The 55854-nt window shown below is 63.6% G+C and carries 54 protein-coding genes, 1 tRNA gene and 1 rRNA gene (1 of these 56 only partly in view); 21 read left to right on the forward strand and 35 right to left on the reverse strand.

Translation table 11 applies throughout. The features are described from left to right. Positions 1-336: 336 nt before the first annotated feature. Both rrf and LB557_RS19360 read left to right on the forward strand, forming a co-directional pair. Positions 337-451 (forward strand): 5S ribosomal RNA (gene rrf, locus LB557_RS19355). Positions 452-695: 244 nt separating this feature from the next. Next, positions 696-772: transfer RNA gene (locus tag LB557_RS19360), tRNA-Met, on the forward strand. Positions 773-906: 134 nt separating this feature from the next. Here the strand turns inward: LB557_RS19360 and LB557_RS19365 are convergent. Then, positions 907-1824, reverse strand: coding sequence for a LysR family transcriptional regulator (locus LB557_RS19365; protein ID WP_140787790.1), 918 nt, complete (start codon positions 1822-1824; stop codon positions 907-909). Between the two features lie 140 nt (positions 1825-1964). On the opposite strand from LB557_RS19365, the gene LB557_RS19370 reads away from it, so the two are divergent. Further along, on the forward strand, positions 1965-2603 hold the full coding sequence (locus LB557_RS19370) for a DsbA family protein (RefSeq protein WP_224644134.1): 639 nt from the start codon (positions 1965-1967) through the stop codon (positions 2601-2603). A 36-nt stretch (positions 2604-2639) separates the two neighbouring features. Further along, positions 2640-3251: an NAD(P)-dependent oxidoreductase gene (locus tag LB557_RS19375; protein ID WP_224644133.1), complete on the forward strand. Its 612-nt coding sequence runs from the start codon at positions 2640-2642 to the stop codon at positions 3249-3251. Here the strand turns inward: LB557_RS19375 and LB557_RS19380 are convergent. Both LB557_RS19380 and LB557_RS19385 read right to left on the reverse strand, forming a co-directional pair. Next, positions 3235-4707: an ROK family protein gene (locus tag LB557_RS19380; RefSeq protein ID WP_224644135.1), complete on the reverse strand. Its 1473-nt coding sequence runs from the start codon at positions 4705-4707 to the stop codon at positions 3235-3237. The two genes, LB557_RS19375 and LB557_RS19380, sit on opposite strands and share 17 nt — an antisense overlap. A gap of 35 nt (positions 4708-4742) precedes the next feature. After that, positions 4743-5651 carry a tagatose-bisphosphate aldolase gene (locus LB557_RS19385; RefSeq protein ID WP_224529030.1) on the reverse strand — a complete coding sequence of 303 codons (909 nt, stop codon included), beginning with the start codon at positions 5649-5651 and terminating at the stop codon, positions 4743-4745. A gap of 276 nt (positions 5652-5927) precedes the next feature. On the opposite strand from LB557_RS19385, the gene LB557_RS19390 reads away from it, so the two are divergent. The 4 genes from LB557_RS19390 (at position 5928) to LB557_RS19405 (ending at position 10151) form a co-directional block, all read left to right on the forward strand. Next, on the forward strand, positions 5928-6833 hold the full coding sequence (locus LB557_RS19390; protein WP_015315617.1) for a sugar-binding transcriptional regulator: 906 nt from the start codon (positions 5928-5930) through the stop codon (positions 6831-6833). A gap of 431 nt (positions 6834-7264) precedes the next feature. Beyond that, positions 7265-8242: an ABC transporter substrate-binding protein gene (locus tag LB557_RS19395; RefSeq protein ID WP_015315618.1), complete on the forward strand. Its 978-nt coding sequence runs from the start codon at positions 7265-7267 to the stop codon at positions 8240-8242. A gap of 99 nt (positions 8243-8341) precedes the next feature. Further along, positions 8342-9403 carry an ABC transporter permease subunit gene (locus LB557_RS19400; protein WP_140618992.1) on the forward strand — a complete coding sequence of 354 codons (1062 nt, stop codon included), beginning with the start codon at positions 8342-8344 and terminating at the stop codon, positions 9401-9403. Next, positions 9396-10151: an ATP-binding cassette domain-containing protein gene (locus LB557_RS19405; protein WP_140618990.1), complete on the forward strand. Its 756-nt coding sequence runs from the start codon at positions 9396-9398 to the stop codon at positions 10149-10151. Before LB557_RS19400 ends, LB557_RS19405 begins: the two co-directional genes overlap by 8 nt. A 36-nt stretch (positions 10152-10187) precedes the next feature. Here LB557_RS19405 and LB557_RS19410 read toward each other — a convergent pair whose 3' ends face one another. The 5 genes from LB557_RS19410 to LB557_RS19430 all read right to left on the reverse strand — a co-directional run bounded on the left by LB557_RS19410 (position 10188) and on the right by LB557_RS19430 (position 15407). Further along, positions 10188-10964 (reverse strand): ATP-binding cassette domain-containing protein, encoded by a 777-nt coding sequence (locus LB557_RS19410; protein ID WP_224644131.1) that lies wholly within the window; start codon positions 10962-10964, stop codon positions 10188-10190. Further along, positions 10961-11842 (reverse strand): ABC transporter ATP-binding protein, encoded by an 882-nt coding sequence (locus tag LB557_RS19415; protein ID WP_224644130.1) that lies wholly within the window; start codon positions 11840-11842, stop codon positions 10961-10963. Before LB557_RS19415 ends, LB557_RS19410 begins: the two co-directional genes overlap by 4 nt. Continuing rightward, positions 11839-12669 carry an ABC transporter permease gene (locus LB557_RS19420; RefSeq protein ID WP_224644129.1) on the reverse strand — a complete coding sequence of 277 codons (831 nt, stop codon included), beginning with the start codon at positions 12667-12669 and terminating at the stop codon, positions 11839-11841. The genes LB557_RS19415 and LB557_RS19420 overlap by 4 nt, the downstream gene beginning before the upstream one ends. Next, entirely contained in the window at positions 12666-13652 is a 987-nt protein-coding gene (locus tag LB557_RS19425) for an ABC transporter permease (RefSeq protein WP_224644128.1), read from the reverse strand. Before LB557_RS19425 ends, LB557_RS19420 begins: the two co-directional genes overlap by 4 nt. 144 nt (positions 13653-13796) lie before the next feature. Further along, positions 13797-15407 (reverse strand): ABC transporter substrate-binding protein, encoded by a 1611-nt coding sequence (locus LB557_RS19430; RefSeq protein ID WP_224644127.1) that lies wholly within the window; start codon positions 15405-15407, stop codon positions 13797-13799. Positions 15408-15771: 364 nt separating this feature from the next. On the opposite strand from LB557_RS19430, the gene LB557_RS19435 reads away from it, so the two are divergent. Then, positions 15772-16962, forward strand: a complete 1191-nt coding sequence (locus tag LB557_RS19435) for a M24 family metallopeptidase (protein ID WP_015315626.1) — start codon at positions 15772-15774, stop codon at positions 16960-16962. Positions 16963-17029: 67 nt separating this feature from the next. Here the strand turns inward: LB557_RS19435 and LB557_RS19440 are convergent, their stop codons facing one another. Genes LB557_RS19440 through LB557_RS19450 form a run of 3 tightly spaced genes read right to left on the reverse strand, consistent with a single transcriptional unit; the run spans position 17030 to position 19515 of the window. Then, on the reverse strand, positions 17030-17446 hold the full coding sequence (locus LB557_RS19440) for a cupin domain-containing protein (RefSeq protein WP_140661659.1): 417 nt from the start codon (positions 17444-17446) through the stop codon (positions 17030-17032). 5 nt (positions 17447-17451) lie between these two features. Continuing rightward, positions 17452-18309: a phosphoenolpyruvate hydrolase family protein gene (locus tag LB557_RS19445; protein WP_140661660.1), complete on the reverse strand. Its 858-nt coding sequence runs from the start codon at positions 18307-18309 to the stop codon at positions 17452-17454. Positions 18310-18318: 9 nt separating this feature from the next. Continuing rightward, complete coding sequence (locus tag LB557_RS19450) at positions 18319-19515, reverse strand: Tm-1-like ATP-binding domain-containing protein (RefSeq protein WP_015315629.1); 1197 nt, start codon at positions 19513-19515, stop codon at positions 18319-18321. Positions 19516-19654: 139 nt separating this feature from the next. Here LB557_RS19450 and LB557_RS19455 point away from each other — a divergent pair, with 139 nt between their 5' ends. The 7 genes from LB557_RS19455 (at position 19655) to LB557_RS19485 (ending at position 26378) form a co-directional block, all read left to right on the forward strand. Beyond that, on the forward strand, positions 19655-20335 hold the full coding sequence (locus LB557_RS19455) for a TetR/AcrR family transcriptional regulator (protein WP_140618973.1): 681 nt from the start codon (positions 19655-19657) through the stop codon (positions 20333-20335). Between the two features lie 360 nt (positions 20336-20695). Then, positions 20696-22012 (forward strand): ABC transporter substrate-binding protein, encoded by a 1317-nt coding sequence (locus LB557_RS19460; RefSeq protein ID WP_015315631.1) that lies wholly within the window; start codon positions 20696-20698, stop codon positions 22010-22012. Between the two features lie 69 nt (positions 22013-22081). Then, on the forward strand, positions 22082-22987 hold the full coding sequence (locus tag LB557_RS19465; protein WP_015315632.1) for a carbohydrate ABC transporter permease: 906 nt from the start codon (positions 22082-22084) through the stop codon (positions 22985-22987). Position 22988: 1 nt separating this feature from the next. After that, complete coding sequence (locus tag LB557_RS19470; protein WP_140618971.1) at positions 22989-23948, forward strand: carbohydrate ABC transporter permease; 960 nt, start codon at positions 22989-22991, stop codon at positions 23946-23948. Then, the gene (locus LB557_RS19475) at positions 23945-24175 is read left to right on the forward strand and encodes a hypothetical protein (RefSeq protein ID WP_015315634.1); all 231 of its coding nucleotides are present in this window, start codon (positions 23945-23947) and stop codon (positions 24173-24175) included. Before LB557_RS19470 ends, LB557_RS19475 begins: the two co-directional genes overlap by 4 nt. Further along, the gene (locus LB557_RS19480) at positions 24172-25275 is read left to right on the forward strand and encodes an ABC transporter ATP-binding protein (protein ID WP_140618969.1); all 1104 of its coding nucleotides are present in this window, start codon (positions 24172-24174) and stop codon (positions 25273-25275) included. Before LB557_RS19475 ends, LB557_RS19480 begins: the two co-directional genes overlap by 4 nt. Then, entirely contained in the window at positions 25275-26378 is a 1104-nt protein-coding gene (locus tag LB557_RS19485) for an ABC transporter ATP-binding protein (protein WP_015315636.1), read from the forward strand. Before LB557_RS19480 ends, LB557_RS19485 begins: the two co-directional genes overlap by 1 nt. A gap of 231 nt (positions 26379-26609) precedes the next feature. Here LB557_RS19485 and LB557_RS19495 read toward each other — a convergent pair whose 3' ends face one another. Then, positions 26610-26966, reverse strand: a complete 357-nt coding sequence (locus LB557_RS19495; protein ID WP_224642533.1) for a GFA family protein — start codon at positions 26964-26966, stop codon at positions 26610-26612. A gap of 115 nt (positions 26967-27081) precedes the next feature. Between LB557_RS19495 and LB557_RS19500 the strand changes: the two genes are divergently transcribed. Continuing rightward, positions 27082-28380 carry an amidase gene (locus LB557_RS19500; RefSeq protein ID WP_140661849.1) on the forward strand — a complete coding sequence of 433 codons (1299 nt, stop codon included), beginning with the start codon at positions 27082-27084 and terminating at the stop codon, positions 28378-28380. A gap of 15 nt (positions 28381-28395) precedes the next feature. Here LB557_RS19500 and LB557_RS19505 read toward each other — a convergent pair whose 3' ends face one another. Genes LB557_RS19505 through LB557_RS19525 form a run of 5 tightly spaced genes read right to left on the reverse strand, consistent with a single transcriptional unit; the run spans position 28396 to position 32661 of the window. Next, positions 28396-28785: a hypothetical protein gene (locus LB557_RS19505; protein WP_140661664.1), complete on the reverse strand. Its 390-nt coding sequence runs from the start codon at positions 28783-28785 to the stop codon at positions 28396-28398. 41 nt (positions 28786-28826) lie between these two features. Continuing rightward, positions 28827-29807 carry a hydroxyacid dehydrogenase gene (locus tag LB557_RS19510; RefSeq protein WP_224642537.1) on the reverse strand — a complete coding sequence of 327 codons (981 nt, stop codon included), beginning with the start codon at positions 29805-29807 and terminating at the stop codon, positions 28827-28829. Between the two features lie 14 nt (positions 29808-29821). Next, the gene (locus tag LB557_RS19515; RefSeq protein ID WP_015315641.1) at positions 29822-30541 is read right to left on the reverse strand and encodes a FadR/GntR family transcriptional regulator; all 720 of its coding nucleotides are present in this window, start codon (positions 30539-30541) and stop codon (positions 29822-29824) included. A 2-nt stretch (positions 30542-30543) separates the two neighbouring features. Next, positions 30544-31713: a mandelate racemase/muconate lactonizing enzyme family protein gene (locus tag LB557_RS19520; RefSeq protein ID WP_224642531.1), complete on the reverse strand. Its 1170-nt coding sequence runs from the start codon at positions 31711-31713 to the stop codon at positions 30544-30546. Positions 31714-31773: 60 nt separating this feature from the next. Then, on the reverse strand, positions 31774-32661 hold the full coding sequence (locus LB557_RS19525) for a sugar phosphate isomerase/epimerase family protein (protein ID WP_224642529.1): 888 nt from the start codon (positions 32659-32661) through the stop codon (positions 31774-31776). A 399-nt stretch (positions 32662-33060) separates the two neighbouring features. On the opposite strand from LB557_RS19525, the gene LB557_RS19530 reads away from it, so the two are divergent. The 3 genes from LB557_RS19530 to LB557_RS19540 all read left to right on the forward strand — a co-directional run bounded on the left by LB557_RS19530 (position 33061) and on the right by LB557_RS19540 (position 36423). Beyond that, positions 33061-34116, forward strand: a complete 1056-nt coding sequence (locus tag LB557_RS19530; protein ID WP_224596006.1) for a sugar phosphate isomerase/epimerase family protein — start codon at positions 33061-33063, stop codon at positions 34114-34116. A gap of 53 nt (positions 34117-34169) precedes the next feature. Continuing rightward, positions 34170-35357 carry a Gfo/Idh/MocA family protein gene (locus LB557_RS19535; RefSeq protein ID WP_224642527.1) on the forward strand — a complete coding sequence of 396 codons (1188 nt, stop codon included), beginning with the start codon at positions 34170-34172 and terminating at the stop codon, positions 35355-35357. A gap of 214 nt (positions 35358-35571) precedes the next feature. Next, complete coding sequence (locus tag LB557_RS19540; protein ID WP_224642525.1) at positions 35572-36423, forward strand: sugar phosphate isomerase/epimerase family protein; 852 nt, start codon at positions 35572-35574, stop codon at positions 36421-36423. 295 nt (positions 36424-36718) lie between these two features. Here LB557_RS19540 and phnE (LB557_RS19545) read toward each other — a convergent pair whose 3' ends face one another. The 12 genes from phnE (LB557_RS19545) to phnG all read right to left on the reverse strand — a co-directional run bounded on the left by phnE (LB557_RS19545) (position 36719) and on the right by phnG (position 47577). Then, on the reverse strand, positions 36719-38086 hold the full coding sequence (gene phnE, locus LB557_RS19545; protein ID WP_224642523.1) for a phosphonate ABC transporter, permease protein PhnE: 1368 nt from the start codon (positions 38084-38086) through the stop codon (positions 36719-36721). Between the two features lie 3 nt (positions 38087-38089). Next, the gene (gene phnE, locus LB557_RS19550; protein ID WP_140661669.1) at positions 38090-39046 is read right to left on the reverse strand and encodes a phosphonate ABC transporter, permease protein PhnE; all 957 of its coding nucleotides are present in this window, start codon (positions 39044-39046) and stop codon (positions 38090-38092) included. A gap of 59 nt (positions 39047-39105) precedes the next feature. Next, positions 39106-40014, reverse strand: a complete 909-nt coding sequence (gene phnD / locus LB557_RS19555; protein WP_015315649.1) for a phosphonate ABC transporter substrate-binding protein — start codon at positions 40012-40014, stop codon at positions 39106-39108. Positions 40015-40125: 111 nt separating this feature from the next. Continuing rightward, positions 40126-40983, reverse strand: coding sequence for a phosphonate ABC transporter ATP-binding protein (gene phnC / locus LB557_RS19560; RefSeq protein ID WP_015315650.1), 858 nt, complete (start codon positions 40981-40983; stop codon positions 40126-40128). A 130-nt stretch (positions 40984-41113) separates the two neighbouring features. Continuing rightward, positions 41114-41818, reverse strand: coding sequence for a DUF1868 domain-containing protein (locus LB557_RS19565; protein WP_263496793.1), 705 nt, complete (start codon positions 41816-41818; stop codon positions 41114-41116). Positions 41819-42344: 526 nt separating this feature from the next. Beyond that, on the reverse strand, positions 42345-42959 hold the full coding sequence (locus tag LB557_RS19570; protein ID WP_140661671.1) for a DapH/DapD/GlmU-related protein: 615 nt from the start codon (positions 42957-42959) through the stop codon (positions 42345-42347). Next, positions 42956-43663 carry a phosphonate C-P lyase system protein PhnL gene (phnL, locus tag LB557_RS19575; RefSeq protein WP_140618942.1) on the reverse strand — a complete coding sequence of 236 codons (708 nt, stop codon included), beginning with the start codon at positions 43661-43663 and terminating at the stop codon, positions 42956-42958. The genes LB557_RS19570 and phnL overlap by 4 nt, the downstream gene beginning before the upstream one ends. A gap of 46 nt (positions 43664-43709) precedes the next feature. Next, a complete protein-coding gene (gene phnK, locus LB557_RS19580; protein ID WP_015315654.1) occupies positions 43710-44486 on the reverse strand; it encodes a phosphonate C-P lyase system protein PhnK in 777 nt (258 codons plus the stop codon). Next, positions 44483-45394, reverse strand: coding sequence for an alpha-D-ribose 1-methylphosphonate 5-phosphate C-P-lyase PhnJ (locus LB557_RS19585; protein ID WP_140661672.1), 912 nt, complete (start codon positions 45392-45394; stop codon positions 44483-44485). Before LB557_RS19585 ends, phnK begins: the two co-directional genes overlap by 4 nt. Further along, complete coding sequence (locus LB557_RS19590; protein WP_224642521.1) at positions 45391-46503, reverse strand: carbon-phosphorus lyase complex subunit PhnI; 1113 nt, start codon at positions 46501-46503, stop codon at positions 45391-45393. Before LB557_RS19590 ends, LB557_RS19585 begins: the two co-directional genes overlap by 4 nt. Before the next feature lies 1 nt (position 46504). Further along, on the reverse strand, positions 46505-47116 hold the full coding sequence (phnH, locus tag LB557_RS19595; protein ID WP_224642519.1) for a phosphonate C-P lyase system protein PhnH: 612 nt from the start codon (positions 47114-47116) through the stop codon (positions 46505-46507). Next, the gene (gene phnG, locus LB557_RS19600) at positions 47116-47577 is read right to left on the reverse strand and encodes a phosphonate C-P lyase system protein PhnG (protein ID WP_224596052.1); all 462 of its coding nucleotides are present in this window, start codon (positions 47575-47577) and stop codon (positions 47116-47118) included. Before phnG ends, phnH begins: the two co-directional genes overlap by 1 nt. Before the next feature lie 111 nt (positions 47578-47688). On the opposite strand from phnG, the gene phnF reads away from it, so the two are divergent. Then, a complete protein-coding gene (gene phnF, locus LB557_RS19605; protein ID WP_224642517.1) occupies positions 47689-48438 on the forward strand; it encodes a phosphonate metabolism transcriptional regulator PhnF in 750 nt (249 codons plus the stop codon). Between the two features lie 2 nt (positions 48439-48440). On the opposite strand, the gene LB557_RS19610 is transcribed toward phnF, so the two are convergent. From LB557_RS19610 to LB557_RS19635, 6 genes are all read right to left on the reverse strand, one after another. Continuing rightward, on the reverse strand, positions 48441-49457 hold the full coding sequence (locus LB557_RS19610; protein ID WP_224642516.1) for a zinc-binding alcohol dehydrogenase family protein: 1017 nt from the start codon (positions 49455-49457) through the stop codon (positions 48441-48443). Between the two features lie 64 nt (positions 49458-49521). Beyond that, the gene (locus tag LB557_RS19615) at positions 49522-50487 is read right to left on the reverse strand and encodes an ABC transporter permease (protein WP_015315661.1); all 966 of its coding nucleotides are present in this window, start codon (positions 50485-50487) and stop codon (positions 49522-49524) included. Continuing rightward, a complete protein-coding gene (locus tag LB557_RS19620) occupies positions 50484-52037 on the reverse strand; it encodes a sugar ABC transporter ATP-binding protein (RefSeq protein ID WP_140618932.1) in 1554 nt (517 codons plus the stop codon). The genes LB557_RS19615 and LB557_RS19620 overlap by 4 nt, the downstream gene beginning before the upstream one ends. 151 nt (positions 52038-52188) lie before the next feature. Beyond that, positions 52189-53181: an ABC transporter substrate-binding protein gene (locus LB557_RS19625; RefSeq protein ID WP_015315663.1), complete on the reverse strand. Its 993-nt coding sequence runs from the start codon at positions 53179-53181 to the stop codon at positions 52189-52191. 330 nt (positions 53182-53511) lie between these two features. Beyond that, positions 53512-54510 carry an aldo/keto reductase gene (locus LB557_RS19630; protein ID WP_015315664.1) on the reverse strand — a complete coding sequence of 333 codons (999 nt, stop codon included), beginning with the start codon at positions 54508-54510 and terminating at the stop codon, positions 53512-53514. A 61-nt stretch (positions 54511-54571) separates the two neighbouring features. Then, positions 54572-55854 carry the 3' portion of a UxaA family hydrolase gene (locus tag LB557_RS19635; protein WP_015315665.1) on the reverse strand. The gene runs 223 nt beyond the window's last position, so 1283 of the gene's 1506 nt are visible here — the last part of the coding sequence; the start codon falls outside the window, past its right edge; the stop codon is at positions 54572-54574.

Here is a 55854-nt window from a genome sequence, read left to right on the forward strand (position 1 = left end):
GGGTGTGGAAGAGCGGCAACGCTTGAAGCTTACCGGTACTAATAGTTCGATCGGCTTGATCGTTCTCATTCCTAATACCCATTTGATGAAGTCAAATGGTCTGACCAGCGCTCACGCATGAGCGGCCCTTACGGGCCTATGCTCCGCGAGGGCGCCGGACGACCGGCGACGCGCAGTCGCGCTTGCGGGCTTTGCCCGGAAGCAAACTGCAAAGCATCGCCTTGGCGCGGAAAGACGGGCAACGGCACGGCCGGATGGCGAGCAGGTATCCCCTACTCACCATTCCCTACTGCTTAATCCCTAACCCAGCTTCTCGAATAACGTGCGTTTTGCCGACCTGGTGGTTATGGCGGAGCGGCTGCACCCGATCCCATTCCGAACTCGGCCGTGAAACGCTCCAGCGCTGATGGTACTTCGTCTCAAGACGCGGGAGAGTAGGTCGCTGCCAGGTCTGCAAAACGCACGTTCAAACTCTCATCCAATCGGATGACCGTGAAATCTTCTCTGCACGTCGTTCGATGCATGTCGTTGCCCCAAAACCGCTAACACTTTTGGGCGACACGCATAAAGGCCCGCCAAGGGATCCCGGGCCGCTCTAAGCGGCCCTTTCATTTGGTGGAGACAGAATACCGCAATCGCCAAGTAAAACGGCGATCGCAAATACCGCAATCGCCACAAGGCGATCATGGTGGTGACGCGGGGTGGAGCAGCCCGGTAGCTCGTCAGGCTCATAACCTGAAGGTCACAGGTTCAAATCCTGTCCCCGCAACCAAACAAAACGGCCCGCCTGGCTCAATGCCGGCGGGCCGTTCGCGTTCCGATCTGATAATGCTGCGGATGTCTTGTTTTGGGGTGCGGCAGAACCGCTTTATGTAAGCCATTACCGACCTTCTGCCGCGGTTGCATTCACGCCACGGCACTGCCGCGCGATCGCTTTCTCTCTGCGGCGGCGAGCAGGTCCACAAACGCGCGCACCTTGGCGGGCCTGAACCTTGCCGGCGGAAAGACAGCGTGGATACCGCCGTTGGGCAAGGCCCAGTCGGCAAAGACAGGAACCAGCCGCCCCTCGGCGATGTCGTCGCTGACGCTGTAGTCGGGAAACACACCCAGCCCTATGCCGGCAAGCACGCAGGCATGGGCAGCCGGGCTCTTGTCGCATGTGATGACCGGGTTGAGTTCAGTCAGCACCTTGTCGCCATCCCTGGAAAACAGCCATTGGCCGACGCCGCGAAGCTGGGCGTTTCCGACCCAGGCCAACGACCGCGCCTGCCGCGGGCTCACGTCCTGCGGCAGGCTTGCGGCGAACGCAGGGCTTGCCACCACAATCTGCCGGATCGTGCCCAAGCGCCGCGCCTGGTTGGAGGAATCAGCAAGCCAGCCGACGCGGATGCCGAGGTCGATCTGCTCGTCGACCAGATTGCTTACCGCGTCGTCGAAGATCACCTCGACGCGCATATGCGGATAAGTTCTCAGATAGGCGGCGATGACCGGTGCAACCACCTTCGTGCCGTAGTCGAGCGGCGCCGTCAGTCTCAACATTCCAGCCGGTTCGACGGCCGCGCGCGAAATCTCGCCATAGGCGGCCTCCGCTTCCCGCAGGATTATCATCGCACGATCATAGAAGAGGCGTCCCTCTTCGGTCGGCGCGACACGCCGTGTCGTTCGTCGCATGAGTGTCGCGCCCAACTCCTCCTCGAGCTTGCCGATCTGATGGCTGACCACGGCTTTGGCGACGCCAAGCCGGTCGGCCGCCGATGTGAAGGAGCCGGTCTCCATCACGGTGGTGAAGTAGACCAGTCGATTGAGGTTCAGCAGGTCAGCCACGGCGATCGTTTTGTATGAACTGGTCAGACAATCTATATTATTGGATGATGTTTATCGCAAGATCGTTGTCTGCCACATAGGAGCAACAGATTTTGGCAATCCAGACCGCTGCACGCCGCGCCAAGGGATATCAGGCAATCATGAGCAATTCGGATGTGATTTATCTTTTCGGTCCGCTCTGCGGCTGGTGCTACGGCGCCGCCCCGATGCTGGATAAATTGGCTGCCAGCGGCGTGCGCGTCGAATTGCTGCCGACTGGTCTGTTTTCGGGAGCGGGCGCGAGGCCCATGGATGAAGGTTTTGCCGCTCACGCCTGGGCGAACGACCAGCGTATCGAGCGTCTGACCGGACAAGCGTTCACGCAGCCCTATCAGCACAATGTCCTCGGCATCCGTGGCACCTTGCTGGACTCGCATGCCGCGACCCTCGCCATCAGCGCCGCCGGCCTGGAAGACCCGAGCCGCCGGTTGACCGCGCTCAAGGCAATCCAACGTGCGCGCTATGTCGACGGTCGCGATATCGTAACTGTGGAAGGCGTGGCTGCCGTGCTCGCCGGCGCTGGCATGATGGATGCCGCCGCGATCCTGAAGAGCCCGACCGAAACCTTGCTGACGGCGCACCTCGACCTGGTCAATCGTGGCCGCGCGCTGTTCCAGCGCTTGCATGCCAACGGCGTGCCTTCGCTGGCGGTCATCCGCAACGAAGCGCCTCGGCTCATCGGTTCGAACGCGCTGTTCGGCAGCTTTGACAATCTTGTCGCCCATATAGCGGCGGCGTGACCCCCAACTGACCTCCAACAAGGACTGGAAAAGAACATGGCAAACGTCGCTCTCATCGGTGCATCCGGCGCTGTCGGCTCGCGCATACTCAAGGAACTCTCCGATCGTGGCCACACGGTCACCGGTATCGCCCGCAGCCCTGAAAAAATTGCCGCGCTGCCCGGCGTGACCGCCAAGAAGGGCGATGTCTTCGATAAGGAAGGCCTTGCCGAGTTGATCCGCGACCATGATGCGGTGATCAGTGCGGTGCATTTCATGGATAGCGACCCCGACACGCTGATCGCCGCGGTGCGTGCCTCGGGCGTGAAGCGCTATCTGGTCGTGGGCGGCGCGGGCAGTCTCGAAGTCGCGCCCGGCAAGCGTCTGGTCGATACAGCCGAATTTCCTGCGATCTACAAGGCCGAGGCACAGAAGGGTGCCGACTTCCTGGACAAATTGAAGACAGTCAGCGACGTCGACTGGACGTTCCTGTCGCCGTCCGCGATGTTCGTCTCAGGTGAGCGCACCGGCAAGTTCCGCGTCGGCAAGGACACGCTTCTCGCCTCGGATAAGGGTAGCAGCATCTCGTTCGAGGACTATGCCATCGCCATGGTCGACGAAATCGAGAAGCCGACGCATGTCAGGCAGCGCTTCACCGTCGGTTATTGATTGAAAGGACCCACGCGTCGCCGGCCAGGGTCGCGCGGAGCCATGCGGCGATGGCCTCGAAGTCGATCGGCTGCGTCGTATCGACGTCGAACAGCGGCCCGCGCCGCAGCGGTTCGGCGCGCTTGGCCAGCTCGATCAATTCGGGGATATAGGCAGCGCCGGGATGACCCGGGAGGCGCTGACCTAGCCGGGCGCCGTAGCGTTCGGCCAGAACTTCGCCCGGCGCGTGGCACCAGATTTCGACCGTATGTTCGACGCCGGCGTCGCGCAGATGATCCTCGAGCACTTGCCGCGGCTGGAAGCCGAACCAGGCATCGACGATGAAGGTGCTGCCGGCAGGGGCGTCGCCGATGAGCGACCAGATTGCCTGGTAGCTGGCGCGGCCCAGCGTGCGGTTGAATTCGCGGTCGCCGCCGCCGAGCACTTCGAGGAACGGGTTCTTGACCGTATCGAGCGCGAGCAGCGGCCATCCCATGCGGTCGGCGATGCCGCGTGACACCGTGCTCTTGCCGCTGGCCGGGATGCCGTTGACGAGCACGGCGCGTCTGGCGCGGGCGGGCTCAACGGAAAGCGATGTCGATGTCGGTGCCGAAAGCGCCTGGAGACCCGCGCCGATCACTCCGGCGTCGTCGCCAAGCTGCGCCGGCGCCACCGGGCATTGGTACCACGGCGCCAGCGCCGGCGCGTGGCCGAGCGCTCTGTGTGCCGCCCGGCCAAGACCGCCGCCAAGCAGGACGAGGTCGGGGTCGAACACGGCAACGGTGGTATCGATGGCCGCGCGCAGTGGCCTCGCCCAGGCTTCCAATATGCCTCGCGCCTGGATGTCGCCGGCGGCGTCGCGGGCAAAGAATTGGTCGACCGAAACCTCGGGACCAAAGCCAGCCCGCCCTATGTGACGGCCGAGCGCCGTGCCCGAACTGGTGGTTTCGACACAGCCGCGCCGCCCGCAAGCGCAGAGTTCGCCGTTGACGTCGACGGTGATGTGCCCCAGTTGCCCCGCCGCTGCCCGGCCGCGCATGATCCGTCGGTTCTGGACGACGGCGCCGCCAATGCCGGTGCCGATGGTGAACATGGCGATGTTGTCGTGACCCCGGCCGGCGCCAAGCGCCATCTCGGCGGCCAGCGCCATGTTACAGTCGTTGTCGACGACGACAGGCTTGCCGGTCATGCTTTCCAGCCGCTGCGCGAGCGCGACCGAAGCGAGGTTGACATAGCCGCCCGACAGGACCGCGCCGCGCCGTACGTCGACGCGGCCGGGGACGCCGACGCCGATGGCCGCCACATCAGGCGTATCGAGAAGGCACACCATGTCGGCGATGCGGCCAAGCACCAGCTCCGCGTCGGGCGCGCTCTTTTCGGAAAGGCGTTCGAGGATTTCACCGGTGCCCGAGATGCGGGCGGCACGCAAATTGGTGCCGCCGATATCGATCCCTATGGCCATCGACTTTTGTGGCATGACGTCCTGCACGTGCCGGCGCTCAAAGGTGGATATCAAGCGGCAGCCTTCCGCCGATAGTGCCCGATCACCGCCTGGATCTCTCGCAGCCGCGGCACCGCGATGGTCTTAAGCCTTTCGCGCTGAATGTCACGATCGAGCGAGATGCAGTCCTTCCACAGCGATCGGCCGGCGATGACGCCGGAGGCGCCATTTTGCATGGCGATCTCGACCTGGCCAAGGAAAGTGGTGTGGTTGACGCCGGCCGAAAGTACGGCCCACGGCACTTCGCCGGCCATTTCAGTGATGTTGGCGCAGGCTTCCGGCGTTCCAGGGTAGGGAAGCTTCAGCACCTTCGCGCCGCATTCCAGCGAAATCCTCGTACCCTCCTCGACCAGCCAGGGCGTCTTGGCCGCATAGTCCTCGGGGCTTTCCCCTTCGAGCTGATAGGTCAGGAATTCGACGACGAGCAGCAGGTCCTCTTTGCCGAAGTCGGCGATGCATTGGCGCAGGATGGCGATGTTGTGTTCGTTGGCTTCAGGCTTGTCGGCCCTGAGATACACCATGATCTTGCCGCCCGTGCCGCCGAGTTCGCGCACGCGCCGCGCATCGATGCCGGGGACCAGCCGCGACAGCCGATAGCCCTCCGGCGAAACGTCGAAACCGGACGCGTCGAGGCCGATGAGCAGCGCGGTGTCACGGTTCAGTACGCCGTCGTCGACAACTCTCGGCACCGCGCAGAGCGGGTCGAGCAGCACGCAGGACGCCGCACTTGCGAGGTAGCGCGTGATGTCGGCCTTGGTGTCGCCGAGCATGTCGTTGGTGATTCTGGCCTGGTCCTCGGGGTCCGACGCCAACAAGGTGCGCATGCCGCCGCGCTGATCGCAAGCGATGGCCACCATGGCTCCGTCCTTGCCGCATATCTGCTGGTAGCCGCGCAGTTCCGCGGTGGTCATCCTGGTCATGGTTTTCTTCTGTCCGATGTTGGCGCGCCGAGGCGCTGATCCCGTGGAAACAAATGGTCAGTTTGCCCGCCTGCCGGCAGGAAGAGTTTGCCGCCTGATACATCGCCGGCTGCTGGGATAAGCAGCCCAACCGGCGTTTGGCCTGGTATGCCTCAAGTTGCGAGTTCACCGGATTTGCGCGATAACTCGCATCGGCGTATACGTGTGTAACACGTTGCTGAAAGGAATTGCAAGCTGTCTGTTTCTTCCGCCCAGGACGCGACCGCATCGCGCACGATGCTGCACACGGTTGCCAAGTTGCACTATGTGGAGGAGATGTCGCAGGTCGACATAGCGCGGCAGCTCGGTGTCTCCACCGCGACGATTTCGCGGCTGCTGCAGCGGGCGCGGGCCGAAGGCATCGTGCGCATCGAGGTGATCGACCTGGCGACGCCGGAGGATATTACCAGGCAACTTGTCGACGGATTGAAGTTGCGGGACGCCGCCGTTGTCGAAACGCCGGCAGCGGGTGCGCTGACTGCGCTTTCCGCCCCGCTTGGCGCTTTGCTCAGGCAGGCGCAACTGGTGGCCGGCTCCGTAGTCGCCATCGGCTGGGGACGCGCCGTGCGCGAGGTCATTCGAGCCGGTCTGCCGCGCATGCCGGGCGTGCTGACTGTGGCCGCGACTGGCGGCATGCAGCAGCACGCGGCGCATTTCCAGGTCAATGAATTCGTGCGGCTCGCCGCCGAAGAGTTTGGCGGGACACCGCACTTTATCCATGCGCCCTATCTGCCGTCCAGCGAACTGCGTGACGTCTTCCTCGGAGACGCCACCATCCGCGATGCCGTCGGGCTGTGGGACAGGACCGACGTTGCCATCGTCGGCATTGGCCTGCCGCACGCCATCAACCCACCCGAGGCGAGTGCCGCCACGCCGACCGAGCAGGCGCTGGTCCATGCGGCTGGCGACGTCCTTCGCCATTATTTCGATGCGGAAGGCGCCCTGATGGCCTGGGAAGGGGAGAGCCGGATGATCGCCATGTCGCCGGCGCAGCTTCGCGCCGTGCCCCTGGTGATCGGCGTCGCAGCCTCGCCGGAGAAGGCGACGGCAATCATCGGCGCCGTTCGTTCCGGGCTCATCAACACGCTGGTGACGGATACCAAGACGGCTCAGGCCATCCTCGCGGTTCTTGCAACGCGATAGCGGCAGATATGCGGACTGATGCGGCGCTGTCGGTGCGGAGAGAAGCCGCTGCGAAATCGATTGTGTCGCCGGGGAGTCGGGACGATAGTTCGCCAGGGCTCGGAGGAGCAGTCAGATGGCGTCTGGAAAAGCCGGCGTTGCGGTCGCGGAAAAACCGAGTTGCAATTTATTTCTGCAAAGTGTTACAAAATGCGGACCCATCGTGCAGGCATGTCGGCGCGATGGTTCCCGGACCTCGCGGGCGAGGAAAGTGAGCACGGGATCGTGCTGGTCGGTTCGACCGGCTGATATTTAGACGGAGGGCGCTTGGGAGGAGCTGCCCGCGAAAGGCAAACAGGCGTTCCCGGCCGTCGGCATCCTGCCTCTGAGCGGATAACGGCCATTCCAATGTCACCGAAAACGGCAGAACTGCCAACAATGAGGAGGATGTCATGAAGAAGATCGTTGCCGCGCTCGCGGCGCTTGCCGTCAGCGCAACGGTGCTGATGGCGCCCGCGCAGGCGCAGGACAAAAAATACACCATTGCGCTCATTCCGGGCCTCACCACCGACGGCTTTTACATCACCATGCGCAAGGGTGCCCAAGCGGCCGCCGACGCGCTCGGCGTGAACCTAGTCTTCCAGGGCGCTCCGGACTTCAACCCGGTCACCCAGGTGCCGGTGCTCGACGCGGTCATCGCCAAGAAGCCGGATGCGATCCTGATCGCGCCGACCGACAAGGTCCAGCTGGTCGAGCCGCTGCGCAAGGCCAACGACGCCGGCATTCCGGTCATAACAGTCGATACTTTCATCGGCAGCGGCGTCTACCAGACGGGTGCTGGCGATGCCGATTTCCCGCTGGCCTACATTGCTTCTGACAATGTTCTGGGCGGCGAGATCGCCGCGCGTGCGCTTGCCACCGCCGTCGGCGACAAGGGCAAGGTCTATGTGTCGAACGTCAAGCCCGGCATCTCGACCACCGACCAGCGCGAAGAAGGCTTCAAGAAGGAGATGGCCAAGCATACGGGCATCACCGTGCTGGAGACCCAATTCAATGACGACGACGCCAACAAGGCGGCCTCGCAGCTGCAGGCCGTCTTCGCGCGCAATCCCGATCTGGTCGGCGTGTTCGGCGCCAATCTGTTCTCCGCGCTGGGTGCGGCCAACGGCGTCAAGCAGGCCGGGCAGAGCGGCACCGTCAAGGTCGTTGCCTTCGATGCACCGACCAGCATCGTCGACAACATCAACACCGGCCTGGTGGACGTGGCGATCGCCCAGCATCCCGCCGAGATCGGCTACTTCGGCGTCGTCTCGGCCTATGCCCACCTGACCGGCCATTCCATCCCGGTCACGATCGGCACCGGCTTCACGATCATGGACAAGTCCAACATCGCCGACCCGAACATCTCGAAGTACCTCTACTCCGAGTAGGTCAAGACGAGCTTGGCTCCTCCCGGTCCGCCGGGGGGAGCTCGTGCCGGGTTCCCAAAGGCGGGGCCTGTTTGAACGCAGCCGCGCCGCGGAGTATTCATGACCTCGACATCACCAGCCCAGCCGGCCGAGAAGCATGTCGCCCCCCAGGCCGATCATGGCGATCCGGCCAGGACCCTGATCGGACGCATCGCCGAAGGGCGCGCCTGGTTGTTCCTCGCCGGTCTGATCATCTGTTTCGAGGTATGGTCGAGGTTCGCCTTCGGCGCGACGTTCGTGCTCAACCCGTTCAACCTGCAATCCATCGCAATCTTTGCCATAGCGCCGCTGCTGCTTGCGACCGGACAGACCTTCGTCATCATTTCGGGCGGCATCGATCTGTCGCTGGGGTTCATCATGGGGCTTGCCGCCGTCGTTGCCGCGCATGCCACCAATATGGCGGGCGCCGCCATTCCCTTGCCGCTGGCCATGCTGGCGGGCATCCTCGCCGCGGTGATCGTCGCCGGCTTGCCCGGCATCATCAACGGCCTGCTCATCTCGCGCCTCAGGGTGCCGCCGTTCATCGGCACGCTCGGCATGTTCGGCGTCGCGCGCGGCGTTGCCTTCCTGCTTGCCGGCGGCACGACGGTGCCGGTTCAGAATTCCTGGTTCGCGCTGCTCGGCAATGGCAAGTTCTACGGCGTGCCCTATCTGGTCATGATCGCTGCCGTGTTCGTCATCGTGATGCATTATCTGCTTAGCCAGACACGGTTCGGCCAGCACAATTATGCCATCGGCGCCAATGTGCAGGCGGCGCGGCGCGCCGGCATCGATATCAGGGGCCATATATTGCGGCTCTATGTGCTGTCGGCGATGTGCGCCGGCCTTGGCGGGGCGCTCTACGCGGCGCGCTTCACGGCCGGTGCGGCACAAGCCGGCGAGCCGCTGCTGCTCGACAGCGTCGCGGCGGTCGTCATCGGTGGCGCCAGCCTGTTCGGTGGCTCCGGCACCATCCTGGGCACGGTCGCCGGCGCGCTGGTGATCGCGGTCATCCAGTACGGGCTGGTCTTCGTCAATGTCGAGCCGTTCTGGCAGTTCATCGCCGTCGGCGTCGTCATCATCATTTCCGTGCTCATAGACCAGGCGCAGCGCCGGTTCAGTGGAGGCCGCCAGGATGAATAGCACCGACCAGAACACCCCCTTGCTCGAGGTCCGCAACCTGTCCAAGCATTTCGGCGCCGTGCGCGCGCTCAACGATTTCTCCATGGCCGTGCGGCCGGGCGAAGTGGTGGCGCTGGCCGGCGACAATGGTGCCGGCAAGACGACGCTGATCAAGGCGATCTCGGGCGTGTTCCAGCCGACAGGCGGCGAAATCCTGCTCAGGGGCCAGCCGGTGGCATTCGCGACGCCGCAAGAGGCGCGCGAAAAAGGCATCGAGACGATCTACCAGGATCTGGCTCTCGCCGACAATCTGTCGATCGGTGCCAACATTTTCCTTGGCCGCGAACCGATGCGCAAGGCGTTCGGCTTCCTGCCGGTGCTCGACCGCAAGGCCATGGCCGAGGCGGCCAGGGAGACGATGAAGCGGCTGGATTTCCACGTCAGCCGGATGAACGCCCCGGTCAGCAATTTCTCCGGCGGCCAACGCCAAGCCGTCGCCATCGGCCGCGCTGTCTACTGGGATGCGCAGATCCTCATCATGGACGAACCGACCGCGGCGCTTGGCGTGCCGGAACAGCGCAAGGTGATCTCGCTCATCCACCAGCTCAAGGCGCAAGGACGCGGCGTGATCTTCATCTCGCACAATCTGCAGGATATCTTCGCGGTCTCGGACCGCATCGTCGTGCTGCGCCGCGGCGTCCAGGCCGGCGAGCGCAAGATTTCCGAGACCAACCATGACGAGGTCGTCAGGTTGATGGTTGGAGGGTAGGCCGTCCTGTCGGTGTGATCTTGTTCGAAGAGCGGATCATGGTCTGTTTCTGTTCAATCTGGGCGCAGCCGCCACCAGTGCCTTGCCGATGGCCGATCGCGGCGCGTCGATGACGGTTCGGGCATCGCCGCTCTCGGCAATCCGCCCGGCATCGAGAAGGATGACGCGGTGGGCGACCGCCCGGACGACGCCAAGATCATGCGAAATGAAGAGATAGGCGATCCGTTCCTCGCGCTGCAGGTCCAGCAGGAGATCGAGGATCTGGCCGCGCACCGAGACATCGAGCGCCGACACCGCTTCGTCAAGCACGATCAGCGACGGCTTGGTGGCGATGGCGCGGGCAATCGCCACACGCTGCCGCTGACCGCCGGAGATTTCATGGATTGCGCGGGGCGCGAGATCGGCCGCCAGGCCGACCCGCTCCAGCAAGGCGGCGATGCGGCGCGGGCGCTCCGTGCGCGGGGCGACGCCATGAATGCGCAAGGGGTCATCGAGGACGCGCGCCACCGTGGCGCGCGGGTTGAAGGCGGCCAGCGAATCCTGGAACACCATTTGCAGGCGCGCGCGACGGGCTCGAAGTGCCGAGCCGCCCAGAGCCAGGAAATCATCGCCTTCGAATTCAATGCGTCCGCCATCCGGCTCGATCAGGCGCAGCACCAACCGCGCGATGGTCGACTTGCCGCTGCCGGAAGGGCCTGCCAGCGCCAGCGTTTCGCCGGGCTCGATATGAAAGGAGACATCGCTCACCGCAGCAAGGGTCTTGCCGCCGCGACTGTAGCGTTTGGTGAGATTGGACACTGTCAGCAGGCTCATGCATTCAGCCTGCTTCGGTGCAGCAGCGGCTCGGCGTCGAGGTCGATATGGGCGTCGAGCAGCGCGCGGGTATAGGCTTGCGTCGGGGCTTCGACAATCTGCTCGGTCTTGCCAAACTCCACCAACTGGCCGTGGCGGAACACGGCGATGCGTTCGGCAAGCTCGGCGGCGAGCGCAATGTCATGGCTGATGAACAGCAGCGTCATGCCGTCCTCGGCCACGAGCCGTCGAATCAAAGCGACGATCTCGGCCTGCACGATGGTGTCGAGCGCGCTGGTCGCCTCGTCGGCGATCAGCAGTTTGGGTCCGGCGGCAATCGCGGCGGCAATCGCCACGCGCTGCTTCTGGCCGCCGGAAAGCTGATGCGGGAAGGCACGCAGGGCGGAGTCGGGGTCGGGCAAGCGGACGCGTTCGAGGAGGGTTTTGGCTTTGGCATATGCCTGGGCCCATGTGAGGCCGAGATGCGTGCGCGCGACTTCGGCGATTTGTTTGCCGACCGCCATTACCGGATCGAGGCTTGCGGACGGATCCTGGAAGACGAAGCCGATGTCGCGGCCGCCAAGGGAGGCTTGATTGTGACGGTTGAGAGATAGGCGATCCTTCCCACCCCCCTCTATCCTGCCGGAGGGGGGTGCCTTGGCCCCCAACGTTGGCGGTGATCGCATGAACCAGTCGATACTCCCCTCAATCCTGGCGCTCGCCGGCAACAATCCCGCGATCGCCAGCGCCAGCGTGCTCTTGCCCGAACCGCTTTCACCGATGATGGCCAGCCGTTCGCCTGGCTGGATATCGAGAATAATATTCTTCAGCGCGGCGACCTCGCTGCCATCACGGCGGTAGGTCACCGTCAGATCTCGGATCGACGCCAGTACTGTCACGACAGGCCCCTCCGCACGGCCGTCGTCTCGACGATGCCTTCGCCGGCGAGATAGACGCCGAGCACCGTCAGCACCAGCGCAATGCCCGGGATGATCGAGAGGAACGGCGCGGTGCGCAAGACAGCGCGACCTTCCGCGATCATGCCGCCCCAGGTGACCCGGTTGGGATCGCCAAGACCAAGGAAAGACAGGGCTGCTTCGGTCAGGATCGCGGCGGCGACGATCACCGATGACATCGCCAAGATCGGCGGCAAGGCATTGGGCAGCACCTCGCGAAAGGCGATTTCCAGGGGATGCATGCCAATGACGCGGGCACTGGCGACATAGTCGCGTTCGCGAATGGAGAGGACTTCCGCGCGGGCGACCCGCGCCGGTCCTGTCCAGGTGCCGAGCGTTATTGCAACGACGACGACGCCGAGCGAGGTCCCAACCACGCTGACGAAGGCCAGCGCCAGCAGGAAGCCCGGCACGGTCTGGAAAGCATCGGTGACGCGCATCAGCACCTCGTCGATCAGGCCGCCGGCGAAGCCGGCCAGCGTGCCGATCACCGCGCCGACGGCGAGTGCCGCGGCCGCCGCCGCCAGACCGACGGCCAGCGACGTACGGGCGCCATGGAACAGCTCGGCCAACACGTCGCGGCCGAGCCGGTCGGTGCCGAGCGGCAGCGACCAGTCCTGGAAGGGCGGCAGCAGCGCCGCGCCGGCAATGGCTTGCGGGTCGCCGGGAAACAGCAGCGAGGCCGACAGCGCCATGGCAAAAAGCGCCGCCAGGATGATGGCACCGGCGGCCGCCTCGGGCGTGTGCAGAAAGCGGCGCAGACGGCTCATGCACCGGCCCCGCTGGCGCCGACGCGCGGGTCAAGGAACGCGTAGGCGATGTCGACGACAAGATTGATGACGATGACCAGGACGGCGCTGGTAAGAATGATGCCGAGCAGCAGCGGCGTGTCGCGCGCGGCGACCGCTTCCTGCGCCAGCCGACCAAGGCCGGGCACGGCAAAGACGCTCTCGATGACGACACTGCCGCCCAGCATCTGCGCCGACTGCAGGCCGAGCATGGTGACCAGCGGCAGCAGCGCATTTCGGGCGACATGAGCAAGCACGATGCGGCGGCGCGACAACCCCCGGGCGCGGGCGGCCAGCACAAAATCCTGGCGCCAGGCCTCGGCCATGCCGGCGCGCATCATGCGCAGATAAAGCGCCAGATAGATGAAACCGAGTGCGCAAACCGGCAGCACCATATGGATGGCGATGTCGGCGCCGCGGTCGAGGCCGGTCTTGTCCGAGGCCAGCGTCTCGACGCCGCCGATCGGCAGCCAGCGCAGGTCGACGGCGAAGATCACGATCAGCACCAGGCCGAGCCAGAAGCCGGGCACCGCGTAGAGAGCCAGCGAGGCGACGGAGAGAAAACGGTCGCGGAAGCTGCCTGGCCTGGCCCCGGCATAGATGCCGAGCACCGAGCCGAGGCCAAAGGAGAGCGCGGTGGCGCTGACCATCAGGATGAGCGTGGTCGGCAGGCGCTCGAGGATGACGTCCCGGGTCGGCCGGGAAAAAGTGACAGACTGGCCGAGATCGAGATGCAGCAGTGCCCAGAGGTAGTTGGCGAGCCGCGTCAGCTCCGACTGGTCGAGACCCCAGCGGTGGCGCAACAGCTCGATCATGCCGGCGTCGCCGCCGGTCGAGACGATGTAGGCGTCGACCGCATCGCCGGGCGCTGCTTCGAGCAAAAGGAAAGTGCCGATGACGACGATCAAAAGCACGAAGATGCTGCCGACGAGGCGACGGCGCAGGAGGACGAGGGCGCGATTCATGCGGACCTCGAATGCGCGATAAGGGACATAACGAAATGTCGAGCCCAGGCGCGCCCCTCTGTCCTGCCGGACATCTCCCCCTCAAGGAGGGGGATTGGCTGCTGCCGACGGCTTTCCTCGCGAATTCTCATCCGCGTGAGTGTGTCACGATTCCAAATATGTGTCCGCCCAGTTCGAGACCGCCCAGCGCGGGTTGTTGGCGATGTTGCCGACCTTGTCACTGGCGACGCTGATAAAACTCCATTCGGCGACGTTGATCAGCGGCAGGTCGGCCGCGACCTGTTTCTGGAACTCCTTGTAGAGGTCGGTGCGCGCCGTGGTGTCGAGCGTTTCGGAGGCCTTGGTGATCAGGGCGTCGAGCGCGTCATTCTTGTAGCCGCCCTGATTGGAAAACGGCACGCCATCGGGAATGCCGCTCTGCACCAGGATGGTGGTCGAGATCGCCGGGTCGCCGCGGAAAACCGGCGGACCGACCGCAAGGTCGAAGGCGTGGTCGGTATAGACCGCCTTGATGTGGGCGGCCGAGTCGTTGTTGACCAGCTGCGCGTCGATGCCTATTGCCGCGAGCGCCTGGCGCAGGTAGTCGCCGAACTGTTTCGTCTCATTGAAATAGGGGGCAGGCAAGAGCCTGAGCGAGAAGCGGTTGCCGTCGGCGCCTTTCTTATAACCAGCTTCGTCGAGCAGCGCGTTGGCCTTGGCGACGTCGAAGGCATAGATCGGCACGTCGGCGGTGTAGAATTGCGGATCGTTCTTCGGCACCGGGCCGGTGGCCGTGGCGGCGTAGCCGAGGAACACTGTCTTGACGACGAAGTCCTTGTCGATGGCGTGCGCGATGGCCTGGCGCACCTTGAGGTCGGCCAATTCCTTGCGGCGATGGTTGATCTCGACCACGAGCTGGTAGGTCAGACCTTCATAGCCCTTGGTGATGACCTTCAGGCCGGGAACCTTGGAGATGCGGTCGAGATCGGCCAGCGGCACGGCCGAGAAAGCCGCGAGTTGGATTTCCTCGGCCTCCAGCGCGGCGGCGGCCGAGGTACGGTCGGGCAGGACCTGATAGATGATCTCGTCAAGATAGGGCTCGTCCTTGCCCCAGTAGTCGGCGTTCTTCGTCAGCCGGTAGTACTGGCCGGCCTTATACTCGCCGAACTTGAACGGACCCGTACCGATCGGTGCGTTGTTGGCGGGGTTGTCCTCGATCTTGCCGACTTCGTAGATGTGCTTCGGCACCACGCTCGACAGCGCCGGCAAGGCGTTGCGGATCAGCTGGAACGGCGTCGGCTTGGCGAATTTGAACACGGCGGTCAGATCGTCTGGCGTGTCGACCGTGCTGAGGTCCTTGAACACGGTGCGGCCGAGATTCTGCAGCGGCTTCCATATCTGCAGCGCCGAGAAGGCGACGTCGGCCGAGGTGAACGGCTTGCCGTCATGCCATTTGACTCCTTCGCGCAGCTTGAAGGTCGCCGAGAGACCGTCGGCGGCACCTTCCCAGCTCACCGCCAGCCGAGGCGCGAGCCCGTCCTTGCCGTCGAAGGAGGCTTCGGCCAGCGTCTCGACGATCTTGCTGGAGATGAAGAAAACGCCGTTGGAGGCGACGATCGCCGGGTTGAGATTGCGCGGCTCGGAATCGGCGGCAAGCACGAGCCGTCCGCCCTTCTTTGGCGTCTGCGTCCAGCCCAGGGCCGGCATGGCGGTGGTGGCCAGCAGCATTGCCGACCCGGTAAGCATGGTGCGTCTGGAAATGGTGAAACCTGACATGATTGAACTCCGTCCTCTCCTCCACCCGACCGGGCGCGGCCTCGAACGCCGGCGCGCGCATCGGCATCCTTGCGGCGGGATTATGGGCCTTGCCGAGGGTTTCGCCAGAGACGGAATTGGCGCATCCTTGCTTGGCTTTGAAATTTCCGTCCGCTGGACCAGTTTAGCACAAGTCCAGTCAATTCGGTTGGCTGGTAGGACCAGATTTCCGGATATGTGAACAAATGACGCTTTGGTGACCGCCCTGGCGCTGTGTTCGTAAACATTCTGGCTGGACCAGAGCGAGAAAAATGGTGCAGATTTGACCGAGCCGGCGGATCGGGTGCGAAACAGCGCCGATCCCGGGCAATTCAGGGAGAGAGTGATGAACATTGCGCCGGGCAAGAGTGCCGTCAGCAATATCCCGTTCGAGCAGGCCAGGGTCGACCGGCTGATGGAGGAGGCCGGCATCGACGTGCTGCTCGCGACCTCCAAGCACAACACGCAATATCTGCTGGGCGGCTACAAGTTCATCTTCTTCGCCGCCATGGATGCGATCGGCCACAGCCGCTATTTGCCGATCGTGGTCTACGAGAAGGGCGGTCCGGATCATGCTGCCTATATCGGCAATCGCATGGAAGGCGGCGAGCACCAGAACCACCCGTTCTGGACGCCGACGCTGCATGCCGCCTGCTGGGGCACCCTCGACGCCGCCAATCTTGCCGTCGAGCATGTCAGGAAGATCGGCAAAGGCGATGCCCGCATCGGTATCGAGCCCGGTTTCCTGCCGTCGGACGCCTATGCGCTGATCCGCAAGGCATTGCCCGACGCGAAGCTGATCGATGCGACCGACATGCTGGAACGCATGCGAGCCATCAAGACCGACGCGGAGTTGGAGAAGCTGCGCACGGCCTCCGAGCTGATCACCGATTCCATGCTGGCGACCATCGCCTGGGCGCGCGAGGGCACGACCAAGGCCGAGATGATCGAGCAGATCAGGCGCGAAGAGACCAATCGCGGTGCGCATTTCGAATATTGCCTGCTCACGCTGGGCTCCAGCCACAATCGCGCCACCTCCCCGCAAGCGTGGAAGAAGGGCGAGGTGCTGTCGATCGATTCCGGCGGCAATTATCACGGTTATATTGGCGATCTCTGCAGGATGGGCATTTTGGGCGAACCCGATGCCGAGCTCGAGGATCTGCTGGCCGAGGTCGAGACGGTGCAGCAGGCGGCCTTCTCGAAGGTGAAGGCGGGCACGCTTGGCGGTGACATGATTTCTCATGCGGAGAGTGTGCTGAAGACATCCAAGGTCGCGCCCTATACGGATTTCTTCGCCCACGGCATGGGCCTGATCACGCACGAGGCGCCGTTCCTGATGACCAACCACCCAGTGACTTATGAAGGCACCTATGCGGCCAAGCCGCTGGAGAAAAACATGGTGCTGTCGGTGGAGACCACCATGCTTCACCCGACGCGCGGCTTCATCAAGCTGGAGGATACGCTGGCGGTGACCGAGAGCGGGTACGTGATGTTTGGCGATCGGGGCCGGGGATGGAATAGGGGTGGGACGGCCTAATTTTGGAGGCAGGCGCTGCCCCTCATCCGCCCTTCGGGGCGGCGCTGCCTCTAGCAGAATAGATTGATCAACTGCCTGGCGGGATCAGCCTGAAATCCGGCAGTTCGCGCAGGCCCAGTTCCGGCCCGGCCGGCGAATAGACGACGAACAGCTGCATGGGCCCGTCGCCGGTGTTGAGCGTCGAATGGAAGCGGCTTTCCGGCACGTAAATGGTGCAGCCGGGGCCGACCTTCTCCACCACTGGATTGCCCTTCTCATCCTCGACCATCTGCTCGCCATGGCCCGAGATGACGAAGATGATCTCTTCCGCGCCCGGATGGTTGTGGCGGGTATGGCCCTTGCCTGAGGGCAGGTCGACGACGCCGCCGGAAAAGCGGGTCGCGCCGTTTACTTCAGGTGCCACCGTCAAAGACAGTTTTCCCCAGTCGAAGCCGAAGGCGCTGACGTCCTTCGGGTAGACAAACACCTTGCTCCTGTCGGTCATCTCTCTCATCCCTTCTTGTTCTTTGCGGCGGCGCCGAGCGTCACCGCCTTGAAATCCACCGTCTGCCTGGCGATCGCGGCTTCCGCCGGCAGCCGTTCCATCGAGCTCGCGCCATAAAAGCCGTGCAGGCCCTTGGCGTGGGAGAGGATGTAGCGGGCGTCATCGGGCATCGAGATCGGGCCGCCATGGCAAAGCAGGATGACATCCTTGCGCACCGAGCGCGCCGCCTCGGCAATGGCGTCGATGGCAATGACGCAGTCGTCGAGCGACTTGGCCGAGGTGGCGCCGATCGAGCCGCCGGTAGTCACGCCCATATGGGCGACGACGACATCGGCGCCCGCCTTGGTCATGGCGCGTGCTTCTTCGGGGTTGAAGACATAGGGCGTGGTCAGGAGGTCGAGCTTGTGTGCCTCGGCGATCATGTCCACCTCTAGGCCGAAGCCCATGCCGGTCTCTTCGAAACTCTGCCGCATCTGGCCGTCGAACAGGCCGATGGTGGGAAAGTTCTGAACGCCGGAAAAGCCCATCGTCTTCAGTTCCGCCAGCAGCAGCGGCATGATGACGAAGGGATCGGTGCCGTTGACGCCGGCCAGTACCGGCGTCTTCTTGACCACCGGCAGCACCTCATAGGCCATCTCCTTGACGATCTCGTTGGCGTTGCCATAGGCGAGCAGGCCAGCGGCCGAGCCGCGGCCAGCCATGCGGTAGCGGCCGGAATTGTAGATGATGATGAGGTCGATGCCGCCGGCCTCCTCGGCCTTGGCCGACAGGCCGGTGCCGGCGCCGCCACCGACGATCGGCACGCCTTTGTCGATCATTCCCCGGAACTTTTTCAGTATGTCCTTGCGCGGTATGGCTGGCATGTCTGGGTCTCACTGTCTGGCGATGTCGAGAAAGGCCGCGACCGCCGCCTTGGCAAAGTCCGGATCGTTGATGTGCAGCGGCAGGCGGGTGACGCGGCGCGTCGCACCCGGCCTGATGGTGCGCTCGACGGCTTCGAACAGAGCTGCGTCGGCTTCCGGATCGAAGAAGGCGCCGCCTTCGATGTCGAGCGCGGAAACGCCTTTTTCCGGGATCAGGAAATGCACCGGGCCTTCGCAATGGGCGAGCCTTGTGCCGATCCATTCGCCGATCGCGCGGCATTCCCGCGCGGTCGTGCGCATCAGCGTGACGTTCGGATTGTGCTCGTAGAACAGCCGGCCACGATAATGCTCCGGAATGGTCGATGGCGCCCAGAAATTGACCATGTCGAGCGCGCCGACCGAGCCGACATAGGGTAGCTTGGTGCGGGCAATGGCACCGAAACGATCCTGGGTCGCCGGCAGCACGCCGCCGAACAGCAGGTCGCAGACCTCGGTCGTGGTGATGTCGATGACACCCGACAGCAGGCCGCTGTCGGCCAGCTTCTCCATGCTGCGGCCGCCGGTGCCAGTGGCATGGAAGACCATGCAATCATAAGTCGAGCGGAGGTGTTCAGCGATTGCCGTCACGCAAGGCGTGGTGACGCCGAACATGGTGAGGCCGATCGAGGCCTTGCCGTCCGCCGCAGGCGCCGGATTGACCGCCATGCCCGCTATCGCCTGGGCGGCGTTGTGCAGCACGACACGAGACAGCCGGTTGAGGCCGGCCATGTCGGTCACCGATGGCATCATGATGATGTCGGACACGTCCACATAGGGGGCGGTGTCGCCCGAGGCCAGCGTGGAGACCATGAGCTTGGGCAGACCGAGCGGCAGCGCGCGCATGCCCGCTGTGATGATCGAGGTGCCCCCGCCGCCGCCAATGCCGATGATGCCCGATATGTCGTCGCGGGACTGGACAAAGCGCGTGAAGGCCCCAGCCATTGCCGCAACCGATCTGCCGCGGTCGTCGATGCCGAGCACCGCACCGCGGCCATCGGGATGATGGGCGGCGACCTCTTCAGCCGAGACGTCGACCGGCACGGTCGCGCCTCGCGTGCCGACATCGACACGGCAGACGACGGCACCCGTCGCGGCGATCGCATCGGCCAGGAATGCGAGTTCCTCGCCCTTGGTGTCGGCGGTGCCCACCACATGGATGCGCTTCATCCGCGCCTCCCTCTGCTGGTTGGTTCGAAGGTGGTGATGTTCATCAGATGAAAGCTTTGTGCGCCGTAGAGCGTCAACGTGGCCACTCCAGGAAAAGGGCTGCCATTGCAAATTTTTGAGACGCGCGTATCGTATTGGCATGGATGTCTCACGTCAACAACCCGCAACGGACGACAACGCCGGGGAGAGAGCAGAGCGCGGACCGCGGGCGCGGACAAAGCGGCTGATGCTGGAGACGGCCACGCGGCTGATGCAGGCGGGTGGGACGCCTTCGGTCAGCGAGGTGGCGGAGGCAGCCGAGGTCTCCCGGGCCACGGCCTACCGTTACTTCCCCAGCCAGGCAGCCCTGGTGCAGGCCGTCGTCGACGAGGGGCTGGGGCCAATCTTGACCTGGAAGTCCACCGCCGCCGATGCCGAGCGCCGCGTCGCCGAACTGTTCGATACGGCCATGCCCCGCATCGAGGCTTTCGAGGCGACGTTCAAGGCTGCGTTGAAGCTGTCGCTCGATCAATGGGCGCGGCGCCAGGCGGGCACGCTGGGCGGAGAGCCGGCCTTCACGCGCGGCCATCGCGTCGAATTGCTGAAGGAGGCGCTGACGCCGCTCAAGGGCCGCTTGCCGCCGCGCGACTTCAAGCGGCTGGCGCAGGCTCTGTCGCTGATCTTCGGCGTGGAGGTGCTGATCGTGCTCAAGGATATATGGGGGCTGGACAGCCGCCGGATGATGTCGGTGGCGCAATGGGCGGCGAGTGCGCTGGTGCGCACGGCAATCGCGGAGTCGGCTTATGGTGGTGATGAGTCCGCTTCAGGAGCGGCGAAATAGCCCCAATCTGGTTCGACCAGATTTGCCTGCATACCGCTGATCCTAGCCCAAAATGCGATCATAGGGCAAGGTCAATGTATATCATTGAGTAGGAAAATCATGGGAAAACAGGCAGATAAAGCTTTAATTCGACAGTAACGGCCCATGCCGGCTTTCAAGAAAGGGCTTGACGTCGCCGCAGGATTGGTAATACCAGATCAAGGAAGATAAGCGGATCGAAAGTGAGGGCTGCGATCCATTTCCGGACAGAGCGAGGAGGCTCCGAATTCGGAAAAGCGCGACCACGGGAGGAACTACCAGGGCCGGCTCCGTCGCTGGCTCGTACGACAAGGTAGAATGCGCACAAGGGAGGAAATCATTATGCGCAAGTTAGTGACCAGCATGCTTGCTGGTATCGGCTTAACGCTTGCCTGCGGAACGTCCGTCTACGCGCAGGAAAAGTCGCTCACCATCTTCTGGGCGGAATGGGATCCGGCCAATTACCTGCAGGAACTCGGCAACGAGTACGAGAAGGAAACCGGCGTCAAGATCACGGTGGAGACCACGCCCTGGTCCGACTTCCAGACCAAGGCCTTTACCGAGTTCAACGCCCATGGCGACGCCTATGACCTGGTCGTCGGCGACTCGCAGTGGCTCGGCGCCGGCTCGACCGGCGGCCACTACGTCGACCTGACCGACTTCTTCAAGAAGCATGATCTCGGCAACGTCATGGCACCGGCGACGGTGAAATATTATGCCGAGTATCCCGGCAACAGCGGCAAATACTGGGCGATCCCGCTTGAGGGCGACGCCGTCGGCTGGTCCTATCGCAAGGATTGGTTCGAGGATCCCAAGGAAAAGGAAGCCTTCAAAGCCAAATACGGCTACGACCTCGACGTGCCGAAGGATTTCAAGGCGCTGCGCGACATCGCCGAGTTCTTCCACCGGCCGGATCAGAAGAGATACGGCATCGCCATCTACACCGACAATTCCTACGACGCGATGGCGATGGGCTTTGAGAACGCGCTGTTCTCCTATGGCGGTGAGCTGGGCGATTACACGACCTACAAGGTCGACGGTCACATCAACTCCGACAAGGCGGTGGCCGCGCTCGATGCTTACAAGGAGCTCTACAAGTTCACGCCTCCGGGCTGGGCCAAATCGTTCTTCGTCGAGGACAACCAGGCAATCACGGAAAACCTGGCCGCGATGAGCATGAACTTCTTCGCGTTCTTCCCCTCGCTGATCAACGAAGCGTCGAACCCGAATGCCAAGAACACCGGCTTCTTCGCCAACCCTCCCGGCCCAAATGGCGACCAGTTCGCCGCACTCGGCGGGCAAGGCATCTCCGTCATCTCGTACTCGAAGAAGCAGGACGAGGCGATGAAGTTCCTCGAATGGTTCATCAAGGACGAGACCCAGAAGAAGTGGGCGGCCCTTGGCGGCTATACCTGCAGCCAGGCGGTGCTCAAGTCGCCTGAGTTCCAGAACGCCACGCCCTACAACAAGGCCTTCTACGAGACCATGTTCAAGGTGAAGGATTTCTGGGCAGTGCCGGAATACGCAGAACTGCTGCAGCAGCTCAACCAGCGCGTCTACCCCTACATGATCGGCGGCAGCGGCACCGCCAAGGAAACGCTGGACGCATTGGCTGGAGACTGGAACGCGACCTTCAAGAAATACGGCCGCGTCCAATAATCCTTCATGTCCCGCGGAGGGGGCGGTGTCGCCTCCTCCGTTTCTTTTTCTTGAACCGGGAGCAGGGTCTTGGCGACCACGATGATCACCACCCTCGACAGATCCTCGCGCGCCGCGGCACGCGGCCTAAGCGATATCTCCATCCGCAATCTCTTCATCATCCCGACGGTTCTGTTCCTGATCGTCTTCAACATTTTTCCGCTGATCTATTCGCTCGGCTATTCCTTCACCGACTTCCGCGCGTCGACCAATGCGCCGGCGAATTTCGTCGGGCTGCAGAATTATCGCGACCTGCTCAACGACCCCTATGTCTGGTCGAACTTCGCCATCACGGCGAAATACGTGATTGTCTCGGTCGTCGGACAGCTGCTTGTCGGCTTCGGCGTGGCGATGCTGCTCAACCGGGACATTCCGCTCAAGGGTCTTATCACCACGCTGCTGCTGCTGCCGATGATGCTGTCGATGGCGGTGGTCGGGCTGTTCTGGAAACTGCTTTACGATCCGTCATGGGGGGTTATCAACTATGCGCTCGGGCTCGGCAATTTCGAGTGGCTGGCCGACCCCAAGATGGCGCTCTACGCCGTTGCGTTGACCGACATCTGGATGTGGTCGCCCTTCGTCATGCTGCTGTCGCTGGCCGGGCTGTCGGCGGTGCCGAAGCATCTCTATGAGGCCGCCGCGATCGACCGCGCCGGGCCGTTCTACACCTTCTTCCGCATCACCCTGCCGCTGGTCGCGCCGATCCTGATGATCGCCGTCATCTTCCGCACCATGGAAGCCTTCAAGACCTTCGATCTCGCCTACATCCTGACCAGCCAACCGACGGCGGAGCTGATCTCGATCCGGCTCTACAAGATGGCGTTCCAGGAATGGCAGACCGGGCGCTCCTGTGCGATGGCCTACATCGTGCTGATCATGGTGCTGGCGATCACCAACATCTACGTCAAATATCTCAACAAGGTGAAGGAGCGCTGAGATGGCCGCCGTCCGCACTTCTTCCGAAATCACCTTCAACCGCGTCGCCATAGTCGCCGTGCTGCTGGTGACGATCATCTTCCTGGCGCCGATCTACTGGATCGCCTCGACAGCGTTCAAGCCGCGCAATCTTGCCACTACGATTCCGCCGACCGTTGTCTTCCAGCCGGAGATATCGCCGTTCGTGAAGCTGTTCACCAAGCGCTCTCAATTGCGCAGTCCGCCGTCGCCGGAAGAGTACGCGGCGGCCCCATGGTGGGAGCGCGTCGTCTTCGACGGTGGCGAAAAGATCGTGCGCGACGGCAAGGGCCAGGTGCAGTGGTCGGGCTATCCGAGCCGCTTCCTGAACTCGCTGATCATCGCCATCACCTCGACGGTGCTGGCCGTCGGCATGGGCACGTTCACCGCCTATGGCTTCTCGCGCTTCAGGGTGAAGGGGGAGGCGGACCTGCTCTTTTTCATCCTGTCGACACGCATGCTGCCACCGGTGGTGGTCGCGATCCCGATGTTCCTGATGTACCGCGCGGTCGGCCTCAACGATACCCACGTCGGGCTGATCATTCTCTACACCGCCTTCAACCTGTCCTTCTCGGTGTGGCTGATGAAGGGTTTCATGGATGAAATCCCGAAGGAATATGAGGAGGCGGCACTGGTCGACGGCTACACACGCATGGAAGCCTTCTTCAAGATCGTGCTGCCGGAGGCCGCCACCGGCATCGCCGCCACCGCTGTCTTCTGCTTCATCACGGCGTGGAACGAATACGCCTTCGCGCTGATCATGACCAACCGCCGCGCCCAGACGGCGCCGCCCTTCATCCCGAGCCAGGTCGGCTCGGGCCTGCCGGACTGGACTGTGATCGCCGCCGGCACCTTCCTGTTCCTGCTGCCGGTCGCCATCTTCACCTTCCTGCTCCGCAACCATCTGTTGCGCGGCATGTCCTTCGGAGCGATCCGCAAATGAGCTTTCGCGCCATCAATCAGAAATATCTGGAACCGGGTTCGCAGATCCTCATGGTGCTCGGCATCGTGGCCCTCTGCCAGCCCTGGAACATGACCCTGCACACCTACGGCCTGACCATCATCCTGATCGGGCTGATCGGCTTCAACATCACCTCGAAGATCGCACCCGAGGAACAGGCCGGCACCGGTCATGCCGGGGACGCGCGAAATCCGGGAGCACAGCATTGACCCAGATCGAGCTTCGCGGCGTCCAGAAATTCTTTGGTGCCGTCCAGGTCATCAAGGATCTCAACCTCAAGATCGCGGACAATGAGTTCATCGTCCTGCTCGGCCAGTCCGGTTGCGGCAAGACGACGACGTTGCGCGCCATCGCCGGACTGGAAACCATCGACGAGGGCGACATCCTCATCGACGGCAAGCCGGTCCAGCATCTGAAGGCAGCCGACCGCGACATCGCCATGGTGTTCCAGTCATTCTCGCTCTACCCGCATATGAGCGTCTACGAGAACATCGCCTTTCCGTTGCGCGCCACGCGCAAGAGCAAAAGCGAGATCGACCAGGAAGTGCGCTCGGTCGCCAAGACGCTGCAGATAACGGATCTGCTGGCGAAGAAGCCGTCGGCGCTTTCGGGCGGCGACATGCAGCGCGTTGCGATCGGCCGGGCGCTGGTGCGGCGGCCGAAGGCGATGCTGATGGATGAGCCGATCGGCGCGCTCGACGCCAAATTGCGCGAGGAGATGCGGGCCGAGATCAAGCGGCTGCATATCAAGCAGGGCTCGACCACCATCTATGTCACGCACGACCAGATCGAGGCGATGAGCCTCGCCGACCGTATCGTCATCATGCATGAGGGCGTGCTGCAGCAGGTGGGAACGCCCGACGAGGTCTATTCGCGGCCGGCCAATCTGTTCGTGGCCCAATTCGTCGGCAGTCCGGTGATGAATGTCGCCGACGCGGCGGTTGCCGAAACAACGTCATCGGCCTCGGTCACCGTTGGTGGCGCGGCTTCCGGCTTCGAGTTTCCGCGGGCGCTGCTGTCGAAACTCAACGGCCACGCTAGCGGCCAACTCGCACTTGGCATCCGGCCGGAAGGCGTCCTCATTCGTCGTGACGCGGCCGATGGCTTCATGGCCGTCGAGACGCAGATCGTCGAACCGCTCGGCTCCTTCGACATCGTCGACCTCAAGGTTGGCTCGAAAATGCTGCGGGCCCGCACCAAGAGCGGCTTCGTTGCCGGACCGGGCGAGAAGGTGTTTGCCCGAATCGATCCGACCCAGGCGCATTTCTTCGACAAGGCAAGCGGCAAGTCGCTTGAGGTGAGGCTCTGATGGCCCATATCCAGCTCAAGAACATCTCCAAGACTTTCGGCAACCACACGGCCTTGACCGGGCTCGACCTCGACATCGCCGATGGCGAATTCTTTGTCCTGCTCGGCGAGACGGGCGCCGGCAAGACGACGACGCTGCGGCTGATCGCCGGCCTGGAGAAGCCGAGCGAGGGGCAGGTCTTCATCGACGGCGTCGACGTCGCCGACTGGGGTGCGGCCGAGCGCGACGTGGCGCTGGTGCTGCAGCAATATTCGCTCTACCCGCGCTACACGGTGCGCGAAAACCTCGAATTTCCGCTGAAGCCGAAGATCCGCCGGCTGCCGGATGCCGAGATCAAGGACCGCGTCGACCGCGCCGCCCGCACGCTGCGGATCGAGCATCTGCTCGATCGCAAGACCGACCGCCTGTCCGGCGGCGAGATGCAGCGCGTCTCCATCGGCCGTGCCATCGTGCGCAAGCCGCGCGTGTTCCTGATGGACGAGCCGCTGTCGGCGCTCGACGCCAAATTGCGCGAGGCGCTCCGCACCGAATTGAAGAACCTGCAGATACAGCTTGGCGCCACCTTCCTGTTCGTGACCCACGACCAGATCGAGGCGATGTCGATGGGCGACAAGGTCGGCGTGCTCAACCATGGCCGCATCATCCAGACCGGCACGCCGCACGAGATCTACAACAATCCGCGCGACACCTATGTGGCGAGCTTCGTCGGCTCGCCGCCGATGAACCTCATCGACGGCAGGCTGGTTAACGGCCGCGCGGTGATGGCGCCATTGAATTTCGAACTGCCCTTCGCGGGGGCGGCCAAGATTTTTACGGGGGCTGGGGCGAGTGCGGCGACCGACGGTCGCCCGCTCGTCTTCGGCATTCGTCCGGAGGATGTCTATCTGGAAAGCGGCGCACCGGTCGAGGCGCGTGTCCACGACGTCGAGAACCATGGCGTGGAAAAGATCCTGACGCTGCGGGTCGGCGATACAACGCTTCGCGCCACGGTGCCGGCCAGGACCGATGTCGCGATCGAGCAACCGGTGCGCTTTGCCTGGAATCCTGACAAGGTGGTGCTGTTCGACAAGGGCAGTGGTGTCAGCCTGCGGCACGCGTCATAGGGCGCGGCTATTTCGGCAGGTAGGTCTCGTAAGGCGTGTCGTTGATCAGCAGGATCACGCATTCCGTCTCCGAGAGGCAGGCGTCGTCATGCATCTCATTGGCTTTCTGGGTCCAGTAGGATCAAGGTGGCAGTTCGCCCTTGGTCGCTTCACCGCCAGTTGCCGGGACTTTCAGCAAGGTTCCGGCAGCGCCTTTGGCCCTTTCGCCCCACAGTGATCCCAAGCGTGCCGCTAGAGCTGCAGAGCTGGCTGGTGCGGGCAGCGCCCGACCAGGCTGAAAGCGCCGGTGGCCTGATGGTGGCGACCTTCCAGGGAGCGATTGCGATGGGCGCCGTCTTCGCTGGTGTCCTCGGCAAAAGGATGGATGCCGCAGGTTCGACAGAAGCGGTGCGCTATCTTCGTTTCGCCGAATGTGTAGCGGCCGAGGTCATCGCCCCAGGCGACGAGCGTAAGCTTGTCGTGTGGCACGGCCCATAGCAGCGCACCCTTGCGGGCGCAGATCGAGCAATTGCAGCGCACGACGCTCTCAAGTTCCCCCTCCACCTCGAACGCAACCTTGCCGCAATGGCAGCTGCCTTTGTACAGCATCAGTATCTTCCTGTCGCTGGCAGGTGCAAAGGCACGCTGGCCGGGTTATCCCTTCGGCAGTCCCCACGGCTGCTTGCCTTCAAGACGTTCCATCCTGGCGGAGTCCGACACCAACATGCAACCAATCCGCGACCGCCTCGAAATCATCCTGTCACGTCTTGCCAATCGTGTGGCCGACGAGAAGGTCTTCACGAAGCTCTATGCCGAAGCGGCGCGGGTCGCGGCTGACGCCAGCGATGCCCGCAAAAGAGTGGGCGTGACACTCGGCCCGCTCGACGGCACCATTGTCTCGATCAAGGACCTGTTCGATGTCGCCGGCGAGCCGACCACGGCCGGGTCGCTGATGCGCGAGGCCGCCGCGCCGGCACAGCGCGACGCCGCCATCGTCAGCCGGCTTCGGCAAGCCGGTGCGGTCGTCATCGGCAAGACCAACATGACCGAGTTCGCCTTCACCGCGATCGGCGACAACATGCATTACGGCACGCCAGGCAACGCCGTTGATGCCAGCCGCATTCCAGGCGGGTCGTCCTCGGGCGCCGGCGTGTCCGTGGGCGAGGGGACGAGCGACATCTCGATCGGCTCCGACACCGGCGGCTCGATCCGCATTCCGGCGGCGCTCAACGGCGTCGTCGGTTTCAAGCCGACTGCACGGCGCGTCCCGCTCTCTGGCGCCTTTCCGCTTTCGGGCACTTTGGACTCGGTCGGACCGCTTGCCCGAACCGTCTCGATATGCGCCGCCGCCGACGCGGTGATGGCCGGCGAAGCGCCGAAGGAGTTGGTGGCCATTCCACTCGCCGGGCTTCGCATCGGCATTCCGCGCGGCGTTCTTTTCGGCGACACGGAAGGCGAGGTTGGATCCGCCTTCGAGTATTGTCTTGGCAAGATCGAACAGGCTGGCGCACACATTACGGATCTGTCGATCGACGACATGATCGCGGATCTGCGCGCGGCCACCAAGCGCGGTTCGATCGCGGCGATGGAGGGCGCGGAAGTGCATGCCGACTGGCTGGCGACAGGCGCATCCGTGCCGGTCGACCCGCATGTCAGCGGGCCATTGTCGCGGGCGGCGCTGCTGCCGACGCCGGTCTATATCAGGGCGCTCCGCCGCCGTACCGCGCTGGCCGCCGCCATGGATGAGCGGCTGGCATCGGTTGACGTGCTGGCGTTGCCAGCCACACCGGTGACGGCGCCGGCCATCGCTTCCATGGCCGAGGATGCCGAGTTGCGTGACCGCACCGAAGGCCTGCTGCTGCGCAACACCCAGGTCGCCAACCAGTTCGACCTTTGTGCGATCTCGTTGCCGATGCCGGGGCCATCGCTGCCAATGGGGCTGATGCTCGTGGCGCGCAATGGCCATGACCGGCATCTGCTGCGGATCGCCGTGTCGGTGGAGAGGCTGCTGGGGCGGCAGTGAGTCGCGGATGACGGATCAGTGCGATGAACAGTGCTTGCGTTCGCCGTCCTTGGCGGTGCGCACGATGCGGGTCGCGACCAGCCAAGGCAGGCTGTATTCCTTGCCGGTGAAGGTCTGGATGCGGTGCTCGATCGAGCCCCTGAGCACGATCTTTCCGCTATAAAGCACGTCGGACTGGGCCGTTATCGCCTCGTCGGCCTGCGGCAATCCGCTGGTGTCGATCGACACGCCCTTGGTGATGGTGCCGGTGGCAAGGTCGAGCGCGCTGTTCGACGGGCAGGGCGCCTTGAAGCAGCGTAGTCCGTTGTCGCAATAGACATAGCTGCTGTCGGCCGCTGCGAATGCCGGCAAGGTGCAGATGGACGAAGTTGCGACAATCAGAACTGCAAGGCGAAGACCGGACATGGCTCGCAACGTCGCGGAGAATTGGGGGCGAAACCGCGATGCTATATCTGCGCCGGAAAGCGACGCCGGTAGTGATCGACCACTTCGGGATTGCGCAGATTGATCGGCAGTTTGCCCGCCAGCACCAGCAAGGCTTCACCAGCCGCGCCGACACCCATGCGCATCATCGATTCCTCGGTAATCCCCGCCATATGCGGGGTGACGATGACGTTGTCGAAGCCGAAATAGGGATGGTTTGGCGGCAGCGGCTGCGTCGAGAACACGTCGAGCGCGGCGCCGCCGATGCGACGCTCCCGCAAGGCCTCGATCAGCGCGTCGTCATCGACGACCGGCCCGCGCGACACGTTGATCAGCAGTGCGTTGGGTTTCATGCGGGCGATGCGTTCGCGCCTGATCAGGCCTCGCGTTTCCGGCGTCAGCGGACAGCAGAGCACGATGATGTCGCTCTGCTCGACCAGCGCGTCGATCGACAGGAAGCCGACCTTTTCCGGCGCCGGCTGCATGCTGCGTGTCGTTGCCACCACTTTGAGGTCGAAGCCGTGTGCGGCGATGTGGCCGACCGCCTGCCCGACGGCGCCGAGACCAACGATGCCGATGGTCTTGCCGGCGAGTTCGATATTGGCATTGGCATGCTCGCGTCCGGCCAGCCAGCCCTTGGCGCGCAGGTCGCGGTCGACCCGGCGGAACTGCCGCAGCAGTGCAAGCGCGGTGAACATGACATGCTCGGCCACCGAGCGGGCATTGACCGCCGGCACGTTGGCCACGAGCACGCCGGCCGCCGCGGCCGCTTCCATCGGGATCATGTCGAGCCCGGCGCCATGGCGGATCGCGGCCCTCAGCTTCCATGCACCCTCGAACAGCGCCGGCGGCAGCGGCGCCCGCACGATGACGATGTCGGCATCCTTGGCCTCCCCCGCCAATGTGCCGGGGTCGAGTGCCGAAGCGATGACCAGCTGGCCGGCGCCGGCCAGCTTGGCCGTGGCGCGCGGGTGCAGCGGATGCGTCGACAGGATCTTTGGCACGGTCTGGGTCACGGTCAGGCCTTTTCGAGTGCCGCGCCCGCGGGCGAAGCCGCCATGCCGCCCTCGATCAGGCCCTTCCAGTAGCTTTCCGCGCCCTGCAGATGGGCGCTCATGAGCGCCTGGGCGAGATTGCCGTCGCGGCGCAGCAGCGCCTCGTAGATCTGCACGTGCTCGGCATGCGAGCGCACGCTGCGTTCAGGATCGTTGAAATAGATCGGCAGGCGCTGCTCGCCCATCAGATAGTAGACGCTGCAGATGTTGTGGAAGACGCTGTTCTTGGTGGCGCGCACGATCTCGAGGTGAAACTCGCGGTCTTCCTTGGCCAGACCTTCGCCAGCGGCGATGCGGTCTTCCGAGGCTTTGAGGATTTCGCGCAGGCGCTCGAAATTCTCCTCGGTGGCGCGCGAGCAGGCAAGCTCGGCGGCCTTGATCTCATGGATCTTGCGCAACTCGACCGTTTCATAGATCTGCAAGGGATCGAGCGGCAGGCCGGCACGTGCGAACAGCGCCAGCGCCTCGACGCTGGCCTGCTTGGTGTCGATGTAGATGCCGGACTTGGCGCGGCGCTCGACGATGCGCATGGCCTCGAGGATGGCGAGCGCTTCGCGGATCTGGCCACGGCTGACGCCGAAATGCTCGGCCAGCTCGCGTTCCGACGGCGTGCGGCCGCTCTCCTTGTCCGAGTGGGAGAACAGATAGGCGGCGAGTTCCGCGAGAAGGTTCTTTTCTTTCATCGTCAATTGCGTTGCGCGTGCGCCTCCAGGAATCGCTCCGAAACGGTGAATCCCAGTCCGGGCTTTTCCGGGATCGCTATCATACCGTCCTGGGCTTCGACAGTCTCTTCGACCAGATCGTGGATCATCGGGTTGGCGCCGAGCGAATACTCGACGGTGAAACTCGAAGGCGACGCGGCGCAGACATGCAGCCCGGCGAAGAAGCAGGGCGCGCCGGCCCACAGATGCGGCGCAAAGCGCAAATTGAAGGCGCTGGCGATGGTGCCGATCTTCATCGCCTCGCTGATGCCGCCACAGAAGGCAGGATCGGGCTGGAAGATGTCGGCGGCCTTGAGCACGGCGAGATCGCGGAAGGCATAGCGTGTCGCCTCGCTTTCGCCGGTGGCGATCGGAACGGCGCCGGAGGCGCGCACTTCGGCCATGCCTGGCTTGTCGTCGGCGATGACAGGCTCCTCGAACCAGGCGAGATCGAGGTCGTTGACGAGATGGATAAAGCGTTTGGCTTCCGCCACCGTGTAGGTGCCATGGGCGTCGACCATCAGCTCGACGTCGGGGCCGAGTGCCTGGCGCGCGGCGCGCACGCGGGCGGCGGAAATATGTGCCGCGCCGTCCATGGCGCCGACCCGCATCTTCAGCGCCTTGAAGCCACCTTTGGCGATATAGGATTTCAGCTGTTCCCCGATGGCATCGGCGGAGGCCCAGCCGCCCGAGGCATAGGCCTGCATGCGATCGACCTTGCGGCCGCCAAGGAGCCGCCAGACCGGCTGGCCCAGCGACTTGCCCAGTATGTCCCAGAGCGCGATGTCGACCGCGCTGATGGCGGCGACGCTCATGCCGCGCCGCGCGAGTTGCGGCATGGCGTGGCCGGCGCGGGCGGCGCTCTCATGGCGCACGCCGTTGTAGAGCATCTCCCAGATGACGCCGATGTCGGCCGGATCGCGGCCGATCAACTGCGGCCCGACCTCGTGATTCAGCATGTGAACGAGTGCGCCGTAGCTGCCGGCACTGCCGGCTGCGTTCTTGCCTTCGCCCCAGCCGACCAGCCCGTCATCGGTTTCGACGCGCAGGATGGCGGCGTCGAAGGTCGTCACCTGGCCGAAGTCGCTGCGATGCTGCTTCGCGGCTTCGATCGGCACGCGGACCCACCAGGCCTGGACTGTCTTGATGCGCATGTTTTTCCCCAGCCCTGCCGCCGGTCGGGGCGGAAGGGCAAATTTCCCAGCGGCAGTCGACTATTTGATCAGCGGCAGCAGTGTTTCGGCGGTGATGCGCATCTGGTCGGTGTAGAATTTCTCGGTCAGCACGCTGGAGCCATGGTCCTGGATGAACTTCAGCTGCTCGGGCGAGATATCGACCGGATGGCGCTCGACCATGTCGGGATAGGGTGCTGCCGGCGTGCGGTCGACCGGGGCGACGAACTCGTTGGTCAGTGCGCCGTCGTAGCCGACCTCCTTCAAGGTGGCGACGATCCTTGGCCAGTCGATCTGGCCGAGGCCGGCGGCAAAGCGGTTGTTGTCGGCGACATGGAAGTCGAACAGGCGCTTTCCGACCTGGCGGATAGCGTCATGCACGTTAAATTCCTCCATGTGGATGTGGTAGGCGTCGAGGCAGACGCCGCATTCGGGGCTGACCGCGTCAGCCAGCGCCAGCGCCTGGGCGCCGCGGTTGAACAGATAGGTTTCGAAGCGGTTGAGCGGTTCGACGGCGATCTTGACCCCGACCTTCTTGGCGTGGGTGAAACATTCGCGGGTCGCGTCGACCACCCACTTCCATTCCTCTTCCTCGGTACCGTCCGGGACCACCTTGCCGACGGTCGCCGGAACCAGCGTGATGATCTCGCCGTCGAATTCGCCGACCATCGTCAGCACGTCCTTGACGTATTGCACGGAGCGCTCGCGCTGGCCCTGGTCCCTGGCGGCGAGGTTGCGTTCACCCAGCATCAAGGTCACCGCGCCCCAGCAGCGAATGCCATGCTCCTTCAGCAGCGCCCGCGTCTCCTTGGTCTTGTACTGCGCGGGCTCGCCGGAAATCTCGATCGACTCATAGCCGAATTTCTTGATGCGCTTCAGCGTCGTCTCAAGCGGTTCCGCGCGCATCCAGTTGTGCGTCGAAAGATGCATGGTCTGTCCTTCCCAGATTCGTCCGTATGGTTTGCCTGCGACATGCATCGCCGGAAGACGACGCAAGGGTTCCTCCCAAGGCATCCCCAGCCTTTTACTGCAAACTGGTTAGACCAATTGGGTCTGAAATGAGGTCTACAGCAAATTCCTTGAGACGGCAACAACTGTGGCGACGCAACTTTCAGGGTGAATTAGTTTATTGATTACATTGCGATATGTGCCGTTATTTTGGGCTTTCGGGGTGCCTTTTCGGCGCATTCCAAGGCTTGACCAGATTGCCTTATTTGGTCATACCAGAATGGCGGTGTCGGCAGAGCGTCCGACGCGATAAAGACCAAAGTGACTGGCCCTGCTTTCATCAGGCGCTATGCTTGGTCGTGACAAACGAGGAGGATGCCGATGCCGACGACAATGAAGGGCCCTGGACTGTTTCTGGCGCAGTTCGCGGGTGATGCCGCACCGTTCAATTCGCTGGCGTCGATCACCAAATGGGCCGCCGGCCTCGGCTACAAGGGCGTGCAGATCCCGACCTGGGACGCGCGCCTGTTCGACCTCAAGAAGGCGGCGTCTTCCAAGGCGTATTGCGATGAGGTGAAGGGCATCTGCACTGACGCCGGGGTCGAGATCACCGAACTGTCGACGCATCTGCAGGGGCAATTGGTGGCGGTGCATCCGGCCTATGACGCGCAGATGGATGGGTTCGCGCCGCCGTCGGTGCACAACAACCCGAAGGCGAGACAGGAATGGGCTGTCGAACAGATGAAGTTCGGTGCCAAGGCATCGCGCAATCTCGGGCTGAATGTGTCGGTGTCGTTCACCGGCTCGCTGGCTTTCCCTTACCTCTATCCCTTTCCGCAGCGCCCCGCCGGACTGATCGAGGAAGCCTTCGGCGAACTCGGCAAACGCTGGAAGCCGATCCTCGACGCCTATGAAGACAATGGTGTCGATGTCGGCTACGAAATCCATCCTTCGGAGGACGTGTTCGACGGGGCGACCTTCGAGATGTTCCTCGACGCGGTCGGTGGCCACAAGCGCTGCAACATCAATTACGACCCTTCGCATTTCCTGCTGCAGCAACTCGATTATCTCGAATTCATCGACATCTATCACGAGCGGATCAAGGCGTTCCACGTCAAGGACGCCGAGTTCAATCCGACTGGACGGCAGGGCGTGTACTCTGGTTACCAGAGCTGGACGAACCGCGCCGGCCGCTTCCGTTCGCTCGGCGATGGGCAAGTGGATTTCGGCGGCATCTTCTCCAAGCTGACCCAGTACAATTACGATTCCTGGGCGGTGCTGGAGTGGGAATGCTGCCTGAAGCATCCGGAGGATGGTGCGGCCGAGGGGGCGCCCTTCATCCAGCACCACATCATCCGGGTGACGGAGAAGGCATTCGACGATTTCGCCGCCGGCACCACGGACAAGAAGCTGCTGCGCGCCATGATGGGATTTTGACACGGCTTTCCCTCTCCCTCGGGGGAGGGGTATCTCACACGAGGGAGAAAAACATGGTTGGTGCATCGAAGTCGGAAACGGGAGGCGGCCCGATCCGCTACGGCATGGTCGGCGGCGGGCAGGGTGCATTCATCGGCGCGGTGCACCGGATCGCGGCGCGCATGGACAATGATTTCGTGCTGGTCGCCGGCGCCCTGTCGGCCGATCCGGGGCGTGCGAAAGCCTCGGCTGCCGAACTGGGGCTCGATCCCTCGCGCAGCTATGCGTCCTACGCCGAAATGGCCAAGGCCGAGGCGAAGCGCTCGGATGGCATCGAGGCGGTGGCCATCGTCACTCCCAACAACGTGCATGTGCCTGCGGCCAAGGCCTTCCTGGAAGCAGGCATCCACGTGATCTGCGACAAGCCGCTGGCAACGACCCTGGCCGAGGCGAAAAGGCTTGCGGCGATCGTCGAAAAGACCGGCAAGGTGTTCGTGCTCACCCACAACTACACCGCCTATCCGATGGTGCGGCAGGCGCGCGAAATGGTCGCCAAGGGCGTGCTCGGCGACATCCGCATCGTGCAGTCGGAATATCCGCAGGACTGGCTGACCGAGGACCTCGCCGCCACCGGCCAGAAGCAGGCTGCTTGGCGTTCAGACCCCAAGCAGGCGGGCGCCGGCGGCGCGCTCGGCGATATCGGCACCCATGCCTACAATCTCGCCCGCTTCGTCTCCGGGCTCGAACTCGACTCCCTGTCGGCCGATCTCGACGCCTTCGTGCCGGGCAGGCTGCTCGACGACAATGTCAACGTCATGCTGCGTTTCAAACCGACGGGGAAAACGCATCCGGCCAAGGGCATGATCTGGGCGAGCCAGGTGGCGCCCGGGCATGAGAACGGCCTGAAGCTGCGCATCTACGGTTCGAAGGGCGGGCTGGAATGGGTGCAGGCCGATCCCAACTATCTCTGGTACACGCCCTTCGGCCAGCCGAAACAGTTGATCACCCGCAACGGCGCCGGTGCGCTGCCCGTGGCGGGCCGTGTCAGCCGCGTTCCGTCAGGCCATCCGGAGGGTTACCTCGAAGGCTTCGCCAACATCTACCAGGAGGCCGCACGGGCCATCCGCGCGGCACGCAAGAAGGGTGGCAAGCCAGCAAAGGATGTCGTCTTCCCGACCATCCAGGACGGCGTCGAGGGCATGGCCTTCATCGAGGCCTGCGTGAAGTCGTCGAAGAAGAACGGGGCCTGGACCAAGCTGTAAGAGGCGCCGAGTAACGAGGGCCCCTCACCCGGATAGCCAACCGAATTGCGAAAGGCAATTCGGGGCAATCCGACCTCTCCCCGAGGGGGAGAGGAGGCGTTGGCGCATATCTCTTCTCCCTCTCGGGGTGAAGGTGGCCGCGAAGCGGCCGGATGAGGGGGGTGGCGAAAACCGGCGGTGCAATCAGCCGGCCGCCAAAAAGAGGAGGGCGTCGATGAAGATCGGCATGTGCATGTTCTTGTGGACGACGGCGGTATCGAAGAAGCACGAGCCGCTGCTTCGAGACATCAAGGCAACCGGCTTCGACGGTGTCGAAATCCCGATCTTCGCCGGCATGCCGGACGACTACAGGAAGCTGGGCGAATTGCTCGACCGTATCGGGCTGGAGCGGACCGCTGTGTCAGCCATGGGCGATCCGGCGATGAACCTGATTTCGGCCGATGCGGCAACACGCAAGGCCGGTGTCGACTACATGAAATGGGCGATCGATTGCGCCGATGCGCTTGGCGCCCGCACGCTGAGCGGACCGCTGCATTCGACGCTCGGCGGATTTTCCGGGTCCGGACCGACCGCCGCCGAAAAGAAGCGCTCGATCGCCTCGCAGCGTGCCATCGGCGACCATGCCGGAAAGCGCAACGTCACCGTCGGGCTCGAGGCGCTGAACCGCTTCGAATGCTACCTCCTCAACACCATGGCCGACCTGTCGGAGCATATCGATGCCATCGACCGGCCGCACATCAAGGCGATGTACGACACGTTCCACGCCAATATCGAGGAAGCCGACCCGATCGGCGCCTATACGAAGCACCGGGGCAATGTCGTGCATATCCATATATCGGAGAACGATCGCGGCGTGCCGGGGCGTGGCAACATTCCGTGGAAGGAAACTTTTTCCGCCATTCGCAAGAGCGGCTATGACGACTGGCTGACGATCGAAGCGTTCGGTCGCTCGCTGAAGGATCTGGCGGCGGCGACCAAGGTGTGGAGGGATTTTTCCGAGACGCCGGAAGCCGTCTATCGCGATGGGTACAGGCATATCAGGGACGGGTGGAGGAAGGCGGCTTAGGCGTCTACGTCTGGTCCATTTTCTATTTGTGTTCGCGTCGCTTGCCAGGTGGTTCCCCCACTCCGTCTCGGCTTCGCCGAGCCACCTCTCCCCCCTCCGGAGGGAGAGGAAGGGGCTTGGTGGCGCCGGGACACGAAGAGAAGCCTCGGCCTTCGGGGACAAGCGCGGATCGGACAGTCTGGTGCCTTTCCTCTACCCCGTCGACCGGGGGAGAGGTGTCGAGCGAAGCTCGACGGAGTGGGGGTCGACCCCTCGGCGCCGGGCGAGACGATGCTTGCGCTTCTGCGTCACAACACTAACCCTCCCTGGCCTGCAACCTGTTGTAATCGTGGATCGTCCGGCTCAGCCGGCGGCGCAGGAAGTTGGAGATGTTGTCGAAGATAAAGACGACGGCCAATGTCAGCAGCACCATGTAGAACACGTTGGCCCAGTTGGAATTGGTGCGCATCGCTTCCCACAGTTTCAGGCCGATGCCGCCGGCGCCGACGGCGCCGATGATGGTGGCGCCGCGGGTGTTGGATTCCCACTGGTAGAGTGTCTGGCTGATGAAGACCGGGATCACTTCGGGCATCACGCCGTAGCGCTGCACCAGGATGCCGTTGGCGCCGGTCGAGAGCACGCCTTCGCGCGGCTTGTCGTCGATGTTCTCCAGGCCTTCCGAATAGACTTTGCCGAGGGTGCCGATCTCGGTGAAGAAAATCGCTGCACTTCCCGCCAGCGGGCCGGGGCCGAAGGCGCGGGTGAAGAACAGCGCCCAGATCAGCATATCGACCGAGCGCATGAAGTCGAAGAAGCGCTTGAGCACCTGGCTGAGCACGCCGCTCGGCGTGATGTTGCGCGCCGCGAAGAAGGCAAGGGGGAAGGCGACGATGCCGCCGAGCAGCGTGCCGAGGAACGCCATGACGATGGTCTGCAGGAGCTTCGTCCAGACGTCGCCATGCTGCCACTGGGCGTTGTTCCAGATGTTGTCGCCGGCAAGAGCAAGGTTGGTGGTACCTGGTTTCAGCTCTGGTCCCGAGACGATCAGCGAGATCACTTCCCGCGCTGATTTGCCGAAGAAGGGCGAGCGCGTGTCGAAGACGAAGTTCGCCCAGCCGAGGAAGCGCTTGCGCACCTTCACGCGGTCGACAGTGACGCGCACCTCGCCAGCGAAGCCCATCTTGGCCACCACCTCGTCGTCATGGGCGGTGATCCAGTCCGGTACCGTACCCGAGACCACCGGCTTGCCGCTGGTCAGCGCCACTGGCACCGTCTGTCCATGCGCGGCAATCGTCGCATGGGTTTTGTCGAAGGTGACGGATTTTGCTGGACCGTCGATCAGCACAGTGAAGGTGCCGTCTGGATTCCTGACCACCCAGTCGGGATTCGGGTTATCGCCCAGGGCGGAAAAGCGCGGGTATTTGGGCGTGATCTCCGGCTGGTCGAGACGAAATTCCGGCTGCAGATCGTAGCTGATCCATTGCGTCAGGAAGAGCGGCAGGCGCTCCCAGTGCGATTCCCGCAGCACCTGCGGCAGGTTGAAGAACCACAAGGCATAGATCAGATACAGGAGAGTCCCGACGAACAGGAGCAGCGGACCAAAGCGCTTGTATGCCGGGCGCCGGAACACCTGCGGGTGGCGCGCCTCGATCGACAGAATCTCCTCGGCGGTCATGGTCGCCATGATTTACGCCCCCATCATAAAGGCTTGTTCGCCGACCAGCTTGCGACGAAGCCAGGCGGAAAACTGGTCGATGATGAAGATGGTTGTGAACAGCAGCAGCACCAGCGCCAGCGTCTTGGCGCCGAAGCCGCGCGAGATGGAGAGCTTCAGTTCCTCGCCGATGCCACCCCCGCCGACGGCGCCGATGATGGTCGAGGCCCGCACGTTGATCTCGACGCGCAGCAGCGTATAGGAGACGAAATTGGGCAACACCTGAGGCAGGTCGGCGAAGCGCACCCGTTCGAACCAGTTGGCGCCGACCGCCGTCAGGCCTTCCTCGGCACGCATGTCGATGTTCTCGTTGATCTCGTAGAACAGCTTGCCGAGTGCGCCGATCGAATGCAGGCCGATGGCGATTATAGCGGCGATCGGACCGGTCGAGACGATTGCAGCGAACAGGCCGGCGATGACGATTTCGGGAAAGGCACGCAGCAATTCCATGAAGCGCTTGACCACTAGCCTCAGTGCCGGATGAGGCGTCAGGTTGCGCGCCGCGATGAAGGAAAAGGGCACCGCGAAGACAAAGCCGATGAAGGTCGAGACCAGCGCCACGTTCACGGTGGTCAGCATCAGCTCGAAATATTCGGGGATGTAGAAACCGCCCCAGACGTAGACGCGGCCAAGCGGGAAGTTGAATTCCTGAGTGCCGGCGTCATGCGGCGAGGCGATATCGAACAGCGCCCGCCAGACGTCGTTCCAGTCCCTGGGGACCAGCCAGCTCAGGAAATCCAGAATATGCGGCAGCCGGTCGAAGAAGTGCCCGGCATTGGCTTCGTCGGCGAACCACATGCTGGCGAACATGGCGGCGAGCAGCAGGCCGACGCCCAGCACGGTATAGAACCGGCGCAGCGACGTCTGGCGTCGCCAGGCATCGGCCATCTGGTGGGTGGCGCCGGAGGGGGCTGTCATGGAAAGGGTCATGATCGGAGATGCAAAAAGGGCGGTACTTGATGAGGTACCGCCCTTTTGCAATTTCGCCGTTAGCCGCCGATGGCTGCCTTACGGGCTTCGACGATGACGCTGTAGAAGTCCGGCTTCACCGGAACGTAGCCGGTGAAATCGCCGCCTTCGACGCCTTCGAAGCAAGCCTTGTCCTTCTTGGGCAGGTCAGTGAAGAAGGCGGCCAGCTTGGCGGTCATGTCGTCGCCGATCGCGGTGCGAACGACCAGCGGGCCATTCGGGATCAGGCCCGAGCGCCAGACTTCGACGAAGTCGTTGGGGTCGACGGCGCCCTTGGCGACTTCCTTGTGGAAGGTGCCGGAGGTGTAGCCGTTCTTGAAGTCGCCGATGCCCGAGGAATCGTCGACCGCGACATCTACCTTACCGTCACGCACGGCCAGAACGTTGTTTTCGTGGCCGCCATTGAACTGGGTCGACGCGAAGTAGGTCTCGTTCGAGGCGCCGGTGGTCTTCGGAATCTGGGTCAGCGGGATCAGATAGCCGGAGGTCGAATCCGGATCGGCATAGCCGAGCTTCTTGCCCTTGGCCGACTTGATGTCGGTGATCCCCGACGTCTTCAGCGCCAGGCCGATCGAATAATAGCCGGTGGAGCCGTCGGTCTGCTTGGTGGTGAGGATCGGGGTAACCGCCTTCGGATCCTTGAGATAGACGCTGGCGTAGCCGGAAGCGCCGAGTTCGGCGAAGTCGAGCGTGCCGCCGAGCAGGCCCTGGATGACGCCGTCATAGTCAGCGGCGGGGAACAGCGAAACCTTCTCGAAGCCAAACTCTGCCTTCAGGTGATCGGCCAGGCACTGGTAGTTGCGCAGCCGGTCGGTTTCGTTTTCACCGCCGAGAATGCCGACGCGAAATTCCTTCATGTCGGCGGCATGGGCCATGCTGGTGGCCATGGCGAGCACCGAAACGGCACCGAAAACCATCTTCCTGAACATTGATATCTCTCCTGTAAGTTCCGGCCCCGCGCCGGCAGCGTTCTTGATCTTGACAAGTGCCCTTGACGCGGACGGACGATCCAGGCTGCTCGCTATTGGCCCTTACTGGGCTCAGTATCCCGGGAATGCGGGTTCGAGCGGTCCGGCGGATGCGGCGATCTTCTGCTTGAAGGCAACACTGGTGGAGGTGATGACCTCCGATATCTCGCCGCCATTGCTGTCGGCGCCATAGACAAGACGCACGGCTTGGCGGTCGAGCTCTTCGGGCGGCCCGTCGAAGACGACCTTGCCGGCGGCCATGCCGATGATGCGGTTGCAATAGGTGCGGGCGGTATCGAGCGTATGCAGATTGGTGACAACGGTGATGCCTTCGCGCAGATTGATGTCCTGCAGAGAATCCATCACCACCTTGGCGTTAAGCGGGTCGAGCGAGGCGATCGGCTCGTCGGCGAGGATCACCCTGGGCTGCTGCATCATGGCGCGGGCGATGGCGACGCGCTGCTGCTGGCCGCCCGACAGCGTGCCGGCGGGCTGAAGTGCGGTGCGGGCGATGTCGAGCCGCTCGAGCGCGGCGACCGCCTCCGCGCACTCGGCGCGCGAAAACATGCCCAGAAGATTGGACAGGGTCGAACGGTGGTTCAATTTGCCGAGCAGCACGTTGGTCAGCACGTCGAGGCGCGGCACCAGGTTGAACTGCTGGAAGATCATGGCGCAGTCGCGCTGCCAGCGCCGCAGCGGCGAGCCGCGCAGCCGGGAGACCTCGGCGCCGTCAAAAAAAATCGACCCCTGGCTGGGGTCGACAAGACGGTTGATCATGCGAAGAAGAGTGGATTTGCCGGCGCCCGAACGACCGATGACGCCGACCATCTGCCCTTGCGGGATCGAGATGTTGACGTCGCTGACGGCGGTGTTCTTGCCAAATCGTCGGCTGACGCCGCGGATTTCGAGCGTGGCAGAGTTTGCTGACATGGGCTGGCTCCAGTCCGGTCCATATTGATCGTCAGGCATTCGCCTAACGCAGCCACATGAACCTGCCGTGTCGCGATGATGTCAGTTTTGTTACGCTCCACAGGCGCGGCGACTGGCGCCTTGCGGGCGATCAGCCGAGCACCAGCAATTCCTCGAAATGCTTCATGTCGCGGAACGCGCAGAAGGCGGGAGCCTTGATCTCGATCACCGGCGCCTGGCGCGCGAAAAGCGCCAGGCAACCGTCAAACAGCGCCTGCCACGCGGCGGCCCTATCATCATCAAAGCGCTGGATCTGATAGGCGAAGGTGATGTGGAAGACGTAGGTGTCGTGATCGGGATGCCGGCAGCCGAACGGCACCGCGAGCGCATCGCGCCATGCACGCATGATGCGCGCATCCTCGTCGGTCGCGCCGGCAACGGTGAGGCCGGTCGGCAGGACCTCGGCCACCTTGATGTTGAAAGGGCCGAAGCCCTGGAACCCCTTCAGGCGCTCCAGATAGAGGCGGGTCATGGCGTCGATGCTGGTGTCGAGCGGCACGTCCCGCGGCCAGAAGGGCAGGCGACGGCGATATTCGATTATGCCCTGGAAAAGGGTCATGTGCAGGCTGGAAACGGGCGTGAAGGCGAGGCGGTCGGCATCAGGCATTGCCAGCATCTTCTCGCGGACGGCCAACACCACCGCCTCCGACGGCGAGCCCTCGACAAGATGGCTGACCACCGTGTTGCCGGGCTCGAAGAGGAAGTTGCCTGACGTGTCATAGCGGGTGCCGAGATGCACCGGCGGCGTCGGACTGGAACCTTCGAAAAATCCGGTAAGCGAGGGTCTGACGGTCATGGAAATCTCCTTTGGGAGAGATGCCTCCTGTCCGAGTCACATGTCAGGGATGTGAACGGTGCCCTGTATGAGCATCGTGCCGAACAGATGAGTAGGAACCAGCGCGCTTAGGATAGACGCAATCCCAAGATCATCAACATGGCAGCGGAAACGGCGTCCGACCATCGCCTGCGCCCAACTGACGTTCCACGACCCCGGTGACCATCGCCAGCCCGCAAAATATGATGGAAACGGTCTCCGGTTTACAGGAAGGCTGTTAGCCTGGCTTTCCGGTAAGGTTGGCGAGGAACCATAAAATATAGAGTGGTACTAATCCTGTCGCCGATAACCCCAGCCCTACCACTATCATAATGATTGAGGAGACTACGTCAGACTGGCCCCAGCGATTAATCTCACGCTTCACTGCCAAAATTCCCAGTACCAACAGGGCCATTCCAACACAAAAAAGTATTAAGACGATAAAGCCCATTCCTGCCCTGTGCCGCTGAGTTTTCCAAACAATACTTTGGCAAAAACATCAATGGCGTCAACCGTATTTCTCCAGGAACGCCTCCGCCGACAACTCTCGGAAATCGTCCAGTGCCGCGCGCAGCCTCGCGTGATCCCAATCCCACCAGGCAAGCGCCTGGTAGCGCTCGGCGGTGCGGCGGTCGAAGCGCTCGCGGATCGGTTTTGCCGGTACGCCGGCGACGATCGTGTAGGGCGCGACGTCCTTCGAGACGACCGCGCCGGCGCCAACGGCGGCGCCGTCGCCGACGGTGACGCCGGGCAGGACGGTCGAGCCGTGGCCGAGCCAGGTGTCGTGGCCGATGATGACGCGCTTGGCGCGGCGCTCGGCGAAGAATTCGCTCTCATGCTCGGCGTCGTCCCAATAGTCGGAGGCGCGGTAGGTGAAGTGGTGCAGCGTCGGCCGCCAGGTCGGGTGGTTGGTGGCGTTGAGGCGCACGCTGGCGGCGATGTTGGCAAATTTGCCGATCGTCGCGCACCAGACCGCGCAGTCCTGCATCATGTAGGAATAGTCGCCGATCTCGCTTTCCGAAACCCGGCTGCGGTCGGCGATCTCGGTCCAGCGGCCGAGTGTCGAGTTGTGCACCTCCGCCGTCGGGTGGACCAGCGGCGTCTCCGATAGCTTCCTGGTCATGCGGCGATTTTTCCCGGAGCGAAGGCGGTGACGTCGATGATGCGGTCGGCCACCGCCTCGCGCACATCGTGATCGTGGAAGATGCCGAGCAGGGCGACGCCCGCCGCCTTTTTGGCGGCGATGAGTTCGATCACCACGTCGCGGTTCGTCGCATCGAGCGATGCGGTCGGCTCGTCGAGCAGCAGGATGGGGTGCTCGGTGATGAAGCCTCGCGCGATGTTGACACGCTGCTGCTCGCCGCCCGAGAAGGTTGCCGGTGGCAGCATCCAGAGTTTTTCCGGCAGGTTGAGCTGGGCCAGCAACGCGCGTGCCTTGGCTAGGGCTGCCTCGCGCTCCTCACCGCGTTCAACCAGTGGCTCAGCGACGACGTCGAGAGCCGAGACGCGCGGCACGGTGCGCAGGAACTGGCTGACATAGCCGATCGTTTGCCGGCGTACGGCAAGCACGGTGCGCGGGCTGGCATGGGCGAGATCGATCAGTCCGTCCTCGTGCCTGACGATGATTTGGCCTTCGTCGACGGCGTAGTTGCCGTAGAGCATCTTCAGTATCGAGCTTTTGCCGGCGCCGGACGGACCACCGAGCACGGTGCATTCGCCCGCCTTGATCGAGAACGAGACACCCGCGACGACAGGGAGTTTGATGCCGTCGCGCAGATGCATGGTGAAGCTTTTGGCAACGTCGGAAACAACGAGTGGGGTCGGCATCAGAAAGTTCTCCAATCGTTGATCGTCGGCGGGACACGCGCCATCATCACACCTGCAAAATCGAGGATACGAGCAATTGCGTGTAGGGCGCGCGCGGGTCGTCGAGGACGCGGTCGGTGAGGCCGCTTTCGACGACGCGGCCATCCTTCATCACCATCATGCGCTGCGACAGAAGCCGCGCCACCGCGAGGTCGTGGGTGACGACGATCGCGGCAAGGCCGAGATCGGTGACAAGGCCGCGCAACAGGTCGAGCAGGCGGGCCTGCACCGAGACGTCGAGGCCACCTGTAGGCTCATCCATGAACACCAGCCTTGGCCCGGTGACGAGATTGCGGGCGATCTGAAGCCGCTGACGCATGCCGCCGGAAAAGGCGCGCGGTTCGTCGTCGATGCGGTCTTCCTCGATCTCGACGCGCGACAGCCAGTCGACCGCGGTAGCGCGGATCTTGCCGTAGTGGCGGTCGCCGACCGCCATCAGCCGTTCGCCGACATTGGCGCCGGCCGAGACCGTCATGCGCAGGCCGTCGGCCGGGTTCTGATGGACAAAGCCCCAGTCGGTGCGCATCAGGAAGCGGCGCTCGGCCTCGCTCATGCGGTAGAGTTCGCGGAACTGGCCGTCGCGCATGCGGTAGCTGGCGGTGCCGGAGGAAGGCAGCAGCCGCGTCGACAGGCAGTTGAGCAGCGTCGTCTTGCCGGAGCCGGACTCGCCGACGACAGCCAGAACCTCGCCCGGCCACAGGTCGAAGGAGACATTGTCGCAGCCGACCCGGGAGCCGTAGAACTTGGAGAGCGCCGAGACGCGCAGCAGCGGTTCGTCGGTCATTGCGCCGGCTCCATGTTTCCTGCGGCAAGATCGGTTTCGGGGGCAAGGTGGCCGCGATGGCCGTCGGCGCGCCGCTTCTCGCAATAATCGGTGTCGGAGCAGACGAACATGTGGCCGCCATGGTCGTCTAGGATGACCTCGTCGAGATAGACATTCTCGGCCGCGCATAGCGCGCAGGGCTGATCGAAAGTCTGCACCTCGAACGGATGATCCTCGAAGTCGAGGCTCACCACTTGGGTGAAGGGCGGCACAGCGTAGATGCGCTTTTCGCGGCCGGCGCCGAACAGCTGCAGGGCCGGCGAGCGGTGCATCTTGGGATTGTCGAATTTCGGTGTCGGCGACGGGTCCATCACATAACGGCCCTCGACCTTGACCGGATAGGCATAGGTGGTGGCGATGCGGCCGTGCTTGGCGATGTCCTCATAGAGCTTCACATGCATGAGGCCGTATTCTTCCAGCGCATGCATTTTCCGCGTTTCGGTCTCGCGCGGCTCGAGGAAGCGCAACGGTTCGGGGATCGGCACCTGGTAGACCAGCACCTGGCCCGCCGTGAGTGGATGTTCGGGGATGCGGTGACGGGTCTGGATGATGGTGGCGGTGGCGGTATCGGTGGTGACCGCGACGTTAGCGACTTTCTTGAAGAAGGCGCGGATCGACACGGCATTGGTGGTGTCGTCGGCGCCCTGGTCGATGACCTTGAGCACATCGTCGGGGCCGATAACCGACGCGGTGACCTGCACGCCGCCAGTGCCCCAGCCATAGGGCATCGGCATTTCGCGCGAGGCGAACGGCACCTGGTAGCCCGGAATGGCGATGCCCTTGAGGATCGCGCGGCGTATCATCCGCTTAGTCTGCTCGTCGAGATAGGCGAAGTTGTAGGTGGCGATGTCTGTCGGTTGCGCAGTCATTCCGCTGCCTCCTTTTTTTCTTCCGCCTTCGATGGATTTTCGCGTGCTTCGTACTCGGCGCGCATGCGACGTACGAGATCGAGTTCGGCCTGGAAGTCGACGTAGTGCGGCAGCTTCAGGTGCTCGACGAAGCCGGTGGCCTGGACATTGTCGGAGTGCGAGATGACGAACTCCTCGTCCTGGGCGGCGGCGACGATATCCTCGCCGAGCTCCGCGGCGCGCAGGGCCCGGTCGCAGAGCGCCATGGCCATCGCCTTGCGTTCGCTCTGGCCGAAGACTAGGCCGTAGCCGCGGGTGAATTGCGGCGGCGCCTTGGCCGAGCCCTTGAACTGGTTGACCATCTGGCATTCGGTGACGCGCACCGTGCCGAGCGGCACGGCGAAGGGCAGTTCGGGAACGTCGAGTTCCAGCTCGACCTCGCCGATGCGGATTTCGCCGACAAAGGGATGGTTGCGGGCATAGCCGCGCTGGGTGGAATAGCCGAGCGCCAGCAGAAAACCTTCATCGCCGCGCGACAGTGCCTGCAGGCGGATGTCGCGCGCCATCGGGAATTCCAGCGGCTCGCGAGTGATGTCGCCGGGAACATGATCGCCAGGCATGTCGCCATCGGGCTCGATCAGGCCTTCACGGGCGAGGATCGCCGAGACGCGCGGCATTGCCTGCGCTTCCGTCTCGCGCTGCAAGGGCTCGGCGACATCGGCGCCAGCGGCAAGTTCAGGGTCGAGCAGCCGATGCGTGTAGTCGAAGGTCGGACCGAGCAACTGGCCGCCTGGCAGATCCTTGTAGGTCGCCGAGACGCGCCGTTCGACCAGCATGGCGCCGGTGTCGATCGGCTTGCTGTAGCCGAAGCGCGGCAGCGTTGTGCGGTAGGCGCGCACCAGGAAGATCGCCTCGATCATGTCGCCGCGTGCCTGGACAATGGCGAGTGCGGCCAGTTCCCTGTCATAGAGCGAGCCTTCGCTCATCACCCTGTCGACGCCGAGCGCCAGCTGTTCGACGACCTGGTCGAGGCGAAGTGCGGGCACCGAGCGGTCGCCGCGCCGGCGGTCGGCAAGCAGGCTGTGGGCGTTGGCAATGGCGGCTTCGCCACCTTTTACCGCGACATACATCTTACGCCTCCATCGTCTTGATACGCGTCGTGCGCGGCAGGCAGGCTATGCGGTCCGATGTGGCGAGGATGATGTCGACGCCGCGCGGAAAGCGCCTGATATTCTGCTTCCACTGCTCGACGAAATGGCGCGGCATCTGTGCCGGCGCGATCGTGGCGCTGGTTTCGATGCCCGGGCCTTCCAGCAGTAACGGAGTGCCTGAAACGAGGTCGCCGACCTGCAGGATCAGCGTCGTCGATCGGTCGGGATAATCCTGCGTGCCCTGCGAAAAACCGTCGAGCGCCATCATCTCGGCCGGCGTGGCAACAAACGCGAAATGCGCGTCGGCCGGCGTGTTGGCCAGCGGCGCGCCTGTGTGGAAACCAAGCCAGGACCCGATCGCGGCGGAGGCATGCAGGGGAGGGTCGAGCCAGAGCGGCGTGTCGTTGTCGCATAGCGCCAGTGCTACGGCGCCCGACGTCGCCGAGAGCGGAGCCGGTGGGCGGGCCAGGGGTGGCAAGGGGTGGACACTGCCCGGCCGCGCTATGGCATCCATGACGGCCCGAAACACGGTCTGAGCGTTGAAGACCGGATCGGCGAAACCGCCCTCGATCGATTGCGCAGCGATATCCATCAATCTTCTCCGCGAACCATGGTGAAGAAATCCACCTTCGTTGCCGCCGTCTCGGCGCGGCGTTTTTCCTGGGCAGCGGCAAGCGCCGACCGCAAAGGCGCGATCAGCCTGGTCTCGACCTCGGTGCGGCGGGCAGGGTCCTGCCAGAGCGCGTCGGCTATTGCTCCCAGCTTCGCCTTCTGCTTGTCGCGGCCAAGCGCGTAGCAATGGCCGACCTGCCCGGATGGCAGCCGGACAGTGGCACGCGTGACGGTCGCCTCGCCGACATTGAAGGGCGCGCCGCCGCCGCCGATGCGGCCACGCAGCGTGACCAGGCCCGTCTCGGGACCGCGCAGAAGTTCGGCTTGCGAAGGCAGGCCGGACTCGTTCCAGAGCCGCACGATGTCGTCGCCGCTCGATTGCGCCAGCGTCGCCATGGCGGCCTTGCGCTCGGCCTGGTCGCGGCCTTCCTGTCCTCGCATCGCCAACTTCCTCTCAGCTAAACTTGTCTATTGATATAGACAACTATACAAATTATACATATTACCTAACGCGAGTCCATGACGGGTGCGTGACAGGCCGGGGGGCAAAACATGATCGGGTATGATGTGGCCGACAGCATCGAGCGGCGCAGCGGCGTCTCACTGTGGCGCCAGATCGCCGACAGGATCCTGCAATCCATCGCCGCCGGCGAGTTCGCCGAAAACGCCGCGCTGCCGCCCGAAGTCGCGCTGGCCGAGCGCTACGGCGTCAACCGTCACACCGTACGCAGCGCCATATCGGCCCTCGTGCAGGAGGGCGTGCTGCGGGCCGAGCAGGGACGCGGCACCTTCGTCCTGTCACGCAAGCGGCTGTCCTATCCGATTGGCGCGCGGACACGCTTTTCGGCTGGCCTGCAGGGGCAGACGTCGGAACGGCACATCGTGCTGCTCGCTTCGTCGGTCGAGCCCGCCAGCCAGCGCGTGGCCGAAGGCCTTGGCCTTGCCAGGGGTGCCGAGGTGATCCGGTTGGAGACACGCGGCGAGGCTGACGGACGGCCAGTGTCGCGCGCCGCTGGATGGTTCGATGCCCGGCGCTTTGCCGGCATCGACAAGGCGATGGCGCAAACCGGTTCTATCACCGCCTCGCTCGCACGTTTCGGTATCGACGATTATCTCAGGCAATCGACCGTGCTCTCGGCGCGCCATGCCGACGCCGCCGATCTCGCCGATCTCGATCTGCAGCCGGGCGCCATCGTGCTGGTCACGGTTGCGGTCAACGTCACACCTGACGGCCAGCCAATCCAGTTTTCGGAGTCGCGTTTTCCGGCCGAGCGGGTGGAGTTGAAGCTGTCGGCGCTGTAGGGCTATCCGATCTCGATCACGGCCTTGATCAGGCCCGACTTTTCATGCGCCCAGCGTGCGAGATCTCCTGGCGTATCGGCCAGCGTGGTGCGGTGGGTGACAAGCTTGGCCAACGGCACGGCACCATTGCGGATCGAGGCCGCGACATGGTCGAAGTCGGCGCGCAACGCATTGCGGCTGCCGATCAATGTCATTTCTCGCTTGTGGAACTCGGGATCGGAAAAAACAATATCGTCCTTGACGACGCTGACCAGCACCAGCGCTCCGCCATGCGCGACGTGGGCAAAGGCCGATTGAACCGATCGCGTGTTGCCGGTGGCGTCGAAGACTACGTCGAAGCCTTCGCCGTCGGTCGCATCACGCACCAGATCGGACACGGGTCCTTGCGAGCCGTCGAGAATCGAAAAGCCGAGTTCACTCGCCGCGAAGACCAGTCTTTCGGTGCTCATATCGAGAAGTGTCACATCCAACCCGGCAATGCGGGCGAAGATGGCGGTGCCGAGCCCGATCGGGCCGGCGCCGATGACCAGGGTGCGGGCGCCAGGCTCGGCCCGGGCGCGCCGGACGGCATGCGCCCCGATGGCCAGGAATTCGACGGCGGCGGTGTCGGCGAGCGACAGGCCGTTGGTGGGATAGAGATTCTTAGCCGGCACCAGGATCTGTTCGCACATGGCGCCGTCGCGGTGCACGCCGAGCACTTCGATCCTGACACAGCAATTGGGCTTGCCGTGCCGGCAGGCGATGCATTTGCCGCAGGAAAGGTAGGGGTTGATGATCACCGGTTCGCCAAGGGCGAGGTCGACGCCTTCGCCCCGCTCGATCACTGTGCCGGAGACTTCGTGGCCCATGATGCGGGGATAGGCGAGGAAAGGGTGCTTGCCCTCGAAGATATGGTAGTCGGTGCCGCAGATGCCAACATGGCTGACCGCCACCAGAGCCCAGCCGGGAGGTGGGGCGCCGGGAGCCGGGTGGTCTTCGACAGCAAGGTCGCCGGGCGAGCGGCAGACGACGGCTTTCATGCTTTGATCCAGTCTGTTCAAGAAATCGCCGGCCCGCGCCAGGCCGGCGATCGATTGGAATGCGTCATTTGCCGCGGCGGCGCAGTCCGTCGAAGTAGACGATGATGATGATCAGCGCGCCGGTGATGATGCGCTGCCAGAACGAGTTGACGTTGAGCAGGTTGGCGCCGTTGTTGATGGTGGCCAGGATGAAGGCGCCAAGCAGCGGCCCGTGCACCGAGCCGACCGCGCCGAACAGCGAGGTGCCGCCGATGACCGAAGAGGCGATCGCCTGCAGTTCCCAGCCCTCGGCCTGGGTCGGGTTGCCGATGCCGATGCGGGCGGCGAGCAGCACGCCGACGAAGGCCGCGCACAGGCCGGACAGCGTGTAAGCCATGTAGATGGTGCGCTGGACATTGACGCCGGACAGGCGCGAGGCCTCGGCGTTGGAGCCGACCGAAAAGAGGTAGCGGCCCCAACGGCTGTGATGCAGGAAGACATAGGCGGGCACACCCACCAGGATCACCATCCAGAACAAATTGGGGATGCCGATAAAAGAATTGCGCGAGAAGGCGGTAAAGCTGTCGCTGTTGATGTTGATCGAGTTGCCGTTGGTCATCAAAAGGCCGATGCCGCGCAGCGAGGTCAGCGTCGCCAGCGTGATGATGAACGGCGGCAAGCCCATCTTGACGATGCCGAAGCCATGGAAAAGGCCGATGGCGACACCGACGAGCAAGGTGATCAGGATGGCGACCGCGATCGGAACGCCGGCATTGATCAGCATGGCGACGACGACGGTGGCGAAGCCGACCACCGCGCCGACCGACAGATCGATGCCGCCGGTGATGATGACGAAGGTCTGGCCGACCGCCATGATGGCGATCATCGAGCCCTGCCGCAGAAGATTGGCGATGTTGTTGCCCGAGGCGAAGCTTGGCGTCGCCAGGGACAGGACGATCCAGAGCAGCACCAGCAGCGCCAGCAGCGTCAGCCCGAACAGGACGTTGTAGTTGCGCTTCGGTTTTTCGGCGGGGATCGCCTCGATGCTCATGTCTGTCCTCCCAGTTTTTCTTGTTTCTCGGCGAGCGCCTGCGTGAGAATGTCCTCGTGACTGGCGGTGTGGAACCCGTGCGTGGCCACCAGCTTGCCGCGCCGGAACACGTGCAGCGTGTCGGCCAGTTCGTAGACCTCCGGCAAATAGGACGAGATCAGGATGATGCCGGCGCCCTTCGACAACAGCTCGCCGAACAGGCGATAGATCTCCGCCTTGGTGCCGACATCGACGCCGACCGTCGGTTCGTCGAAGATGAACAGCTTGGCGCCATGCGCCAGCCATTTGCCGATGACGATCTTCTGCTGGTTGCCGCCCGAAAGGCTCGACGCCAGCGCCCCGCGCGTCGGCGTCTTGATCCTCAGGCCGGCGATCTGACGGTCGGCCTCGGCCTTCTCTTTCGCATTCGAGATCAACAGATTGCTGGAGATGCGCTTGTAGATCGGCAAATTGAGGTTGAGGCCAACCGGCAAATTGAGGCAAAGGCCTTGGTCGCGGCGGCTTTCCGGCGCCAGTGCCATGCCGAGCTTGATCGCGTCGTGCTCGGAGTTGATCTGGACGTCCTTGCCTTCCCACAGGATCTGGCCGGCCGACTTCTTGTGACGTCCATAGAGCGAGGTGACGAACTCGCTGCGGCCGGCGCCGATCAGTCCATAGAGGCCGACGATCTCACCGGCACGCACCGTCATCGAGATGTTCTCGAAGCCTTTGCCCGACAGGTTCCTTGTTTCGACGATCGGAGCGCCCGGCGTGAAATGCTCCTTGTGATAGACCTGTTCGATAGAGCGGTTGATCATCATCTTGACCAGCTCGGCATCATTGGTCTCGGCGATATTGCGTGTGCCGACCAGCGTGCCGTCGCGCAGCACGGAAACCCGGTCGGCGAGTTCGAAGACCTCCTCCATGCGATGGCTGATGTAGATGATCGTCACGCCTTCACCCTTCAGGCGCCGGATCAGCGTGAAAAGCTGGTCGGCCTCCTTGCGGGTGAGGTAGGCCGTGGGTTCGTCGAAGATCAGGAATTTGGTGCCGCGCACCGTGGCGCGGGCAGCGGCGATCAGCTGTTGCTGGCCGATGGTGAGATCACCCAGCACGACATGCGCCGGCAGGTCGAAGCCGAGATCGTCGATGATCGTCTGCGCTTCCCTGACCATGGCGCGCTGCTGCAGGATGCCGAAACGGGAATTTTCCTCGCCAAGGAACATGTTGGCGGCGACCGTCAGGTGACGGCACAGCACGACTTCCTGGTGCACGGCATTGATGCCGAGCGCCATCGCTTCATGCGGCGTCGCCAGGGCTGCCGGCTGGCCTTCCCAGAGGACCTCGCCAGAGGTGCGCGGCATGACGCCGGTCAGGAGTTTGATGAGGGTCGATTTGCCGGCGCCGTTCTCGCCGACGATGGCGTGGATTTCGCCTGACTTGAAGGCGAGATTGACCGGCTTCAGCGCATGGGTGCCGGGGTAGCGTTTTTCCAGCCCGCGCAGTTCGAGGATGGTCCTGCCGGGTTCCAGCACGGGGGCCGGATGCAGTTCCTGCGCCGTCGGCGTCATGACAATCCTCCCAGATTGGCCTCGCGGTTGGCATTCGGCGAGGCTGCGGTCGTCTTTCAGGCGAAGGCCAAACGGGCTGATCGCCAAGCCGCTTTGGCGGCGGATGCTTCCGGGGCCTCTGGCCCCGGAAGCGGTTTTGAACGCCGGCTGCTTAGAGCTTGGGATTGAGCAGCGCGTCGATCTTGGGGTCCTTCATATTGGCCTTGGTCACCAGATTGGCGCCGGTGTCGACATTGGCCTCGACCTTTTCGCCCTTCGAGGCGGCGAGCGCGGTCTTGATGCCGTCGTAGCCCATCCGGTAGGGATCCTGGACGACGAGGGCGGAAATGACGCCGTCGTTGAGGAACTTGATCAGCTTCTCGTCGCTGTCGAAGCCGACCAGCGCCAGCTTGCCGCCAAGGTTGTTCTCGGCGACGGCCTGGCCGACGCCCTGCGCCATGATCAGGTTGGAGGCGAAGATGCCCTTGAGGTTCGGATTGGCGGTGATCAGGTCGGTGGCGATGTTGAGGCCGGTGGTGGCCTGGCCGTCGGCGTATTTGTCGGCGACCAGCTTCAGGCCGGGATATTTTGCCTTGAGCTGCTCGGTGAAGCCCTGCTTGCGCTGTTCGAGCGAGCCGGCGCCGGGAGCGTTGGTGATCAGGGCGACGTCGCCCTCGATTTTGCCGCCATTGGCGGCGCCGATGGCGGCGGCAAGGCCGTCCGCGGCGACGCGTCCGCCCTGCACGTTGTCGGTGGTCAGGAACGAGGTGAAGGCCTTGGAGTCGGCGCCGGAGTCGATGCCGATGACCTTGACCTTGGCGGCTGCTTCATCGATCGGCTTGCCCAACGCCTTGAACTCGGTGGGCGCGATCACGATCGCGGCCGGGTTGCTGGCGACGGCGTTCTCGAGGATCGAGACCTGGCCATTGACGTCGGTCTCGGCTTGGGCGCCGAGTTCCGGCACGTTGATGCCGAGATCCTTGCCGGCCTTGCGGGCGCCGGCCAGAACGATCTGCCAGTAGAAGGACGTGGTGTCCTTGACGATGATCGGGATGGTCACATCCGCCGCCGAAACCGGTGCGGTATGCATGACGCCGGTGAGCATCGATGCTGCCGCCAGGGCCATGACGGCGCGGCGGTTGAGAATGCTGGTCACGAATTTCATAGGATCCTCCCTAAGTCGCCCGGTGAACGTTAACGGAAGCTCCGTCCGGATAGGCGTGGCCCAAACAGAACTTTATCAATAAAAAACAGTTGCACCGTTTTGATAGTGCATCGATCCAGCCGATGCAAGCGGTGTTTCAGCCAGTTCTTCCAGACAATGACTCCCCTAGCGGCGGCTTCTCCCTTGTCGCGGTCAGGCGCTCCCGTTTCCGTTCTGTAAAGCTATGGAATATTAATTCCATAGCTCAGTCAATATGGAATGTTCATTCTTCTTTGGATCGCGACATCGCGAAGGCGGGTCGCGCGCCCGTGCACATCGCGACGATGCGCTTCAATGCAGTTCCTGCACCACCGTGTAGGGACGATACCTGGCATAGTCCGTCTCCGGCACGTCGATATCGAGCAGTTCGAGGTTGCGCGTCAGGTTTGCCAATTTTGCGGTACCGGTCAGCACAGTGGCGACCGCGGGTTCGTGCAAAGGAAACTGAAACGCGGCGGCGGGCAGCGGGTAGCCACCTTCAGCGGCGATCTTCTCCATGGCGTCGACACGGTCGAGAACATCGCGGCTGGCGGGCTGGTAGTCGAAATGCGCCCCTTGCACCGGCCCGGTCGCCAATATGCCTGAGTTGAAAACCCCGCCAATGACAAGCGAGGTCCGTTGCGCCCGGCACAGCGGCAGCAATTCGGCTTCCGCGCTGCGGTCGAGCAAGGAATAGCGGCTGGCGAGCAGGATGCAGTCGAGCGGCGCGCGGCGCATCACGTCGAGGCAGATCTGGACTTCATTGACGCCGAGCCCGTAGGCGGAAATCGTGCCGGCCCGCTTCAGCTCCTCGAGCGCCTTGAGGCCGCCGTCCATCAACTGGCGAAAGTGCAACTTGGTTTTCTCGACACCGTGCGTGTAAACGCCGATATCGTGGACAAACAGGATGTCTATCCTGTTTAGCCCAAGGCGCGCATAGCTGAACTCGACCGAGCGCATGATGCCGTCATAGGAATAGTCGTAGTCCAGCGCGAAGGGCAGCGGATCGACATAGGAGTGGTCTGGCACCTGATCTTCGGGCACCGGGTGAAGCAGGCGGCCGACCTTAGTCGACAGCACATAGGAATCACGCGGCTTGTAGCGCAGGAAATCGCCGAAGCGCCGTTCCGACAGGCCGAAACCGTAGAAGGGCGCGGTGTCGAAATAGCGCAGGCCCGCCTCCCAGGCACCCTGCAGCGTTTCCATTGCCGCTTCGCGCGAACACGCCCGGTAGAGGCCGCCGATCGCGGCGCCGCCGAAACTGACTTCGGTGACCTCCAACGCGGTCTGGCCGATGCGGCGTTTTTCCATGCGCAACCTCCCTATCCCGGCCACCTGTCCGGCCGGGCAGTCTACCAGACATCAATCGAAATCAGAGCGTCGCGCCGAGATGCCAGGGCACGAATTCGTTGTCCCCGTAGCCAAAATCCTCGCTCTTGGTCTTGCGGCCCGAAGCCGTCTCGACGATCAGTTCGAAGATCTCCCGGCCCATGCCGGCGATGGTCTTTTCGCCGGAGGCAATGACGCCGCAATTGACGTCCATGTCCTCTTCCATCTGGTGATACATGGTCGAGTTGGTGGCGACCTTGATCGAGGGAGTCGGCCGGCAGCCGAAGCAGGAGCCGCGGCCGGTGGTGAAGACGATGACATTGGCGCCGCCCGCGACCTGACCGGTGGCAGAGACCGGGTCGTAGCCGGGCGTGTCCATGAACACCAGCCCATTGCCGGTGACCTTCTCGGCGTAGCCGAAGACGCCGTTAAGCGGCGTCTGGCCGCCCTTGGCGACCGCGCCCAGCGACTTTTCCAGGATGGTGGTTAGGCCGCCGCGCTTGTTGCCAGGCGACGGATTGTTGTCGATCGAGGCGCCATGCTTGGCGACGTGATCCTCCCACCATTTCACGTAGCCATCGAGCTTCTTGGCGACCTCGGGGCTTGCGGCGCGATAGGCGAGCAGGTGCTCGGCGCCATAGATTTCCGTCGTTTCGGAGAGGATGCCGATGCCGCCGACGCCAGCGAGGATGTCGACGGCCGCACCCAGCGCCGGATTGGCCGTGATACCCGACATGCCATCGGAGCCGCCGCATTGCAGGCCGACGACGATCTCGCTGACGGGGATCGGCTCGCGCTTCAACTGACCGACTTCCTCGGCGATCTCGGCCAGCACGCCCATCGCCTTTTCGACCGATTTGCGCGACCCGCCGGCATCCTGGATGTTGAAGTGGCGCTTGCCGGCGGCGGCACCCTTCTGGCCGTAAAGCGTGAGCTGGTTGACCTCGCAGCCGAGCCCGACCATCAGTACGCCGCCGAAATTCGGGTGGCGGGCATAGCCCGCAAGCGTGCGGTGCAGCACCATCATGCCGTCGCCGGTGCCGCTCATACCGCAACCCTGGCCATGGACGATGGGCACGAAGCCATCGATCCCGGGATATTTCGGCAAAAGGGTCCGGTTGGCGGTGTCGGCGATCGAATGGCAGACGGTGGCCGAGCAATTGACGCTGGCGATGATGCCGATGAAGTTGCGCGTGCCGGCGCGGCCGTCGGCGCGGCGATAGCCCATGAATGTCCGGGCGCGGTCCGCTTCCGTCGCATGCTCGGCCTCGCTTGGCGGCACCACGGGGAGGCGGCCGGCCTCGAAGACCAGATTGTGCGAATGGA

This window comes from Mesorhizobium sp. BR115XR7A (assembly GCF_020165315.1).
Classification (GTDB): Bacteria; Pseudomonadota; Alphaproteobacteria; order Rhizobiales; family Rhizobiaceae; genus Mesorhizobium; species Mesorhizobium australicum.

Bases quoted from the DNA above. Each gene is read 5' to 3' on its own strand.
- LB557_RS19370 (WP_224644134.1), top strand. From the start codon at position 1,965: ATGAGCAATTCGGATGTGATTTATCTTTTCGGTCCGCTCTGCGGCTGG.
- LB557_RS19375 (WP_224644133.1), top strand. From the start codon at position 2,640: ATGGCAAACGTCGCTCTCATCGGTGCATCCGGCGCTGTCGGCTCGCGC.
- LB557_RS19380 (WP_224644135.1), bottom strand. From the start codon at position 4,707: ATGCCACAAAAGTCGATGGCCATAGGGATCGATATCGGCGGCACCAAT.
- LB557_RS19385 (WP_224529030.1), bottom strand. From the start codon at position 5,651: ATGACCAGGATGACCACCGCGGAACTGCGCGGCTACCAGCAGATATGC.
- LB557_RS19390 (WP_015315617.1), top strand. From the start codon at position 5,928: ATGCTGCACACGGTTGCCAAGTTGCACTATGTGGAGGAGATGTCGCAG.
- LB557_RS19395 (WP_015315618.1), top strand. From the start codon at position 7,265: ATGAAGAAGATCGTTGCCGCGCTCGCGGCGCTTGCCGTCAGCGCAACG.
- LB557_RS19400 (WP_140618992.1), top strand. From the start codon at position 8,342: ATGACCTCGACATCACCAGCCCAGCCGGCCGAGAAGCATGTCGCCCCC.
- LB557_RS19405 (WP_140618990.1), top strand. From the start codon at position 9,396: ATGAATAGCACCGACCAGAACACCCCCTTGCTCGAGGTCCGCAACCTG.
- LB557_RS19410 (WP_224644131.1), bottom strand. From the start codon at position 10,964: ATGAGCCTGCTGACAGTGTCCAATCTCACCAAACGCTACAGTCGCGGC.
- LB557_RS19420 (WP_224644129.1), bottom strand. From the start codon at position 12,669: ATGAGCCGTCTGCGCCGCTTTCTGCACACGCCCGAGGCGGCCGCCGGT.
- LB557_RS19425 (WP_224644128.1), bottom strand. From the start codon at position 13,652: ATGAATCGCGCCCTCGTCCTCCTGCGCCGTCGCCTCGTCGGCAGCATC.
- LB557_RS19430 (WP_224644127.1), bottom strand. From the start codon at position 15,407: ATGTCAGGTTTCACCATTTCCAGACGCACCATGCTTACCGGGTCGGCA.
- LB557_RS19435 (WP_015315626.1), top strand. From the start codon at position 15,772: ATGAACATTGCGCCGGGCAAGAGTGCCGTCAGCAATATCCCGTTCGAG.
- LB557_RS19440 (WP_140661659.1), bottom strand. From the start codon at position 17,446: ATGACCGACAGGAGCAAGGTGTTTGTCTACCCGAAGGACGTCAGCGCC.
- LB557_RS19445 (WP_140661660.1), bottom strand. From the start codon at position 18,309: ATGCCAGCCATACCGCGCAAGGACATACTGAAAAAGTTCCGGGGAATG.
- LB557_RS19450 (WP_015315629.1), bottom strand. From the start codon at position 19,515: ATGAAGCGCATCCATGTGGTGGGCACCGCCGACACCAAGGGCGAGGAA.
- LB557_RS19455 (WP_140618973.1), top strand. From the start codon at position 19,655: ATGGATGTCTCACGTCAACAACCCGCAACGGACGACAACGCCGGGGAG.
- LB557_RS19460 (WP_015315631.1), top strand. From the start codon at position 20,696: ATGCGCAAGTTAGTGACCAGCATGCTTGCTGGTATCGGCTTAACGCTT.
- LB557_RS19470 (WP_140618971.1), top strand. From the start codon at position 22,989: ATGGCCGCCGTCCGCACTTCTTCCGAAATCACCTTCAACCGCGTCGCC.
- LB557_RS19475 (WP_015315634.1), top strand. From the start codon at position 23,945: ATGAGCTTTCGCGCCATCAATCAGAAATATCTGGAACCGGGTTCGCAG.
- LB557_RS19485 (WP_015315636.1), top strand. From the start codon at position 25,275: ATGGCCCATATCCAGCTCAAGAACATCTCCAAGACTTTCGGCAACCAC.
- LB557_RS19495 (WP_224642533.1), bottom strand. From the start codon at position 26,966: ATGCTGTACAAAGGCAGCTGCCATTGCGGCAAGGTTGCGTTCGAGGTG.
- LB557_RS19500 (WP_140661849.1), top strand. From the start codon at position 27,082: ATGCAACCAATCCGCGACCGCCTCGAAATCATCCTGTCACGTCTTGCC.
- LB557_RS19505 (WP_140661664.1), bottom strand. From the start codon at position 28,785: ATGTCCGGTCTTCGCCTTGCAGTTCTGATTGTCGCAACTTCGTCCATC.
- LB557_RS19515 (WP_015315641.1), bottom strand. From the start codon at position 30,541: ATGAAAGAAAAGAACCTTCTCGCGGAACTCGCCGCCTATCTGTTCTCC.
- LB557_RS19520 (WP_224642531.1), bottom strand. From the start codon at position 31,713: ATGCGCATCAAGACAGTCCAGGCCTGGTGGGTCCGCGTGCCGATCGAA.
- LB557_RS19525 (WP_224642529.1), bottom strand. From the start codon at position 32,661: ATGCATCTTTCGACGCACAACTGGATGCGCGCGGAACCGCTTGAGACG.
- LB557_RS19530 (WP_224596006.1), top strand. From the start codon at position 33,061: ATGCCGACGACAATGAAGGGCCCTGGACTGTTTCTGGCGCAGTTCGCG.
- LB557_RS19535 (WP_224642527.1), top strand. From the start codon at position 34,170: ATGGTTGGTGCATCGAAGTCGGAAACGGGAGGCGGCCCGATCCGCTAC.
- LB557_RS19540 (WP_224642525.1), top strand. From the start codon at position 35,572: ATGAAGATCGGCATGTGCATGTTCTTGTGGACGACGGCGGTATCGAAG.
- phnE (WP_224642523.1), bottom strand. From the start codon at position 38,086: ATGGCGACCATGACCGCCGAGGAGATTCTGTCGATCGAGGCGCGCCAC.
- phnE (WP_140661669.1), bottom strand. From the start codon at position 39,046: ATGACCCTTTCCATGACAGCCCCCTCCGGCGCCACCCACCAGATGGCC.
- phnD (WP_015315649.1), bottom strand. From the start codon at position 40,014: ATGTTCAGGAAGATGGTTTTCGGTGCCGTTTCGGTGCTCGCCATGGCC.
- phnC (WP_015315650.1), bottom strand. From the start codon at position 40,983: ATGTCAGCAAACTCTGCCACGCTCGAAATCCGCGGCGTCAGCCGACGA.
- LB557_RS19565 (WP_263496793.1), bottom strand. From the start codon at position 41,818: ATGACCGTCAGACCCTCGCTTACCGGATTTTTCGAAGGTTCCAGTCCG.
- LB557_RS19570 (WP_140661671.1), bottom strand. From the start codon at position 42,959: ATGACCAGGAAGCTATCGGAGACGCCGCTGGTCCACCCGACGGCGGAG.
- phnL (WP_140618942.1), bottom strand. From the start codon at position 43,663: ATGCCGACCCCACTCGTTGTTTCCGACGTTGCCAAAAGCTTCACCATG.
- phnK (WP_015315654.1), bottom strand. From the start codon at position 44,486: ATGACCGACGAACCGCTGCTGCGCGTCTCGGCGCTCTCCAAGTTCTAC.
- LB557_RS19585 (WP_140661672.1), bottom strand. From the start codon at position 45,394: ATGACTGCGCAACCGACAGACATCGCCACCTACAACTTCGCCTATCTC.
- LB557_RS19590 (WP_224642521.1), bottom strand. From the start codon at position 46,503: ATGTATGTCGCGGTAAAAGGTGGCGAAGCCGCCATTGCCAACGCCCAC.
- phnH (WP_224642519.1), bottom strand. From the start codon at position 47,116: ATGGATATCGCTGCGCAATCGATCGAGGGCGGTTTCGCCGATCCGGTC.
- phnG (WP_224596052.1), bottom strand. From the start codon at position 47,577: ATGCGAGGACAGGAAGGCCGCGACCAGGCCGAGCGCAAGGCCGCCATG.
- phnF (WP_224642517.1), top strand. From the start codon at position 47,689: ATGATCGGGTATGATGTGGCCGACAGCATCGAGCGGCGCAGCGGCGTC.
- LB557_RS19610 (WP_224642516.1), bottom strand. From the start codon at position 49,457: ATGAAAGCCGTCGTCTGCCGCTCGCCCGGCGACCTTGCTGTCGAAGAC.
- LB557_RS19615 (WP_015315661.1), bottom strand. From the start codon at position 50,487: ATGAGCATCGAGGCGATCCCCGCCGAAAAACCGAAGCGCAACTACAAC.
- LB557_RS19620 (WP_140618932.1), bottom strand. From the start codon at position 52,037: ATGACGCCGACGGCGCAGGAACTGCATCCGGCCCCCGTGCTGGAACCC.
- LB557_RS19625 (WP_015315663.1), bottom strand. From the start codon at position 53,181: ATGAAATTCGTGACCAGCATTCTCAACCGCCGCGCCGTCATGGCCCTG.
- LB557_RS19630 (WP_015315664.1), bottom strand. From the start codon at position 54,510: ATGGAAAAACGCCGCATCGGCCAGACCGCGTTGGAGGTCACCGAAGTC.